Below are 55,528 nucleotides of genomic sequence, written 5' to 3' on the forward strand. Positions count from 1 at the left end.
GTATACTTCGGGGCCAAGGCCGCCATGGGCCTGGGCCGGGACCTGCGCGGCGACATCTTCGAACGCGTGGGCCAGTTCTCCGAGCAGGAAGTCACCCGCTTCGGCGCCCCGAGCCTCATCACCCGATCCACTAACGACGTCCAGCAGGTCCAGCAGCTGGTGCTGATGTCCGCAACGCTGATGGTCGCCGCGCCCATGCTCAGCATCGGCGGGGTGATCATGGCCATCCGTCAGGACGCCCAGTTGTCCTGGCTCATTGCCGTGTGCGTCCCTGTGCTGCTGATCGCCGTCGGCCTGATCGTGACGCGCATGGTGCCGCTGTTCCGCAAAATGCAGGCCCGGATCGACACCGTGAACCGCGTCCTGCGTGAGCAGCTCACCGGCATCCGCGTGGTGCGGGCGTTCGTGCGCGAGGACATGGAAACGGCCCGCTTCGCCCGCGCCAACATGGACGTCACGGACGTTGCCCTGCGCGCCGGCCGGCTGATGGCCCTCATGTTTCCCGTGGTCATGCTGGTCCTGAACGTCTCCAGCGTGGCGGTGATCTGGTTCGGGTCGTTCCGGATCGAGGACGGGTCCATGCAGGTGGGCACCCTGATCGCGTTCCTGAGCTACCTGATGCAGATCCTGATGTCCGTGATGATGGCCACCTTCATGGCGGTCATGATCCCGCGCGCGTCGGTGTCCGCGGACCGCATCGGCGAGGTGCTGGGCACCGAGTCCAGTGTGCGGCCGCCCGAGAACCCGGTCAGTACCAAGGTGCGGCGCGGCGAGCTGGAAATGCGCGACGTCGGATTCGCCTACCCGGGTGCCGACCAGCCCGTCCTGTCAGGGATCAGCTTCACCGCCAAGGCAGGGCAGACGACGGCGATCATCGGCAGCACCGGCTCCGGCAAGACCACCCTGGTGAACCTGATGCCACGGCTTTTCGACGTGACCTCCGGGGCGGTGCTGATCGACGGCGTGGACATCCGCGAGCTGGACCCGGACCTGCTCTGGGGGCACATCGGCCTGGTCCCGCAGCGGCCCTACCTGTTCTCCGGCACGGTGCGCAGCAACCTGCTGTACGGCAACCCGGACGCCACTGAGGACGAGCTGTGGACCGCGCTGGAGATCGCCCAGGCCCGTGACTTCGTGGAGGAGATGGAGGAAGGGCTGGACGCGGCCATCTCGCAGGGCGGCACCAACGTCTCCGGCGGGCAGCGGCAGCGGCTGGCCATCGCCCGGGCCTTGGTGAAGCGGCCCGAGCTGTACATCTTTGACGACTCGTTCTCGTCCCTGGACACCGGCACCGACGCCCGGTTGCGCCAGGCCCTGAAGCGCAGCACCGCCGGGGCCACGCTGGTGATCATCGCCCAGCGTGTGTCCAGCATCGTGGATGCGGACCGGATTTTGGTGCTCGACGACGGCAGGATCGTTGCACACGGGACGCACCATGAGTTGCTGGAGACGTCCGAGACGTACCGCGAGATTGTCTCGTCCCAGCTGGCAGCGGAGGAGACGGTATGAGCCCGGAACCCACTCGTGAAGCCGGCACCAAAGGCGCGCCCGCGTCCAAAACTGCCAGTGCCGACGTCGTACGCATTCCCCGTCCGGCCGGCGGACCGGGAAGGGGTGGGCCCTTTGCCGGAATGAATGTCCCGGCCGAGAAGGCGATGAACTTCAAAGGCTCGGCCAAGCGACTGCTGGCCACCCTGCGTCCGGAGCGTGCATGGCTGATCCTGGTGCTGTTCATGGCCGTGGCGGGCGTGGTGCTGCAGGTGATCGGGCCGCGGCTGCTGGGCGAGGGCACCAACCTGATTTTCGCCGGGGTGGTGTCCAAGCAGCTGCCGCCGGGTGTGACCCAGGCGCAGCTGATTGCGCAGCTGCGGGCGGCGGGGGAGAACCAGAAGGCGGACATGCTCAGCGCCATGACGCTGACGCCCGGCATGGGGATCGACTTCGGGGCGCTGGCCAGCGTGCTGACGTGGGCGCTGGTGCTGTATGTGCTGGGGTCGGCGTTCATGTGGGGGACGGCGTATGTGCTGAACGGCGTGGTGCAGCGGACCGTGTTCGGGCTGCGCGAGAAGATCGAGGCGAAGATCAACCGGCTGCCGCTGCGGTACTTCGACTCGATCCAGCGCGGTGAGCTGCTCAGCCGGGTCACCAACGATGTGGACAACATTTCGCAGAGCCTGCAGCAGTCCATCAGCCAGGCGGTGACCTCGGTGCTGACGGTGCTGGGCGTGCTGGTGATGATGTTCATCCTCTCGCCCACGCTGGCGCTGATCGCGCTGGTGACCATTCCGCTGACGCTTGGGATCACGGCGTTGATCGCCAAGCGCTCGCAGAAGCTGTTCGTGCAGCAGTGGAAGAACACGGGCGAGCTGAACGGGCAGATCGAGGAGACCTACACGGGGCATGCGCTGGTGAAGGTGTTCGGCCGGCAGCGTGAGGTGGGGGAACAGTTCCGGCAGAAGAACGTGGAGCTGTATGAGGCGAGCTTCGGGGCACAGTTCATTTCCGGACTGATCATGCCGGCGATGACGTTCATCGGGAACCTGGTGTACGTGGGGATTGCCGTGGTGGGCGGCCTCCAGGTGGCGTCCGGCGCGATGCAGCTGGGGGATGTGCAGGCTTTCATCCAGTACTCGCGGCAGTTCACGCAGCCGCTGGCGCAGCTGGGGTCCATGGCCAACCTGCTCCAGTCCGGGGTGGCCTCGGCGGAACGGGTGTTCGAGCTGCTGGATACGGAGGAGCAGTCGGCGGATCCTGCCGGTTCCGCTTTGCAGAGCCCGGATGGTGCAGCGCGCGGGCGGCTGGTGTTTGAGGACGTCTCTTTCTCGTATTCGCCGGACAAGCCCCTGATTTCCGGGTTGTCCTTGGTGGCGGAGCCGGGGCAGACGGTGGCCATTGTGGGGCCGACGGGTGCGGGCAAGACGACGCTGGTGAACCTGATGATGCGGTTCTACGAGCTGGACGCAGGCCGGATCACTCTGGACGGCGTGGACATCACTACCATGACCCGGAACGATCTGCGCTCGCGGATGGGGATGGTGTTGCAGGATACCTGGCTGTTCGGCGGGACCATCCGGGACAACATTGCCTACGGGCGGCCGACTGCTTCTTCGGACGAGATTCTGGAGGCGGCTACGGCAACGTACGTGGACCGGTTCGTGAAGTCGCTGCCCGAGGGGTACGACACCGTTCTGGACGACGAGGGCGCCAACGTGTCCGCTGGTGAGAAGCAATTGCTGACGATTGCCCGGGCGTTCCTGGCGCGGCCGTCGGTGCTGATCCTGGATGAGGCGACGTCCTCCGTGGATACCCGGACCGAGGTGTTGGTGCAGAAGGCCATGAGAGCTTTGAGGAGCGACCGGACGTCCTTTGTGATCGCGCACCGCCTATCCACGATCCGCGACGCCGACCTCATCCTGGTGATGGAGAACGGCCAGATCGTGGAGCAGGGCACTCATGCTTCTTTGTTGGCTGCGGGTGGGGCTTATGCGCGGCTGTACGAGGCCCAGTTCGCGGCGCCGGTGGCGGAGATTTAAGGGGCTCGGTTCCACTCGTAGCCGCGGTGGGCATCAATATCAAGGCCCCGTTCTGTCGCCCGACGGCGGCTGGGCCGGCCTTGCAGGACGATGGAAAGGCAGCCGGGGCAGCGGGGCCCTCCGGCCCTATCGGGATGACACGGGAAGGCCTATCTTTACCTGACCCAGCCCGAAGGAAAGGAACAATGATGTTCACCTTGCAGATCAGCTATCCAGTCCGGGATTACGAGGCCTTCAAGAAGGTATTCGACAGTGATCCTGCAGGCCGCGCTTCCTCCGGCGCCAGGTCTGTCCGGCTTTTCCGGGATACCCAGGAGCAGAACAACGTTGCCGTGCTCCTTGACTTCGATACCAAGGATGCTGCGGACGGCTTCCTGAAGGGGCTTCGCCGCGACGTGTGGGACAACCCCGACGTGATAGGGCAACTGATGACCGCAGCGCCCTCGGCCAGGATTCTGGAGGAGACGGCGCGCGAGGGCCAGGGCGCGGGCTGACCGCAGAATAGGCGCGAGCTGAAAATCCCCATCGGGTTGCCTCCCGGATCCGGCGTCTGAAAGGGGCAGAGCGCGATCAGGCCGCCGCGAGCAGCACTGAAGGCTTCGTAATAGGCCTTGTGCCGAGGCTGGACCTAGAGGAGTCGCGCACGCTCGGTACTCTCACGCAGGCTGTAAAACACCAAGAATTCCATAGGCAAGATGCCCAGCGGGAGCAGATCAGTTCACGTGCTGAGCTGTTCAATCAACGCCGCAACCCATATTTGCGGTTAGAGGTAGCTCTTGACCGTCGCCCGAAGGGCTTCGGTGTGCTCGTAGATCTCCTCGAGCGAGTTGATGGGCACTCGGCGCTCTTCTTTATTGTCATCGAAGATGCCGATGTATTTCTGGGTTCGGTTGAAGTGCAGCCGCGCAATGGGCTTGCGGTTGTTGTCGTCGAGGAGGACTGCAAAGTAGGACTTGGCATCACGCTGCGCTATTCGGACTGGCTTTACCTCGCTGCACACGATGGCACGGACGATCTGGTAGCCCTCGATTTCCTCGAGCGTTGTCTCCAGACCATCGGCTTCGGCCAGATCCGCTTCTGCGACCGGAGCGCTGGTGACAGCCAAGGGTGTGGCTGTGTCCTCAGTTTGCGGGAACCCGGGGTTGCCAAGGGCTTTCTTCAGCCGCTCGTTCACCTGGTCGTTGAGGAATTGCTTGGTGGCCTTCCCAACCAGGCTGGTGAACTGCTCCCGCACTTTCTGTGTGTACGGCCCCGTATAGACCCTGGTTGTCAGGAACTTGACCCATTCATCTTCAGGCTCCTTGAACTGTGCAGCCAGGGTGCGCTTCAGCTCGCCGATGTATTTCAGTTCGCCGGCGGCGCTGATAATCGAGTCGAGGTCGAAAACGTCCTTGGACAGCTTCTGCAGTTCAGGGATGAGTGTCTGGTCGATGTCGTTCAGATCCAGCACCAGGAAAGGCTTGGCATCCATACGGTTTGGTGCGTCGAGGTCGGTAAAGAATTGGTAAATCTCGCCGTTGGTAAGGATGGCGATCCGCGCGTTGGTAACGGCAAAGTAGCGGAAGAGCTGTGACGCATGTTCGATTTTCACGGGCTCCGTGGACTTCTTGCACTCAATCAAGATCTGTACCTCACCGTCTTTGACGATGGCGTAGTCGATCTTCTCGCCCTTCTTGAGGCCCACATCAGCAATAAACTCCGGAACGACCTCCAGCGGATTGAAGACGTCATAGCCAAGAATCGTTGAGATAAAGGGCATCACGAAGGCATTCTTTGTTGCCTCTTCCGTCTGGATTACACCCCGCTGCTGACGCACCTTTGCCGCCAACGCCGCAAGCTTTTCCGCAAATTCCATGTCTTACCCCCAGTAAGGCCGTACCCGGACACGGCTTCGTGTCCCGTGGCAGTATCAAGCTGTTGAAGCAAAAACCTACATCCGATCGGCGACATTTACACGTAACCGGTGAATGGCTGCGTCATGTTGAATTTGTCATCGGCGAAGAACAACTGACCAGACGGGGGGAATTGAACCCCCGGTCGGGAAAATGAAAGCGGACGACGCCGGGTGCCCACCCGCCGTCGTCCGCTCCACCAAGCCCGCCCCAATGGCGGCCCGCAAACTACCTCAGTGCCACAACCCCAGCGCGAACTCCGCAATCACCGTGGACAGCAGGAACGAGGCCGTGATGGCCACGAGCCCCACCGGGATGATCTTCCAGCCGATGTTCTTCAGCAGCGGGATGTCCTTGCCCAGGGACAGGCCGGCCAGGGTCAGCATCACGGTGGCGATGGACAGGAAGTCCACGGTCTTGACGGCCGCGTCAGCGCCTCGGCCCCGAAGAACCACGGGCTGGAGATGTATGCGCCAATCGTGGTGATGAACACGATGGCAGAGATCTTCCGGGTGACCTTCGCCAGTGCGATGCCCACCAGGACCAGCGCCAGCAGGATCACGTACTCCACCACGATCGACAGGCTCAACTCCTTCGCCGCCACCGACGCCGTGCCAATACACAGCATCGTCAGGATGGACAACGAGTAGCAGCTGAAATCAAAATGTCGGACCCTCCTGGCACACTTTGGTTATGGGAACCGGAGCGGTTGTGGACGCAAGAGGCGGTGCCGGGTTGGCCGCTGCCGTTACGTCCATAAGGGGGCTGGCGGACGAGCTGGCTGAAGTCGTTGACCGGTCTTCGGAGAATTCGGACGGCGCTCACCGGGATGATCAAGATCCGCTCGGCGACCTCGCTGACTCGTGCCTGGACGGCTTGGGTGTTGTAGCCCGTATTGAAGCCGCCGCCGCAGCGGCAAAGGTCCACTTTCTCGCTACATATGCACAGGCAACAGATGCCCTGGTACCGCCGGCTGAAAGCCCGTATGAGTCCTCGGCGCGGGAAATGAGCCAGGTGGCGGAAGTTGCCTGCCTTCTCAGCATCGGAGAACGTGCCGCAGCCGCGCTGCTGGGGGACGCGCACGCGCTGACAACAACGTTGCCGGCCGCATTGGATGCGTTGCAGGCGGGGAAGATTTCATGGCAGCACGCCAGGATCCTCGTCGATGAAACCACGGGCCTGGACAAAGCCGCAGCCTCAGCAGTGGAGGCACACTTTCTGGACCCGGACGCACCGAACGGTGCCAGGGGTGCCGCGGCGGGGGAGTTAGCGCCAGCCCGCTTCCGGCGGAAGGTACGTGCTTGGCGGGAACGCCACCATCCTGAATCCCTCGAAATCAGGCACGCAAAGTCGGTAGAAGACCGGCGCATGGAGTACTCACCGGACCGCAACGGGATGGCATGGGTGTCGCTATATATGCCTGCAGATAAGGCCTGTGCCATTTGGAACAAAACCACTGCCCTGGCCCGCGGCCTGCAGGGACCGGACGAACCGCGGACCCTCACCCAAATCAAGGTGGACGAGGCCGCCAGATTGTTGCTGGGCACCGCCGGGAAGAACGCCGGGGCCGGAACGTCCCTCAAAGCGGACGTCCTGGTCACGGTGCCGGCCCTCTCCCTCTTTGGCGCCACGGACGAACCCGCCGACCTTGACAATTACGGACCCATCCCGGCATCGATGGCCCGCAAACTCGTTTCGGAAGGCGCCAGTTCCTTCTACCGGGTGTTGGTGGACCCGCGGGACGGGGCACCGCTCGAAATCGGCCGGACCAGCTACCGGCTTCCGGAATCACTGAAGCGGTGGCTGCGGATGCGCGATGGAAAATGCACCTTCCCCGGATGCAGCAATTCCAGCCCAGACAATGAAGCAGACCATCTCACCGCATGGGAGCACGGCGGAGCCACCGGGATCAGCAACCTGGGCCAGTTGTGCCCCAAGCACCATCGGCTGAAACATCGGACCGGCTGGAAGCCGGGACCGGCAGCAACGCATGAGCCACCTGGCTGGGTCTCGCCCACCGGGCGTCGTTACAACGCCGAACAACTGGACCGGGAACCAACACTCTGGCCGCCGGGCCTCCTGCAGGAAGAAAGTAGTCCGTTGGAGGCACTCATCGTCGACTATCTCGTTGCCTAGGAGTCGCACGACTTTGCCCGTGCGCAACAAGTCGCCGCTTCCCCCGGCAGCGCGAGTGGACAGGTCTCGCGTTTTCCTCTGCCGCTCGCGACCTGTAGGCGCGGCCGCCGATAGGCCCGGCACTTTGTCCCTTGCCGTTCACCCGCCGTCAATCAGCATGCCCCGAACCGTTCCACCAGATCCACCAGTCTTTTCAGGCACCCTCCCGCCAGGCACATCCCAAACCGGGCAGGAAATCCCCGAGGTACCAGGAGTACTCCGTGTTCGTGAAAAGCACCCTTGCCGCCGTCGCTGTCCTCGCTTCCCTGGCCGGGACAGCCGTCACCCCCGCCCAGGCCGGTGCCGAGGCAGCCAAACCGGCGGACGTCGTCGTCGGCCAGCCGCTCGCCGGGACGCACGCCCACAATGACTACGAGCATGACCGCCCCCTGTATGACGCGCTGGAGCATGGCTTCACCAGCCTCGAGGCGGACGTATGGCTGGTGGACGGCGAGCTGCGGGTGGCCCACGACCTGGCCGACGCCAAACAGGGCGTCACGCTCGAGAGCCTCTACCTGGACCCGCTCCAGGATCTGGTCCGAAGCCAGCCAGGCCACAGCGTCTACCCCAAATGGGACGGCAGCCTGCAGCTTCTGATCGACATCAAGAGCGAGGGCGAGGCCACCTACGCCGCCATCGAGCAGGAACTGTCCGAGCACCGCGACATCATGAGCCGCTATACCAACGGCAACACCAAAACCGGTCCGATGACCGCGGTCATCAGCGGTAACCGACCGCTGGCCACGATGCAGGCGCAGACCCAGCGCTTCAGCTTCTACGATGGCCGCTCCACAGATCTCACGTCCGGCCTGCCCGCCAGCCTCATGCCGCTGGTCAGCGACAACTGGACCAAGCTCTTCACCTGGCAGGGCGTCGGTCCCATGCCCGAGGCCGAGCGCACCAAGCTGCGCGCCTTCGTCGCGACGGCGCACGCCAACGGTTACCGCGTCCGCTTCTGGGCCACCCCGGACCAGCCCGGCGAAGCCCGCGACGCCGTCTGGACCGAACTCGCCGATGCCGGCGTGGACCACATCAACACCGACGACCTCGCCGGCCTGCAGCAGTTCCTCACCGCCCGCACGCGCTGAGCATTCAACAGGAACAGGACCATCCCCATGCCTTCAAAGACCATAAAGACCACGACGGCGGCAATCGCCCTTGCGCTTTGCCTCCTTGCAGCCCAGCCCGCCCAGGCGGCGGACAGCACGAGCGACACCAACCAGGCCTTCACCTTCGCCGCCATCGGCGACATCCCGTACGGTGCTGCCGAGATCGCCAAGTTCCCCTCGCGCATCCAGGACCTCAACGCGGACAAGGACCTGAAGTTTGTAGCACACGTGGGTGATATCAAGAACGGCTCCTCCGTCTGCTCCGACGAGTACTTCTCCTACATCCGCGCACAGTTCGACACCTTCACCCACCCGCTGGTCTACACGCCCGGCGACAACGAGTGGGTGGACTGCCACCGGACCAACAACGGCGCCTATAACCCGCTGGAACGCCTGGACACGCTGCGGGAAGTCTTCTTCAACCAGCCCGGCAAGACGCTCGGTGCCACCATGCCAGTAAAGAGCCAGGAGAACCTTGGCCTCCCCGAGGACGTCCGCTTCACCCGGAACCGGGTGGCTTTCTCGGTGCTGAATGTCCAGGGCAGCAACAATTCGCTCTTGCCCTGGACCGGCTTGGGCAAGACTGCCCCGAGCCCCGAGCAGCTCGCCGAGGTGCAGCGCAGGACGGACGCCGTCATCGCCCAGATCCACCAGACCTTCGCCGACGCCAAGCGCAGCAATGACCGGGCCGTGGTGCTCCTGCAGCAGGCCGACATGTTCGATCCGTCGCTGCTTGCCAGCGCCACCGCCGACCCGGACACCGTGTCCGGCTTCCGGGAGATCGTGCAGGCGATCGTGGACGAAACCAACCACTTCGACGCTCCCGTTTACCTGGTCAATGGTGACAGCCACGTCTTCGCCGAGAACCAGCCCCTCGCCGCGGGCTCACCCTGGCTGGACATCTACGGCTCGCCCGCCGCGGACAACCTGCAGCGCATCACCGTGGACGGTGCCAACAACGCCGCCGATTACGTCCGCTTCACGGTGGCCGGCAACGGCGAAGCCGGTGCGGACGTCCTGAGCTGGGAAAAGGTCCCCTTCAGCGGGTAGCCACCTATCGGAAACGGTCGACGGCGGGTGCCCACCCGCCGTCGACCGTTTCTTTGTGGAGGTCTGGACCCTGGTTGCGGCCGGATTTATCGTGAAAGGGTGGCGGCTGCCTGACTGGCAGGATGGCAAGCCCTGCCGGTCCGCTGTTGCAGCCGTCCGTCTTGAGGAGGCAGCAGATGGAACACGTAGAAGAGACCGTTGACGTCGCCGTACCGGTGCGCACCGCGTACAACCAGTGGACCCAGTTCGAATCCTTTCCGCAGTTCATGCCCGGGGTGGAATCCGTAACCCAGCTCACCGACACCACCAACCACTGGGTCACCAAGGTGGGTGGCGTCCGGCGCGAATTCGACACTGAAATAGTTGACCAGGAGCCGGACGACCGCATCGCCTGGCGCAGCACCGACGGCAATTCCCACGCCGGAATCATCAGGTTCACGCCGCTGGATGCCAACCACACCAAGGTCAAAGTCCATTTCGAGTGGGCGCCCGAAACCGTCACCGAAAAAGCCGGCGCAGCCCTGAAAGTCGACGAGATGCAGGTGAAGGCGAACATGCGGAAGTTCAAGGACTTCGTCGAATCGCGCGGTACCGAAACCGGCGGCTGGCGCGGCGAAGTCAAGGACACCGGCCCTACCGGACAGTTGTAGAAGTGCCGGCGGCTGAGGAAACGAGCCCGGGAAACAGGAAGCGGACGACGGCGGGTGCGCACCCGCCGTCGTCCGCCCTCCTTAGCTGTTACCCACCCAGGGGGTTATCGCCCAACAAGCCCCATGTGCAGGTCGTTGTAGCGGTTTCCCTGCACGCCGATCCGGGCGGCGACTGCATTGAGGTCCGCGACTTCATCGGCGGACAGGGCAACGGTCGCCGCGGCCGCGTTTTCCGCCAGGCGCTCGCGGCGGCGGGTCCCGGGGATCGGCACAATCCACGGCTGCTGTGCCAGAAGCCACGCCAGCGCAATCTGTCCGGGCGTGGCGTTTTTGGCGGCGGCGAGTCCGGCCACGTGATCCACCAATGCCTGGTTGGCGGCGCGGTTGTCAGGTGAAAAACGCGGAATCGTGCCGCGGACGTCACCCTCGGAGAACTGCGTGGACCTATCCACGGTTCCGGTCAGGAAGCCCTTGCCGAGCGGGCTGAACGGCACGAAACCGATGCCCAGCTCCGCCAGGGTGGGCAGCACCTCCGGCTCAGGGTCACGCGTCCACAGGGAATACTCACTCTGGACCGCCGTCACCGGATACACGGCGTGGGCGGCCCGGATGGTCGCAGCCGAGGCCTCGGACAGGCCGAAGTGGCGGACTTTTCCGGCCTGAATAAGCTCACCAACGGCACCTGCCACTTCTTCGATCGGCACATTGGGATCGACCCGGTGCTGGTAAAAGAGGTCGAGCGTGTCCACGCGCAGCCGGCGCAGTGACTCGTCAGCTACGTGTTTGATCCGCTCGGGGGAGCTGTCGAGCCCCACGGACTTGCCGTCCTCTATCCGCCACCCGAACTTGGTGGCAATGACCACCTCGTCCCTGACCGGCGCGAGTGCCTCGCCCACGAGTTCCTCATTGACGAAGGGGCCGTATACCTCGGCCGTGTCAAAGAAGTTAATCCCCATCCCCACCGCGTCGCGCAGCACCCCGATCATGGCTTGGCGGTCCCCAGGGTTGGGACCGTAGCTCTGGGACATACCCATGCAGCCAAGTCCAATCGCCGAAACCTGCAGGCCCTGCCCAAGTGTCCGTGTATGCATGATGTCTCCTCGTCCGTTGCCGTCATACCTGCCGTCACCCCCGTGCGGCTTTACTCCAGTCAACGGCGTCCCGGGCGCTTAAGGGAGTCCCTGCTGAAACGGGTTCTGGCAGGGCCACCCTTGTACGTCGGCTGCCTCGGTCCGCCAGCGAGTTGGGGGTGTCTGGTGGACACTGCCACCGGCCGGCCCCGCTGCGTAGCGTGATGGGTGTGGATAGAAAAGACGACATCCGTGAGTTCCTGATCTCGCGCCGCGCGAAGATCAGCCCGGAGCAGGCAGGAATCCCCAGCTACGGGGAGCTGCGCCGGGTCCCGGGGCTCCGGCGTGAGGAAGTGGCACAGCTCGCCGGAGTGAGCACCGACTACTACACCCGGCTGGAACGTGGCAGCCTCCGCGGTGTCTCAGACTCAGTGCTGGAAGCGGTCTCCTCCGCACTTCAACTGGACGAGGCCGAGCGCGGCCACCTGATGGACCTGGCCCGCACGGCCAACGCACCCAGGCGCCGGACGCCCGGGCGGCCGCCGCAGCAGCGGGTCCGCCCCGGCGTGCTGCGGCTCCTGGACGGGATGACCGGCGTCGCCGCCCTGGTCCAGAACGGCCGTTCGGACGTGCTCGCCGCCAACCTCCTGGCCCGGGCGCTGTACGCAAACGTGTTCAACTCCGGCGTGTCGTCCGGCCCGGACCTTCCCGGCAAGCTGCCAAACCAGGCGCGCTACCTCTTCCTCGACCCGGGCGCCGGCGACCTGTACCCGGACTGGAAGGCCGTGGCTGCCACCACGGTGGCCATGCTGCGATCGGAATCGGGCCGGAACCCGCACGACCGGCTGCTGAACGAGCTGGTGGGGGAGCTCACCACCCGCAGCGGGCTGTTCGCCGCGCTCTGGGCAGGGCACGACGTCCGGATCCACACAACCGGAACCAAGCGCTTCCACCACTCGGTTGCCGGCGACCTGTCCCTGCAGTTCGAGACGCTGCACCTGCCCGGCGACCAGGGACAGACCCTGTTCACCTTCACGGCAGAGCCGGGCTCGGCCTCGGAAAGTGCGCTTGCATTCCTCGCCAGCTGGGCGTCACCGCCATCCTCCATCCCGCCACGCCTCAGCGCGCAGGCAGAAACACCCATCACAGGAAAGACAGAACAATCCCATGACTGAACAGACCCTCCCTACGAATTCGACTACCAGCAGGACCGGCCAGAAGGTCTGGTTCATCACCGGCGCCGGCCGCGGCCTGGGCACCGATATCGCCAAGGCTGCGCTGGCGGCCGGGCACGCCGTCGTCGCCGCGGGCCGCAATCCCAAAAAGGTGGCCCAGGCCGTCGGCAGCCACAAGGACCTCCTCGCTGTGAAGCTTGACGTCACCAACCCCGATGACGCCGCTGCTGCAGTGCAGGCGGCAGTGGACCGGTTCGGCCGAGTTGACGTGCTGGTGAACAACGCTGGCAACTTCTATGCCGGCTTCTTCGAGGAAATCAGCCCGCAGGACTTCCGGACCCAGATCGAAACCACCATGTTCGGTCCCATGAACGTCACCCGGGCGGCCCTGCCGGTCCTGCGTGCCCAGCGGTCCGGCCTGCTGGTCACCATCTCCTCCACGGCCGGGATCGCGGGCGGGGAATTCCTCACCGCGTATGCCGCGTCCAAGTTTGGTCTTGAGGGCTGGGCCGAGTCGCTGGCCCCCGAGGTCGCGCCGTTCGGCATCCGGTCCATGCTCGTGGAACCGGGTTTCTTCCGCACTGAACTGCTCACCCCGGAGTCCACCAGCTATGCGGACTCCACCATCGAGGACTACGCCGAGCGCACGGAGCAGACAGTCAAAACCTGGAAGAGCATGGACGGCCAGCAGTGGGGAGACCCCGCTAAGCTCGCCGATGCGCTGATCCAGCTGGCTGAGCTGGCCGAGCCGCCGCTGCGCTTCGCTGCTGGCGCCGACGCCGTGGACACCTTCGAGGCGCGGGCCAAGCTGCTTCAGGACCAAGCAGACGCCCACCGGGACCTCTCCGGCAACCTCGCCTTCAGCGATTCCTGACAGACAAAAGCGGACGACGGCGCGCGCTCACCCGCCGTCGTCCGCGTTCCTTAGGTGCCGGGCAAGTTGGTTGGAGCCGGAAATGCTTGAAGGCCGCGTAAAGTTCCCGATCCTCGGCTGGGGAGTGCTAGGTATCCAACAACCCACCGCTGGCCCAACGCCGGACCGCGAGCTGCTCGTCGGCGTCGAACTCGAGCGACGCAACCCGGCACAGTTCCTCCACGTACCGTGTCCAGGCAACTGCCAGTTCGGCTGCCGTTGCCTCATCACTGAGCGGGAAGCCGGCGTAGGACAGGCCCTGCAGCACGAAACTCACGGCGTTCCGGGACACGGGCTCACCCGCGCTGACGCAATCATCCCGGACCTGCCGTGACAGCTCGGTGCGGTTGGCCGGATGCCCGCGGAGCCGGGTGGCCATGGACTGGAAGATTTGCCGGAACTGGGCGGCCGAGAGTGCCGGGACATCCGTTACCCGCGTGACTTGCTCCTCGACGCCCGGCTGCTTGTCAGCGGGAGCCGGAAGATCGTCACTTGAAAACCGCTTCGCGTCCCAAACCCAGCCGCCCTGCGCCGACGAATACTCGATATCCTTGCCAATCTGGGAGACCCACGTTCCAAATCGTCCAAAACCGCCCCAGTCCGTCTTCAGGGCAGGATCTGCGGCGAGGGCACGGTGGGCAACCATCGCTCCGACTACCGGGCCCGGGGCGGTACGGACGAACTCCAGCACCTCCCGGACACCCGGCGAAGCCGCCTTGATTTTGGTCTTCGTTGCGGCGGGGGCCTGGCGTTGATTCCCGGAGGTGACCATGTGAATGGGCTCGCTGGGGGTGCCGTTGAGGATGGCAACGAAGTCATGGGACTCCACCACATGGTCCGCCATCTCCCGGTACGCGAAGGCCACGGCGCCGGCCGCGATGACGGTGGTCATCCGGTCGGCGGCGCGGAACCGCTGTATCAGCGACGTGAAGTCCCGCATCCGCAGAAGCGATAAAGAACTCTTCGATGCCAACGCTTCCGGAAAGCGCGTCCATGGCATCAAGAACCAGGTTGATGTCAGTGCTGCTTTTACCCCGCTGTGTCAGCGACGGGCAGTCGATCACGCGGAACCCGGCGCGGGTCCAGTAGGTCCGGTACTTCGAGTACACCGTCGGGTTCAGGTAGCAGTTGCGGATCAGGAAGCGGCGGGCGCTTTTGCCGGAGTCGCCGGCTGACAGTGCCTCGGCCCAATGTTTGGGGTCCTCGGCGAAACGCTTCGCCGCCTCTGGATCGATGGCCTGCAGGCCGGTGAAGACATTATCGAAGTCAACGAACATCGCAGCACGTATGCCGGGCCGCCGGGTGGGTGGGAGCGCCTCATTCATTGGCTCAGTGTGCCAGCAACGCCCGGCAGGGGTAACCAGTACGCGCCTAAACGCAGGAGGGACGACGGCGGGTGCCCACCCGCCGTCGTTCGCTTTGCTATGTGCCGGGCACGTGCCTTGCTAAAGGCCGAGCTTCATGAACACGCTGTTGGGGTCCAGGACGTAGTCGGCAAACGGCGGGCACTCCGTGAAACCGTGCCGGGCGTAAAGGCGGCGGGCGGGAGCGAAGTAGTCCTCGGTTCCCGTCTCCAGGTAGACGTGCTCAAGGTTCCGTGCACGGGCGTGGTCCAGGATATGCCGGAGCATGAGGGTGGCCACACCCCGTCCTCGTGCGGTGGCGGCGGTACGCATGGATTTGATCTCGCCGTGCCTTGCCGGGCCGGTGGGGGAGTCCAGGAGTTTGAGCGCGCCGCACCCCAGCAGGTCGCCTTCCTCCCGGGCCGTCCAGAACGTTATCGGGGGCGCGGACAGCGCCGAGTGGTCCAGGGCATGGACGCTCTCCGCCGGCGAGGTGGCGAACATGTCGGCCAGGTGCTCGCTGAGGAGGAGGTGGACGTCGTCACGCGTGGGGCTGTCCCGGTCTATGCGAATCATCGCCCTCAAATGTACCTGTTGCGCCCGCTTCACGGCTGTGCCATGATTCCCGTGATCGTGACCCGACCGCAGGAGGTGAGACCCATGAATGCTGTATCCGCAATGGGTGCTCCCCGCAGCCCACGATCGCGCGGCTGACCCAGCCGCCGCCGGGAGCGCCGAAACAGGCTATTCGCGAAAGGCGACTCCCATGAACCCAACACCCTCTTCAACTCCTCACCCCACCCCGACGGCGGCTTCCGGGCGCGCACTGGTCCTTGGCGGCGGCGGATCAACCGGCAATGCGTGGCTGATCGGCGTTCTCACCGGGCTGGCCGATGCCGGCCTGGACGTGACGGACGCGGACCTGGTCGTCGGCACCTCGGCCGGGTCCACCGCAGCGGCGCAGATTGCCGGCGCCGGGCTCACCGACCTCTACGCCGCGGTCCTCGAAACATCCCGGCCCCGCGTTGCTCCGCCTGTACCCGGCAACGGACCCGCTCCCGCCAGGCCGGTCTCTGATCACCTGGAACGGACGGGCAGGATCATCGCCTCCTCCGAAGATGCAGCGGACATGCGCCGCAGGATGGGTGCGCTGGCCCTGGACCTGGCCTCCGCTTATGACGCGACCGCACGCTGGCGCGAGACCGTGGCCGCGCGGCTACTGGGCCGGGATTGGCCACATCACGGGCTGTTCATCACGGCCGTTGATGCCCACACCGGCGAACCGGTCGTGTTCGACAGCAGCAGCGGCGTGGACCTGGTGGACGCCGTTGCCGCCAGCTGTGCCAGCGGGTTCGCCTATGGGATCGGGGACAGGCGCTATATCGACGGCGGTTACCGGCGCAACGAAAATGCCGACCTTGCGGCGGGACACGGGCGCGTCCTGGTGCTCTCGCCCTTCGGCGGCAGGACCCGGATGCCGCTGGAGTGGGGCATGCAGCTCGCAGCGCAGGTGGAGGAGCTGCGGGCAGGCGGGAGCAGGGTGGAAACGATCTTGCCCGACGGCGATGCCGAGCACATGTTCGGCGCCAATGCGATGGACTTTTCACTGCGACCGGCAGCCGCGCGCGCGGGGTACCGCCAAGGTGAAGCGCTTGCCCGGCAGCTCACCGAATTCTGGTGCTGAAGCCGAATGTTTTACTGCGGGAATTGCGGAACCGAGCAGTGGTGACAGTGCGTCGGAAAACCTGTTCATTAATGTTTTTGTTGATATTCCTGGAAATGACAAGGAAAGCCTGAAGATCCCTACTGGCCGTCAATTGAGGAATTTTTCGTAACCGGATCCGTCATGCCATGAGTGCCGTGCCAGCAGGCAAACCGCCCCGAATAGCGGGACGCCCGGAGGGCTGGCTAAAAAAATAAAAGGGCGTAGGGTTGCGGGTACGCGAGCAAGGAAAGGCGTGATTCCGATGTCCGGAAAATCCCCCAGAAGCAGCGCCGCAAAGAAAGTCGGCAAGTCGATCCTCGAAAAACGGGCTGACAAAAAAGCAAAGCATGAGAGTGGCGAACTCAATGTTGTGAAGCCCCGAAAGAATCGGCGCTGACCGGGCCAGCGGGCGGCTGGAACTCCTAGCCTGGCCGCCCGCCCTCAAGGCGGTAACAGCAATGACGCAGGAAGGACGACGGCAGGTGACCACCCGCTGTCGTCCTTCCTGTTTGCCTGTTAGTCCTCGATGGTGACGCCGCGCCAGAAGGCGATCCGGTCCTCGATGTGCTTGGCCTTGTCCTTGGGATCGGGGTAGTACCAGGCGGCGGCCTCGTTCCGCTGGCCGTCCACTTCCAGGGTGTGGTAGCTGGCCTGCCCCTTCCATGGGCAGAAGGTGTTCTTGTCGCTGTCCCGCAGGTAACCGGGGTTGACGGTGTCCCGCGGGAAGTAGTGGTTGCCCTCCACCACCACCGTGTCCGCGGACTCGGCGATGACTTTTCCGTTCCAGATAGCCCTGACCATGAGGTTCCTTCCGTCGCTGCCGCCGCATGGAATGCGGCAGGTGTCGTACGGGTGCCAACGGCCTGGACGGCGGGCTTGTTCCCGACGGCGGTTCTACCGAGGGCTTTTGTCGATGACGCAGAACCGATTTCCGTCCGGATCCTCGAGGACCACGAAGTCAGGGTCATCGGGGTACATGTCCCAGTCCACGTGCTTGGCTCCGAGGGATACCAGCCGCTCCACCTCCGCACCCTGGTCGTCCGCGTACAGGTCCAGATGGATCCGCGGGTAGGCCTGGGCCGGGGTTTCGCTGAGCATGAGGGACAGTGCCGCGCCCGGGCCCGACGCCGGCACAAGGGTCACCCACGTGTCGTCACCGGGTTCCCGGGGGACATAGCCGATGGCCTCCTGCCAGAACTTGGTGGCGGCGGCAACGTGGTTGACGCCGAGGACGATCGTTCCAATGGTCAACATCCGCCCAGCCTAACCCCGGTTCCGGCAGCCTGTCCTGCTTCTGGACAGGGAAAATGCCCGGCTCCATCCCGGAACCGGGCATCCCCTCAAGAGCTAGGCAACCACCTCCGCCGGCACCACGCTGCAGTCCGCCCTGGCACCGGCGAGCTGCGGCGCCCACCCGTCCATCCCCTGCAGGTACGCCCTGACCGTGTACTTGCCCGCCTCAGCCTCGGGCAACTGCGGACGGTCGGGCGTAACCTGCGCGCCGGGGCCGCGGTTGTTGTACTCGTGGAACCGTGCCTCGCGCCAGGAGAAGCCGCTCATGTCCGTCCATGGGGTGCCGGAGATGTGGGCGCCGAGCCAGGAATCCCTAACCAGGACCTGGGCAACGGCTTTCGGGTCGCCGCTGGGATGCCACGGCCTGCCGAGATGAACTGTGTCCCTTGCCGCGTCCGAGACCAGCCGGCACTGGTCAAAGAGGTAGCCGTACGAGATGGACAGGTCCTGGCTGCCCGCCGTCACATAACCGTTGTTGGTGGTGGAGCCGCGGTCCAGCGACTTGATCTCGCAGCCACTGAACACGGCGGTTCCGCGGCCGAAAATGAAGTCCACGTCGCCCTCCACGTAGCAGCCCTGAAAGTAGAACCGGGCCTGAACGCCTGCGCCCGGTGAGTTCACCAGCAGCGTGTCCTGGTTGCCCAGCAGCCTGACGTTGGACAGCACCGACCGGTCCCCGGTGATGTGCAGCGCCACGGCCTGGCGGTCCTTCATCCCCATGTTGGCGGCCTCGTCGAAATCATTGCTGATGGTCAGGTTCTGCGCCACGAAATCCGGCCCGTCAATCCGGACGGACGCACTGCCGGAGGTGCCGAAGTTCCCGCCGCCGCCCGGTTTCGGCGTGCCGGATGCGTTGTTGAAGACCAGCAGCACGTCCTCCGGCCGGCCGCCCTGGCCAATGAAGGAGATCCGCGGCTTGTCCGCCGGAACCCTTACGGCTTCCCGGTAAGTGCCGGGCTGGATCCTGATGACGGTCCGCTGGAGGCTGCCCGCGGGGACGGAATCGACGGCGGACTGAACCGTTGCGAACGCCCGGCCGGGGCCGACGTCGAGCGTTACCGGGACATCCACGGGCCGCTCGGCCGGCCAATACATTTCCAGCAGGGGGTCCGCGACGGCGTCGATGTTCAGGAAGTAGCCTGGCGGGACGATCTCCTTGGACTGCAGCTCGCGGCCCACCAGGCGGGCCACGGCCACCGCGCCGGCGGCCTGGAAATGCGTGTTGTCCTCAGAGCCCTGCGGATACTGCGGGTGCTCACCTGGAGCCAGGAACAGGAACTGCGACTTGGTTCCTTCCGGCCCCAGCTTTTGCCAGAGGTCCTTTGAGGACGCCGTGAGGTCCACCACGGGAGTGCCGGTCGCGGCGGCGAGCTCCCTGACAGCCTGCGGATACGCTCCGTGGGAGTCCTTCGCATTGCCAAGGGAGTCGAAGCGGCGGCGTTCCACCGGGGTGACAAGAACAGGCTTGCCACCGCGCGCCCGCGCCCCGTCGATGTACCGGCCCAGGTACTCCTTGAAGGTGGTGTCGGGAAGCGTTCCGCGGGCTGGGTCCGCCACTTTTTCGTCGTTGTGGCCGAAGGAGATCAGCAGGTAGTCACCCGCCTGCATCAGGGCCAGCACCCGGTCCAGCAGTCCGGCGTCGGCGAAGCTCTTGGAGGAGGCGCCGGACCACGCGTAGTCAAAGACCGTTGCCTGCGGGCCCAACAGGAGCGGCAGGGCCTGTCCCCAGCCTGCACGGGGGCGTTCGGACTGCTGGTAGGCCGACGACGTCGAGTCCCCGACAACGAAGATGACGGGCTTGGTGCGCGGTTTGGTGGTGTCGGGGCCGGCTTGGGAGAGCGCGTTCGCCATGCCCGTTCCTGGGAAGGCCGCGGCCCCGGCGGTGAGTGCCAGCGCGGTCAGGACGCTGCGGCGGCTAGGCAGGATGGCAGCCATTAAAGGTCGCCTCCCGCCGTGAAGACCGGTCCCGTGGAGTCCTTGAGCAGCGCCGGCACGGCCTGGGCCGGATGGACGTGGGTACGCAGGGTTGGGGTCCAGGACGTGTCCTCGGCCAGCTGGTCGGCGGGGGCTGCGGCCGCGTTGTACTCCGCGCGCAGATCGGTGATCTTGCCGTTGACCGCGTTGGCGATGGTGGTGATTGCCGTTCCCTTGTAGCGGCCGATGATGTCCGCGGCGCTGATCCCGTCCGGGAGCGTGAAGGCGTTGGCCTCGGCGTACAGGTGGGAGCTGAATCCGGCGCCCAGGCTGTACTCATAGGGGATGGCGCTGTCTTCAGTCACCTTGAAGTGGTTGTTGTACACATCCACTTGGCCGAACCGGACGCGCGGCGCGCGCTGGCCCACGTTTTCGAAGACATTGTGGTGGATGGTGACCCGCAGCTTGCCGGGGTCTCCACGCGTGGGTGAATCGGTGGAGCCGATCAGGAGCAGCTTGTCGTGCTCGGAGAACCGGTTGTAGGACATAGTGACCAGGTCCGAGCCGTTGGTGACATCCACGGCACCGTCATGCACCTGGTAGGGGCGGCCGAAGTAGAGCGGCTGCGAACTGTCCAGGTTGGGAGCGTCCGTGAAAGCGGAATGGTCAATCCAGACGTGCGTGGCCTTGTTGATGACCTGCAGCAGGTCGTACTCGCTGTTCCAGTTTCCCTCGGTGCCGTCAGTGGGGTCCCAGGCGGGGAAGCAGTCGGCGGAGTCCCTCAGCGTGAGGTTGCGGAGGATGACGTTGGTGGCACCGTTGATGCGCAGGGCCGCGCCGGTGATGCTGCTGTCCGGCATGGCGCCAACGATGGTGGTGTTGCTGGGAATGTCCCACCGGATGGTCTTTGCCTGCTTGGCGGCGGCCAGGCGCCTGGCATTCTCCTGCGGACCTGCCGGCTCCTGGTCCCGCCCGTAGGTGGCGGGATCAAAATCCTGGAGGTACTGCGCCAGGCTGTAGCCGGTGCCCGCGGCGTAGTCTTCGCAGGTGAGCGGGGAGCCGTCTGCAGCAGTGTTGGCGTCGATGCTGCCACGGATGCGGATAATTTTGGCCTGGCTGCCGGCGGCGAAGGCGGCCAGCAGTTCTGCCTTGGTGGAGACGTCGTAAACGTTGGCCGACTCGGCTGCTGATCCGCCGGTGGTTCCGGTCCCTTCGGATGCCCAGCCATCTCCTGCTGGCAGTACCTGGCGTTCAAGGGGTGTCCGGATGGTCTGGGCGGTGGGATCGGCCGCCGGGTTTGGGGAAGCCCCTGCCGGTCCGGCAATGAGGAGCGCTCCTGCCACGGCAATGGCTGCAGACATGGATAAGTGCGTACTGCTTTTTCGCATGTTCTCTCTTCCGTCATTGGAATGAACTGCGCCCTGGTCCGAGGGCCGCTTTGCCGCCGGATGCTTGTGAGCGCTGACAAGGACCATACCGAGAAAGCGGTTTCTCAGCAATAGGAGTGGCGGATGTTTCTCAAGTGGCGGAAGTACCCGCTGGGTGCTTCCCGGCTGGCCGAGGCTCGCGGCTAGACTCGTCCGCATGGGGGAAAACATCACACCTGAGGAACGCCCACCGTCCGGGCGCGCCAAAGTTCCTGCCGCCGTCGTGCCGTTGCTGGGCGTCGCCGCGGTGCTGGTCGGTTGCCTGATTGCCTACTTGAACCGGGATTTCACCGGCTGGGTTGCCTACGCCCCGCTGAGCAACCAGCCGTTCAGCGCCAATGGCGCGGCCTTCATTACGCAGGGGACCCAGGCCGGCCTGGCAATGATCGCGGCTGGGCTGCTGTTGCTCGCGTTCTGGGCTGGATACAGGTTCGGCCGGCGGGCCGGTCCGGAACCGCTGTAAGGGTTAGCTCCCGGGATTGTTGATGGGCTTGTCCAGCGCCACGCTGATGGTCTGGCCCGGTGCGAGCTCGCCGTTGGGCAGGTCGGTGAAGTCATACCAAGCCCCGGCAGTGCCCGTGCTCGGGCGGTTGGCCGAGCGCAGTTGGTCGACGCCGAAGCGGAAGGAAACCTGGCGTTCGGTGTCCCCTGGTGCGGTGGTGTAGGTCAGGGGGATCCCTTGGGCATCGGCGGTGAAGGTTCCCTGGGCGCCCTCGATTTTCAGCTCGCCGGGTATCAGTCGAAGCTTCGTGCCCGCGGGGATAGGTTCATTTGCTGACAGCGCAGGGTTGTACAGCAGGATCTGGGCGGTGGTTGAGCGGAACTTGTAGCCCAGGCTGTCGAACGAGTCTCCGTCTACGGTCGTGTAAAAGACTGTCTGGCCGAACGAATTGTTGACCGATGCGCCTGAACCGGACCTGCTGTCCACCGGCTTCTTTTGAAGCTGAACGACTTTCCCCGCCTGAATGAAGTAGATGCTGCCCCTTTCGTAGGTGAATGGAACCTTGTTCGCCTCGGCCAGCTGCTCTTCAGTCAGGTTGAACCGGTAGGTAATGCCGCCCAGGGTGTCATCGGGCTCAACCGTGTAGCTGGTGGGGATTCCGTCTGCATCAACGGTGGCGGGGCCCTTTGCTCCGGGCATCGGCCCGTCTGGGATCAGGCGGAGTCGGGTGCCCGGAGTGAGGCCGGTTCCGGGCTCGAGTGCATTGAATTGGGCAATCTTCCGCTCGGGCAGCTTGTAGCCCGCTGCGACCCCCGCCAAGGTGTCACCTGCCACCGTGGTGTAAAAGTCCGCGTTGCCAAACGAGTCCCGCACGGTTTCTCCGCCGAGGAGGGATTTGGCGGCGGAGGCCGAAGCTGCCGGAGGGGGCGTAGCGGCGGCTGGCTGCGCCGCGGTTGGGGGATCGGCGTACGTGCATCCTCCCAGGCCCGTTGACAGCAAGACGGCTACTGCGGCGGCCGTAGGCCACGTCCGACCCTTCCGCTTGCCCGCCCTTGAAACGCCACTGGATCCGACCACAATTTCCCCCAAAAAAAATCATTCGTAGCCGGGCCGCGGTGGCGGTCGACCAAAAGTGAGCCTAGTTGATGGACTCCTGCCTGTTTACCGCCCGATTCAAGGAACGCTTGATGCGTCGGATATTTCCGACATATATTGTCCTGGTGCTTCCCGATGTCTTTGCCGCCGTTGCCAACCGGGCCCGGCGCATCATTCTGGACGAGCTCCGTCAGGGATCCAGGACGGCCGGTGAACTCACCGGTCTGCTGGACCTTAGCCGCCCGGCAGCGTCCGAACACCTTGCCGTGCTCCGCGAAGCGGGGCTGGTGCGGGAGGAGCGGCAGGGCAGGAACAGGGTTTATCACCTCCAGCCTGCCGGGCTTGCCGAGATCGGCGGCTGGGTGAAGCACTTCGAGCACTACTGGAACCAGCGGCTGGACGCGCTGGGAGACCTTCTGGATGAGGAGAATCCGTCATGACCGAGAATGCTATCCGGCTGGAACGCCGCTTTCCGCACCCCGCCACGGCGGTGTGGGCCGCATTGACCACGCCGGAACTGCTGGCCCGCTGGTGGGCGCCCGGCGACATCGCACCCGTGGTGGGCCACCGCTTCACCATGGACATGGATGTGTGGGGTCATCAGCAGTGCGAGGTCCTCACCGTGGACCCGGGAAAGTCCATCAGCTTCCTCTTCTCGGAGGGCATACTTAACACCACCATCACCTGGCGGCTTGAGCCGGCCGACGGCGGGACGATCCTCCACCATGAACACGCAGGATTCCGCCTCGACACCCCCATGGGCAGGCAGGCCATCGAAGGCATGGGCAACGGCTGGCCGGGCCTGCTGGCCCGGATTGACGGGATTCTCGCCGACGTCCCCTGACACCCAATGGAAACGGACGACGGCGGGACGCGCCCGCCGTCGGCCGTTTCCATTGGCTCCTACTGCCCGTTTACTGCCGGACAGCGAAGGGTAACGATGGAGTATGACTGATTCCGGAGCTGGCGGCGCCAACGACCCCTTTGACGGCAACGACGAGATCGTGGCCGGAACCGAGCACCATGAGACGCCTGAACGCATTGCCGAGGATGTTCGCCACGACATCCAGCTGGGCCATGTCCAGGACGATGTGACACACGTCCTTGAGGAGCGCTTTGAGGAAGCGGGCATTGAGGCCCGGCCCGAGGAAGTGGAAGATCTCGCGGAAGAAATTGAGCGGGACGCCTCAAGCTGACTCCTGGCTTCGACGCCAGGGAGCAGGTGTTTGGCGAAAGCCGGGCGGGCCTGAAACGGCGGGTAACGACCTGGACCAGTGTGCTGGCCGTGTTGGGCACATGGCTCCACTGAGTCATACCGGTGGTCCAGGTGGCCCGTCCCCGGGCGGCGCGTTCCCCGCTTAGGGCCAGTCGGCCCGGATAAAGCGGATGGGACTCTTGAGTGTGAGAAGGCAGTCAGACGTCCACTCGGCAACGTTGCCTTGTGAGTCCATGGAATTCGGCGCTGCCACCTGCTGCGTGTCCTGGATTGCGGCGTCCTGAGGACCTTCACCAGTGCTATTCATTTATCCCCCTTGGCAAGCATGTGTGCCACACTAGGCAGCCTGCAAAGCCAATGGAAGAGCATTAATCCACTTGCAGGATAAACTTGGCAAATCTTGAGGATGGTTTCCATGCTCCCCGCTTCCCGCATCTCAAGTTCACTTCCCGGCTCGTTCGAAAACAGCGCCGAAGAAGGCCGCCTGCGCGTCCGCTTTGGTCTGTGTTTCCGATTGGGAAGCCGTCCGGCTGCTGGCCTCGATGGACAAAGTCCCCCTGCGTGCTCCGCTCTGGACGTGCCACTCCCCGGTCCCGTCGGAGAGCTGATAAGCCACGGCGTAGCTGGAGTCGGCCGGGATGGTGGTGGTAAGGGCGGAAACCGATGACCAGGGCCGGCTGCCGCCGCCGAATGATTGTTCCTCAATAGTGGTGCACCCGCGAAGCCGCTCTGCCCGGGAGTCAAACGGATACGGTGCCGCCATTGCCGAAGGCATGCTGATGACGGTGAAGTCCGTGTAGTCGATTTTGCTGACCCCGTGGATCTGTCCCTGCCCGGTTACAGACCCCAGCAGCGAGGCCATGTAGGACTCCTCATTGAAAGAGCATGGACTGTCGGGCGGCCGTGAAAAGCCAGTGGGTGTGGAGCCAGGAGGTAAGGCGAGCACCCTGGCCTGGGGCAGGCTCACCGGCTCCGCGTTGGGACCGGTGATGCCCTTGAAGAGGGCCACCATCTGGTCCGGCGACAGGGAGTTTGGCGGCGGCGCTGCCACTGAGGGAGCGCCCTTCCGTGCCTGGTCAATGAGCTCCCCGGCAAGTCCGGACATGGCATCAAGGGCCGGCTTCGCTTCCGACTCCGAGTTGAGATTTGCCACTGCGAGGCTGAGGGTGACGGACAGCGTCCCGTCCAGGACCCGCAGCCCCACGGAGCCGATATCGCCCGGGCCCTTCGGCTTGGTGACCTGCATGAAGGCGTGCTGCTTTTCTGCGATGGTGGGAGCTGCAAGCAGGTGGAGGGCATACGTGGAGCTTTGGCCGGACGCCGTATAGGTCAGGTCGAACTGGCTGCAGCGGGACGCCAGGTCATCCGGGTAGCCGAAGTCAGCCTTGGCGATAGCGTCCCTTTCCGCGCTCCGCAGGACAACCATGACAGTGCTCGTGGGAGTGGACTGGCCGCCCGATGGAGGGATAATGCCTTCCGCAAAAGCGATGTCTTTGTCTGCCCACCGGGAGAAGGGTTCCTGGGGGAGGAAGACAAGGCAGTTCGCGGGCGCTGTTTCCATCTTGGTCGGGGCAAAGGACCCGCTTACGGCGCCGCTTCGAAGGGAGGTCGAATCATGGGCTGGCGGAAAGGACATATTGCGGGAATGGTTCACGGTGTTGATGATGGCCGCGAGTTCCGCATCAGAGAAGGGCTTGGACGGCGACGCCGCGGAACCTGAACCCGTGGTTGGTGATGCTTGGGCCAGCGTCGTGCTGGCGGCGGGGCTGCTGCCCGGAGTGGTGGTTCCGGAGGAACATCCGGCCACGGCGAGCAGGACGGCCGCGATGCAGCCGAGCCGGCGCCGGCTGTTCCTGCCCAGAGCGGTAGCGCTACATTTCGCGACTCCCCGAGCAGCCATCGGCGGCCTCCTTTGCCAGCACCAACGCTAGGCTTCCGCCGGTGGACCAGCTAGGGCCGTAGGGCCCGGCCAGGTGCCGTGCCGCCCGGAACGGCAACGGCTTCGGGGGCAATCAGCGGGAGGGTTTCCAGCCGCGTACCCGGCCCCGAAATCACCAGGACATGCCGGGCCGTTACGCCCTCCAGGGCCGTTGCCACCTGCCGGATGACCTCCTCCACCCCGGGTGGAAGGACTGACGACGGTGGAAGTCCGGCGCCGTCGTCGTCCGCCCTGAGCCAGGTGCTCACCCTGGCGCCGCCGGTGGCATCAGCAATGCCGCGCGCCAAAGCGTCGGGGTCCACCGCGCCCGGAGCGTAGCCGCTGATCAGCGTGACCTGGTCAATCACCCGCTGGTGCACCGGGGCCGCGGCAGCAAGCAGGGCCCGGTCGTGCCGCCACAGTGCAAAGTGGTAACCCGCCACCAGCCCGGCGGCCACCAGGAGTCCCAATGGTGCCCGGACGCGGTCCAGAAGGCTTCCCCCTGACACGTCGCCCAACAGGAATTCGAACAGCCGGTAGCCAATGACCAGCAGCGTAATGAGCGCCACCACCGCGCTGACACCGAAAAACGCCACCAGGTAGAGGCGCCGGCCGGGGGGAATGTCGTCCGCCGTCCGCGGCTGGTGCCTCGGCTTCCAGGCCAGCCACCAGGCAGGCGCTCCCACCACCAGTGAACTGATGCCGCCCAAGAGCAGGGTGCGCGTCGCCCCGCCGGCCAGCGGCGACACCGCAGCCGCCAGCAACGCGTTAACCACGACCCCCACGCCGGACGCCGCTGCGGCAAGCGCCACGGCGGAGGTCACCAGGAGGCTGGCGCGGCGGGTCCGGGTGGACCGGTGGACGGACACGGTGCGGTGGTACCGCCACACCAAAGCCCCGATGACGGCGGCCGCGATGGCCGGGGCGAGCGGTTCGAGCAGATCGTTCATGGGCTCGCTGCGGTCGAACGCCAGCCGCAGGAGGACAAACAGGATGACGCCCAGCCCGGCCAACGCGGTGATGCCGGCGACGAAGATTCCTACGGCGATGATGGTGACGTCCACCAGTGCTGTCTGGAAGCGCCGCCCGCCTTCCCTGAACCAGTGCCACCACCACACCACCGCGCCGCCGGTTGCCCAAATGAGTGACCGGAGAATGGGAAACCACCAGGGTTCGAGGGTGGCGGTGGACATGAAGCCTCGGATGGCGACGTCCAGCAGTGCGCCGAGGGCGGCAATCGCCGCGCCTGCGCCCAGCAGCAAGCCAAAGACCCACCCGATGAGCACCCGGATATCGTCGAGATGCCGCGGGGATTTGAGCGGGTGCTTCCACATCCACCGGTGCCACCACCAGATGGCTCCCCAGACAAGGCCGTTGGCCAACGAAGACGACCAGTCGTTTCGTTCCATGCCAATCAAGGCAGCGGCCATATTCAACAGTGATGTGGTGGCGATGATGAGGGAGATTGCGTATATTCCGGTCAGGTAGAGCCCCCAGCCGGCGGCTGTCCGCTCCGCCGCGTCGTCAAGCCTCTTCCATACGAACCACCACAGCAGCAATGCCAGCGGGCCGCCGATCAGGGTGAAGGCCAGGGACAGGGCCAGCCCGGCGACGTCGCCCGCGGCGAGGGTGGACGCCGTCCGGAAGAGGCGTTCCAGCAGTCCGCTGAGGCCTGACGCCGTGATGACCACCAACGCAAACAGCAGGACGTAAAGGATCAGCCGGCGGAGGGTGGCCAGGCCGCTGGCTGGCGCGGGGGCCATGGTGGCTGCGGGCGCCGTCATGGCTTCACCGGCATTGCGGTGCAGGCCATCAGGGGATACGGCACCTGATCAATCATCCACTTCCCATTCACTTTAAGGAGCACGAAGGTCTCCTCCATCTCATACTCCGACGGGCCGAACGGTCCGCCCTGTGATGACTGGACGATCGAAACCCTCACGGTGGCTGAATCGGCGCGCTCCGTCGTCGAAATGAACACCACCCGGGCGGGGCGTGGCTCGCCGGAATAGGAGCCGCCGCACCTGCTCCGGGCGCCTGGCGTGAGGAAGGACTCTGCGGTGGGAATGTCGCCATCGATCACCGCCTTGCTGTACTGCTGGACCACACCGGCGGGGCTGGACTTATCCAGCGGGGCCGGCTCACCCCGGGTGAACACCACAGCAAGTGCAACAACCACCAGAACCACCACCACGCCCACAAGCGCGAGCAGGATGCGGTCCGGTTTTCGCGCTGCAACGTCCATGGCGCAAGTATGCGGCAGAGGCGGGTTTTTGGCCCGTGTCTTAGGACCCGTCTTCCGCTGGCATTCGCTCGTGTCAACGACGTTGCAACAGATGCAACGGCGTGAAGGAGGGCGTGCCCTCCTCGTGGTGTAGTGCAATGGTGCTGCCATTGGTTAGATACGAGTCGGAAATCTGCGCGACACCTATTGACTGTGGCGCACGTCACGGCCTATCTTGAAACAACCACGTTGCAACAGATGCAACTCCTACTTTCACTGGTGGTTCCATTGAGTAAAGAATCAACCTCACCCCTCGCAGGAGTCGTTGCCAACGACGACAATGCTCCTGCCCGGACAGGGCATGGCGTGGACAATACGGTGCCCAGCAAAGACGTACGACGCCGGGTGGTCACCGCGAGCTTCATCGGCAACTTCGTCGAGTGGTTCGACTACGCCGTGTACGGCTACCTCGCGGCCGTCATCTCCTCCGTCTTCTTCCCCGAAGCCGACCGTCAGACCGCACTCCTGGCAACTTTCGGCGTCTTCGCCATTTCCTTCTTCGTCCGTCCCCTGGGCGGCTTCTTCTGGGGCCATATCGGCGACAAGCTGGGCAGGCGCAAAGCCCTGTCACTGTCCATCGTCATCATGTCCGTCTCCACCTTCTGCATCGCCCTCATCCCGGGCTACGCCACCATCGGCATGCTGGCTCCGCTCCTGCTGCTCCTGGTCCGCGTGGTCCAGGGTTTCTCGGCAGCCGGCGAATACGCAGGCGCCTCAGCCTTCCTGGTGGAATACGCGCCGGCCAACCGCCGCGGACTCTACGCCGCGGTGGTGCCGGCCAGCACTGCAGCGGGCCTGCTCCTGGGCTCCCTGATCGCTGCGCTCCTCAGCTCGGTGCTCAGCACCGAACAGTTGCACGAGTGGGGCTGGCGGCTGCCGTTCCTCCTGGCGGCACCCATGGGCCTGATCGGCCGCTACATCCGCACCAAGCTGGAAGACACTCCTGCCTTCCGCGCCCTGGCTGACCAGGAAGAATCAACGCCCAAAGCCCCTGCCCTGGACATGTTCCGGACCTACCGCAAACAGCTGGTCATCGCGTGCGGCGCAGTGCTGCTCAACGCCGTCGGCTTCTACGTCATCCTCAGCTACATGCCCACCTACCTCTCCGAGGAACTGGGCTTCGGGTCCACCGAATCCTTCCTGGCCACCACCATCGCCTTGGCCAGCTACATCGGCTTCATCTTCCTCACCGGCATCGCATCAGACCGGTTCGGCCGCAAGCGCATGCTGATCACTGCCTCCGTGCTGTTCATGCTCCTGACCGTCCCGGCCTTCATGCTGCTGGACACCGGCAACTTCCTGGTCATCGTCCTGGTCCAGATCCTGCTGGGCGGCATGCTCACCCTGAACGACGGAACCCTGCCCAGCTTCCTTGCCGAGCTGTTCCCCACCAAGGTCCGGTACAGCGGCTTTGCCGTCAGCTTCAACCTCTCCAACGCGCTGTTCGGCGGCACCGCGCCCTTCATGGCCACCCTGCTGATCGGCTTGACCCAGAGCAAGCTGGCCCCCGGCTGGTACCTCGTGGCCGCCTCCGCCGTGTCCCTGGTGGCTGTGCTGTTCGCCGCCGAAACGTCGCGGAAGCCCCTCAAGCACCTCTGAGCAACCAGAGGCCCGTAAACCAACCTCGCTCACGCAAACCAACACCAACTGCAGCAACAGCAGCTGGCACCCATTAGAAAGGCACCACCCCTGTGACTATCACCGCCGATAACGCCTCATCCATCGCCGAACTCGAGCGCCTCAAGGTCCTCCACATTGGCTCCAAGGGCAAACTCACGTTCTCCGACGCAGAGTTCGAGCGCCGCCTGGGCGGGCTCCGCCGGATCATGGCCGCCAAGGACCTGGACGCCGTCATCCTCACCAGCTACCACGGCATCAAGTACTACTCGGACTTCCTGTACACCACGTTCGGCCGCAACTACGCCCTGGTGGTCACCGCGGACGACTCCGTCACCGTCACCGCGAACATCGACGCCGGCATGCCGTGGCGCACCTCCTACGGCGAGAACATCGTCTACACCGACTGGCGCCGCGACAACTTCTACTTCGGCCTGCAGGAGGCCCTGCGCCAGCGCGGCGTCAAGGCCTCCCGGCTGGGCGTCGAGGACGACTTCCTCCCGGGCCTGACCCGCGAGAAGATCGCCGCAGCCTTCCCGGGGGCAGAACTCCTGGATGTTTCGCAGGACGCGATGCGCCAGCGCATGATCAAGTCCGCCGAGGAAATCGAGGTCATCAAGCACGGCGCCCGCATCGGCGACCTGGGCGGCGAAGCCATCCGCAACGCCATCCGCGAGGGCATCACCGAGTACGAGGTGGCCCTGATCGGCACCGAGGCCATGGTGCACGAGATTGCCCGCACGTTCCCGCACCGCGAGGTCCGCGACACCTGGGTGTGGTTCCAGTCCGGCATCAACACCGACGGCGCCCACAACTGGGCCACCACCCGGAAGCTGCAGCAGGGCGACATCCTCTCGCTCAACTGCTTCCCCATGACCTCCGGCTACTACACCGCCTTGGAGCGCACGCTCTTCCTGGGCCAGCCGGACGAGCGGTCCCTGGAACTGTGGAACATCAACGTGGAGGTCCACAAGCGCGGCCTGGAGCTCATCAAGCCCGGCGCTGTCTGCAAGGACATCGCCGCCGAACTCAACGAGATCTACATCAGCCACGGCCTGCTGGCCAACCGCACCTTCGGCTACGGCCACTCCTTCGGCGTCCTCAGCCACTACTACGGCCGCGAAGCCGGCCTGGAACTGCGCGAGGACATCGACACCGTGCTGGAACCCGGCATGGTGGTGTCCATGGAGCCCATGATCACGGTGGCCGACGGCCTGCCAGGCGCCGGCGGCTACCGCGAGCACGACATCCTGGTCATCGGCGACGACAACACCGTCGAGAACATCACCAAGTTCCCGTTCGGCCCGGAACACAACATCATCCAGGGGTAACCAACTGAACAGCCAAAGCGGCGCCGTGTACCACGGCGCCGCTTTCGGCGTCTGCCGTCACCGATAGGGAAAGATGGTGTCCACCATGACTCCTGCAACAACCTCCGACAGCAACGGCAGCGGCACCAACGGGGGGACGGACGCCAAAGGCGCGTCCGTCGTCGTCAATGCCATCGCCGTCCTGCGCACCTTCACGGCCGACGAACCGCTGCTGGGCGTCACCGAAATCGCCAACCGGGTGGGCATGCACAAGAGCAGCGTTTCCCGGATCCTGGCCACCTTCGAGCAGGAAAACCTGGTGGAACGGGACCCGGAAACCAAGCGGTTCCGGCTGGGACTGGGGCTCATCGCCGTCGCCGGACCGCTGCTGGCCGAGATGGAGGAACGGCGCGTGGCGTACCCGGTCCTGCGGCAGTTGACCGAGCAGACCGGGGAGACCAGTGCGCTGATGCTGTGGAACGGGGACGAGGCCATTTGCGTGGAGCAGATCGCCAGCCACCATCAGATCAAGCACACCACGCCCCTTGGCGCGCGCTACCGGGACGCCATGAGCGCCTCCGTCCAGGTGTTCCTCTCCACCCTGCCGGCCGAGCGGGTGCGGGAGCTGCTGCGCAGCGGAACCATCACCTTCCCAGGACTGGACGACGCCGGGCTGGCGGCTTACGAAGCCAGGCTCGAGGACGTGGCGCAACGGGGATGGGCGGGAAACTACGGCGAATCGTCCATGGACGAGGTGGGCGTAGCCGCCCCCGTCCGGGACCACCGCGGCGATGTTGTGGCTGCCGTCCTGATCCCGGCACCGCGCTTCCGGGTGTCGAAAGAGCAGTTCGAGAGCCTGGGCGAGGCCTGCGTAGCCGCCGCCGGCAAGGTCACCAACCGCTTGGGCGGCCGGCCGGCAAACTGACGCTGGCAGGTCTGTACAACCACTGCTGGCCCACGGGAGACTGGCGCCATGCGCAAACTGGCCTTTGGCATGAACGTGAGTCTGGACGGCTACATCGCCGCGCCCGGTGACGACCTCGGCTGGAGCACACCGAGTGACGAGCTGTTCCAATGGTGGTCCGACCGGGTGGGGTCGACGGGACTGGCACTGTATGGGCGCAAACTATGGGAGACGATGAGCTCACACTGGCCCACCGCCGACCAGCAGCCGGGCGTCACACCGGCGCAGGTCGAGTTCGCCCATCGCTGGCGGAAGATGCCGAAGGTGGTTTTCTCCTCCACGACCCGAACAGTCGACTGGAACACCCGCCTGGTCACCAGCGACGCGGTCACGGAGATCAGCCGGCTTAAGGCCGGCGACGGCGGCTCCATGGACATCTGCGGTGCCACCCTTGCCGCCGCGGCCATGCGGGCCGGGCTGATCGACGAGTACGCGATGGTCACCCACCCGGTCCTGGTAGGCGGCGGCACACCGTACTTCACAGCCCTGGACAACTGGGTGAACCTGAGCCTGGTGGAGACCCGGACGTTCCCCGACGGTGTGGTGCTAACGAGGTACGAGACCAAGCGCTGAGCGCCCTGCGGCCAGTTACGGCAGCCCGGCCATCCGTGCCGCCAGGTGCAGCGCCGCGAGCCGCCCGGTGCCCCGCGGGTCGCCGCCGCACAGCTCGAAAATCCGCTGCAGCCTGTGGTGCATCGACTGCCGCTCCAGGTGCAGTTCCCGCGCGGACTGCGCCGTGTTGCAGCCTGAGTCCAGCCACACCTGCAGGGTCTCCAGCAGCTGGGACTGCCGCTGCGCATCATGCTCCAACACTGCGCGCAGGTGCCGGTTGACGAACGCCTCGCGCGCCGAGCCGTCCAGACAGGTCAGGGAGAGGCTCTCCACGGCGGCGTCGTCGGCGTCCACCACCACCAGGCCGCGGGCCGGAAACCGCCTGCGCGTCGACGCATTCCGGCGCCGGATCTGGCGCACCTCCAACGTGCGTCGGGCTTCGGCCAGGGACCAGGCAGCGTCAGCCACCCCACCCGCCACCGGACCCACGGCGATCACCGCATCATGATCCCCTTCCAGACCGCGGAGCGATTCCAGTAGCTGCCGCCGTTCACCGGCAGTGTCCGTGCAGGGCAGGCCGATCATGACCACCAGTTCGGCGTCGTCCAGGTACGCCGCGCACGGAATGCGTTGTGAGCTCAGGAAGGTTTCGACGGTGCCACGCAGCTCCTGCGGTGATGCCGCGTGGATAGCTGCCACCACGGCGGGGGAGTCAATGGGGAAGCCGGCAGCCGGCGCGAGCTGCTCCAGGCGCCACTCCGGGGCAGAGTGGAGCACTGCCCGCATCAGTTCGGCGCCGGCCAGGGCATGCAGCCCGGGAGGGGTGTGCTGCAGCAGCGCCAGGCCCAGGATGTCCACGGCGCGTTCCCCCGCCACCTGCGCCAGGGCCAGGTCCGCAGCATCCGGCACACGCACCTCCAGCCGGCCCATGAGGACCCCGCGCACAGGGATGTCCACGCTGACCACTGTTTCGCCGGCCACCTTGGAAAACGCGTCCTGCCCGCCTGACTCCGCATCGCCGTCGTCCTCCCAATCCTCCGGCACGGCGCTGCCCATGGTGACTCCCCACGGGGAGGTGAGCGTCACGGCGGAACCGGTGATGCCTGCCAGCACGCCCAGGATTTTGTCGAGCGAGGCGCCGTGGGCCAGCTCGGCAGCCATGGCGCGCGTGCCGGCGTCGGCCTGCTGCAGGTGCCCCACGGACTCGCTGACCAGCATGGAATTGATGGCCTGCATGACGCCCACAAAGGGCACCACCTTGCGCAGCTCCACCACTGGTAGGCCGAATTCCTCGGCCTTGGCAAGCATGCCGGCCGGGATTTCCGGCAGGGCGCCGCCGGTCTCGATGGCGAGCGCCGCAATGCCGCGCTGGGCCAGTTCGCGCACGTATTCTTCGCGTTTGGCCGGCGTGGCCGTGGCCAGCGTAATCCCGCCGCAAAGCAGCAGTTCGCCGCCCCGGAGCAGGGGAGCGATGTCCAGCACCTCGCTGGAGTGGACCCAGCGGACCGGCTGCGCGTCGGCCACCGCACCCAGCGGATGGACCAGGGGGTCGGCGGCGGCAAGGGCTGGGTGGGCGAGTATTTCGCCAAGAAACACTGACACGACGTTCCGTAACGTAGTAGGAGGATCTGCTCGACACATCGTATCTTGTTACTTGTGATGGGGGCCACATAGCCTTTTGGTACTTATCCACCTCACGGAGGCCCCCATGCAAGAAAAGCTTTCACCAGCCACGCACGGCCAACCCGCCCAGGGCACGCAGGACCACAACGTCGTGGACCACGAAGCCTGGCTGCAGCCCATCCCTGAATCAGCACGAACACGCAAGGTATCCGGCCAGTTCTGGATCTGGGCGGGCGCCAACCTGGCACCCATCAACTGGGTGCTGGGGGCACTCGGCATCCAGTTGGGACTCGGACTTGCGGACACCGTCACCGTCCTAGTCCTGGGCAACCTGATCGGCATGCTGCTCTTTGGCTGCTTCGTCCTCCTGGGCCGGAAGACCGGCGCCACCGGCATGGTCCTGGCCCGGGCGGCGTTCGGCCGTCGCGGCAACTACCTGCCGGCCGCCATCCAGGCCCTGCTGGTCATCGGCTGGTGCGCGGTCAATACCTGGATCATCCTGGACCTGGTCATGGCGCTCTTCGGAACCCTCGGCTGGGTTGACCCTGACGCCCCCAACTACGGCTGGAAGATCGGCGTCGCCACCTTCATCATGGCCCTGCAGGTGGCCATCGCCTGGTTCGGCTACAAGGCCATCGCAGCCTTCGAAAAATGGACCGTACCGCCCACCATCCTCATCCTGGCCGTCATGTCCGCCGTGGCCTGGTTCGGCATGGACATCGACTGGGGCTACGCCGGACCCGCCGGCGCCATCCTGGAAGGCTCCGAGCGCATCGCCGCCATGAGCGCCGTCATGACCGCCATCGGCATCGGCTGGGGCATCACCTGGTTCACCTACGCCGCTGACTACTCCCGGTTCGTCAGCACCAGCGTCCCCAAGAAGAAGGTCTACCTGGCCTCCGTGCTGGGCCAGTTCATCCCCGTGGTGTGGCTCGGTGTCCTGGGCGCAAGCCTGGCCACCAACAGCGGGGAAATCGATCCCGGCAAACTGATCGTCCTGAACTTCGGCGCCATGGCGCTGCCGGTGCTGCTCATGGTGCTCCACGGCCCCATCGCCACCAACATCCTGAACATCTACACCTTCTCCGTGGCCACCCAGGCCCTGGACATCTCCATCAGCCGCCGCAAGCTCAACCTGTTCGTCGGCGTCTTCTCGCTCGCCGCCGTCGTCTTCTTCATCTTCCAGGAGGACTTCGCCGCGGTGCTCGACGCCTGGCTGATCGGCCTGGTGGCCTGGGTGGCCGCCTGGGGCGGAATCATGCTGGTGCACTACTTCTGGCTGGACAAGCGCTGGCCCGGTGAGCCGGAGCGCCTGTTCGACGGCGTGGGCACCAAGCGGCTGCCCGGCGTCAATTGGGCGGGCATCATTGCCCTCCTGGCCGGCATCTTCGCCACCTGGCTGTTCATGTACGGACTGATCCCCATCATGCAGGGCCCCATCGCAGTGGCCCTGGGCGGCTGGGACCTGTCCTGGCTGGCCGGCGGACTGACCAGCGCCGGGGTGTACGCCATCCTCGGGCCGCGGCAGCACATCCGCTACCTGGCCCTGGAGCCCCGCGCCGCACAGAAGGCGGATGCCGCTCCCGGAACAGACGGCACGGCGGCGGAGAGCTCGCCCGCCCTTCCCGCCCTCTAGGCAACCCCACCTTCTTCCCCCACACCTGGCGGGTGCACTGCGCCCGCCAGAAAGGATTTCCCGTGAACCAGCCCGCCATCGCGGACGCCCTGCATCCCATCACCTGGCCGGACGGCGCCAAGGCCGCCGCATCCTTCACCTTCGATGTGGACGCCGAATCCTGCACCATTGCCCACGATCCCAGCAGCACCCGGCGGATGTCGCTGATGAGCCACCAGTCCTACGGCCCGAAGGTCGCGGTGCCGCGGCTCCTGGCGATCCTGGCCCGCCAGGACATCCGGGCCACCTTCTTCATCCCCGGCTTCACCGCCGAGTCCTACCCGGACGTGGTGCGGCGGATTGTGGACGGCGGGCACGAGGTAGCGCACCACGGCTACCTGCACGAACCAATGCAGGGCATCGACGCCGCCACCGAAGCCGACTACATCGACCGCGGCCTGGAAGCCCTGGCCAAGGTGGCCGGAGTCCGGCCGGTGGGCTACCGGGCGCCTTGGTGGGAACTTAACTGGCACTCCCCGGGGCTGCTGGCGGACCGCGGCTTCCTCTACGATTCCAGCCTGCTCGACGGCGACGCCCCCTACCGCTTCGCCGTTGCCGCGGACGATCCCCGGGACATCGTGGAGATTCCGGTGGACTGGACCCTTGACGACTGGGAACAGTACGCCTTCTACCCCGGCGTGACGGGCAGCGGCGTCATCGAAAGCCCGGGCAAGGTCCTGGAGATGTGGGCCCTCGAAGCCGAGGCCCACCACTCCCAGGGCAGCTGCTTCGTGCTGACCAACCACCCGTTCATCTCCGGCCGGCCGTCCAAGGCGGTGGCGCTGGAGCAGCTCATCGAGCGGGTGAAGTCGATGGACGGCATGTGGGTGACCACCATGGAACAGATTGCGCTGCACACCAAGGCCACGGTCACCGAGGTCCACACCCACGCGCGGATTGACGTGCCGGTATTCCCGGGCGCGGGTGCGCAGTTCAAGCCGGCTGTGGTGCGGCAGGGGGTGCTGGCCTAGCGTCCGCGGGCAAGGAAGCGGCCGGTGGTGGATCTCCCGCCACCGGCCGCTTCTTGCTGCTCATGGACACCATCGGCCGGCGCAGCCTATGGTGGCCGGAAGGGCCGGTGCAGCCCGCCGGGAGGAGCCTTCGATGGAAATTGTGCGCAGCGGTACCGACGGCATTGAGTGGGAGCTGGCCTGGCAGGTCCCGCTCTACGAGCAGTTCCACCGGCACCCGGAACTCGGCCTTGCCGAACACCAGACCTCCGCAGCCGTTGCGGCGCAACTGGCCGGCTGGGGTTTCGATGTCCGGCAGTTCGGCGGCACTGGCGTGGTGGGCGTCCTTGCCAACGGAGCCGGCCCGGGCGTACTGGCCCGGGCGGACATGGACGCCCTCCCGGTCACCGAGGCGACGGGGGCAAACTACGCCTCCACCACCCCAGGCGTGATGCACGCCTGCGCCCATGACATGCACGTGGTGGCCCTGCTCGGCGCGGCAAAGTACCTGTCTGAGCACCTCCATATCTGGCAAGGCACCTACACCGTGCTGTTCCAGCCGGCGGAGGAGACGGCGGCGGGCTCGCAGGTAATGCTCGACGACGGCCTGGCCGCCGGCATCCCGCGGCCGGACGTCGCGCTGGCCCAGCACGTCATGCCTACCGAGGCAGGAACCATCGGCACCACCCCGGGCCCTGTGCTGTCGGCAGGCGACTCGGTGCGGATCACCGTCCACGGCCGCGGTGCCCACGGCTCCATGCCGCACAAATCAGTCGATCCGGTGGTGCTGGCCGCCTCAATTGTCCTCCGCCTGCAGACGGTGGTGTCCCGCGAAACGACGCCGGGGGAATTCGCCGTGCTGACCGTTGGATCCGTGACGGCCGGGGCCACGGCCAATATCATCCCGGACCGGGCCGAGCTGCTGCTCAATCTCCGCACATACAGCATGGAGGTGCGGGCGGCGATGATGGCCGCGATCGAGCGGATTGTGCGCGGCGAGTGCATAGCTGCAGGCTGTCCGCAGGAACCGGAGTTCGAGTATTACGATCAGTACCCGCTGACCAGCAATGACGCTCAAGCCAACGCCCGGGTCACGGCAGCCTTCACCAGGACCTTCGGTGCTGACGCCGTTTACCGCACCGCCCCACAGACGGCATCCGAGGACTTCAGCCGCATCCCCGACGCATTCGGCATCCCCTACGTGTACTGGGTGGTCGGCTCCGCGCCCCCGGAAACCTACCGGCGGGCAGTGGCCAACGGCACGTTGGACGCGGACATCCCGGCCAACCACTCGCCGTCGTTCCTGCCCGCCGTGGACCCCACCCTCGGCGTGGCCACCCGGGCCCAGGCCGCCGCCGCGCTCGCGTTCCTTGCGGGGACTGTTTAGCCGGCCACGGCCATGAGTGACGTCATCTGTGCTGCGGCATCGCTGCCCGGGGCCGGCGTGTACACCACGATGTGCAGGTCCGGGCGGTCGGAGGGGGAGACCTGGTGGTGTTCGAGCTGGAGGACCCCCACTGCCGGGTGGTGGAAAAGCCGCTCGCGGGATTCGAAGCCCAGGATGTCGTACAGGTCCCAGCCCTGCCGGAACTCCGGGCTGGCTTCCTTGAGCCGTTCCACCTGGTATTGAATGTCAGGATCGCCCAGCCGCTGACCGGTTTCGGCCCGGAACTCGGCAAGGAACCGCTTGCTGGTGGTGTCCCAGTCCGGGAGCAGGTCCCGGACATAGGGGTCCGTGAACACCAGCCACAGCAGGTTCCGGTCCGCCGGCGGCACCGTGGCGATGTTCGGGTAGAGCGCCGCATAGGCCTTGTTCCAGCCGGCCACGCCCCAGTCCGGGAACAGGGCAAAGGACGGACTCGGGTCCAGCGCATCCATCAGCCGCTGGATATGGGGTGGGGCGGTGTCTGCCGCGGGGCCGGCAGGGGCGGCGGATGCGTAGCCGCCAAGGGACAGGACATAGCCAAGGCCGGTGGGGGAAAGATGCAGCGCGCGGCTGAGGGCTTCCAGGACCTGGCGTGACGGGCTGATGTCCCTGCCCTGTTCAAGCCAGGTATACCAGGTGACGCTGACGCCGGACAGGAAGGCCACCTCTTCGCGGCGGAGCCCGCGCTCGCGGCTGCGGCCGATCGGCGGCAGGCCGTAATCGGCCCGCAGCGCCTGGTCCCGGCGGGCCCGCAGGAAGAGGCCAAGTTCTTTGCGCCGGCCGGGATCACTCACCCGTAAATACTATTACTCTGGTACTCCTACTACTAGTAGCAGCGCCGTCTTCCACCCGGCTGCCCGGGCCAGCAGGATGGTAACCATGCCTGCACTCCGCTCAAAAACAGTCACCCATGGCCGCAACATGGCCGGCGCCCGCGCACTGCTGCGCGCCTCCGGCGTCGCCAACTCTGACATCGGCAAGCCGATCATCGCCGTGGCCAACAGCTTCACCGAATTCGTTCCCGGCCACACCCACCTCGCCCCCGTGGGCCGGATCGTCTCGGACGCGATCCTTGCCGCCGGCGCCGTGCCGCGCGAGTTCAACACCATTGCCGTGGACGACGGCATCGCCATGGGCCACAGCGGCATGCTCTATTCGCTGCCTTCCCGTGACCTGATCGCCGACTCCGTGGAGTACATGGTCAACGCCCACTGCGCCGACGCCCTGGTCTGCATCTCCAACTGCGACAAGATCACCCCGGGCATGCTCATGGCCGCGCTGCGCCTGAACATCCCCGTGGTCTTCGTCTCCGGCGGCCCCATGGAGGCCGGCCGCGTGACCCTGACCGACGGCTCCGTCCGCTCGCTGGACCTGGTCAATGCCATTGCCGATGCCGTGGACGAATCCATCTCCGATGCTGACATCAACCTCATCGAAGAGAACGCCTGCCCCACCTGCGGTTCCTGCTCCGGCATGTTCACGGCCAACTCCATGAACTGCCTTGCCGAGGCCATCGGTCTGGCCCTGCCCGGCAACGGCTCCGTGCTGGCCACCCACACCGCGCGGAAGGCGCTGTACGAGAAAGCCGGCCGCACCGTCGTCGACCTCGTCAAGCGCTACTACGACGGCGACGACGAGTCAGTGCTGCCGCGCTCCATTGCCACCGCCAAGGCCTTCGACAATGCCATGGCCCTGGACATCTCCATGGGCGGCTCCACCAACACCATCCTGCACCTGCTCGCCGCGGCCCAGGAGGCGGGCGTGGATTATGGCCTGGCCGAGATGGACGCCAAATCGCGCCAGGTGCCCTGCCTGGCCAAGGTGGCACCGAACGTGGCCAAGGACAAGACCTACTACATGGAGGACGTGCACCGCGCAGGCGGCATCCCGGCACTGCTGGGCGAGCTGAACCGCGGCGGCCTCCTGCACAAGGACGTCCACTCCGTGCACTCCAATGACCTGGACGGCTGGCTGGACGACTGGGACATCCGAGGCGGCAAGGCCACCGAAGAAGCAAAAGCGCTCTGGCATGCGGCTCCCGGCGGCGTCCGCTCCTCCACCGCGTTCTCCCAGTCAAATGTATGGACCTCCCTGGACACCGACGCCGCCGAAGGCTGCATCCGCTCCGTGGAGCACGCCTACTCCAAGGACGGCGGCCTGGCCGTGCTCCGCGGCAACGTGGCCATCGACGGCGCCGTGGTGAAGACCGCCGGCGTGGACGAGTCCATCTGGACCTTCTCCGGCCCGGCCGTGGTGTGCGAGTCCCAGGACGAGGCAGTGGAAAAGATCCTGAACAAGACCATCAAGGAGGGCGACGTGGTGGTCATCCGCTACGAAGGCCCCAAGGGCGGTCCGGGCATGCAGGAGATGCTCTACCCCACGTCCTTCCTCAAGGGCCGCGGCCTGGGCAAGAAGTGCGCCCTCATCACGGACGGCCGCTTCTCCGGCGGCACCTCCGGCCTGTCAATCGGCCACATCTCCCCGGAGGCTGCCTCCGGGGGCGCCATCGCCCTGGTGGAGGACGGCGACATCATCAGCATCGACATCACGCAGCGCTCCCTGCAGCTGGAGGTCTCCGACGAGATCCTGGCAGAACGCCGCGAGAAACTGCTGGTCAACGGCGGGTACAAGCCCAAGGACCGGGACCGCCAGGTGTCCGCTGCCCTGCGCGCCTACGCCGCCATGGCCACCTCCGCGGACAAGGGCGCCGTCCGGGACGTGTCCCTGCTGGAGCGGTAACGCTGGAGCGGTAACGCGGCTGCCGGCGGGGGGAGGGGAGAGGCAGGTCCTTCAGCCCTCCCCCGCCCGGGCATGCCGCGCCACACCTGAAGCGCGTACGGGGGACGCCATGACGTCCCATGTCAACGGGCCAAAGGTCCGGTTTCAGCCTCCTGCGGTGACGGTACCCTGTTGACATGGTGCAGGAATTTTCCGATTACCGTGCGGAAGGCATCCTGCTTGCTGGGGCAGGTCGAGCCATCCTGCTGCAGCTTGCCAATCCGGGAATCGGCAGGGGCGTGGCCGAACACAGTACGTTCACCGAGCGCCCCGTCAACAGGCTTAAAGGCACACTGACCTACGTCTACGCGGTGGTCTACGGAAACGACGAGCAGGTGAAGGAGGTCCGCCGCAGGGTAAACCGGGCCCACGTTCCCGTTCGACGGCCCGCAGATAAAGCCTCCGCCGGATACAGCGCCTTTGATCCGGAGCTGCAGCTCTGGGTGGTGGCCACGCTCTACGACACCGCTCTCACCATCATTGAGAAAATCTACGGCCCGCTGGACGACGCCGCTGCCGACGCGATGTACCGGGACTACGCGCGGATTGGCACCGCCCTGCAGCTTCCGCCGGGCATGTGGCCGAAGGACCGGGCCGAGTTCGGCCGCTACTGGGCAGAACGCGTCTCCACCCTGCGGGCGGAGTACCCCGGTGTGAGGGTTGCCCGCGGCCTGCTGTTTCCCAGGCACACCGCCCTTTGGTACCGCGCCATCATCCCTCCGGCCAGGTTCCTCACCGCCGGGCTCCTTCCCGAGCAGCTGCGGAAAGATTTCGGCCTGGCCTGGAGCGACCAGCACGAGCGCCGCTTCCACCGGACGTTCCGAATCCTGGCCGTGGCCTACCCAAAGCTGCCGCCGGGCATCAGGTACTGGTTCAAGGATTACTGCCTGCGCGAACTCGACAGGGACCTGAAAAGGAACCCCCAGCCAAGCCAGCATCTGGGGATCAGTGCCTAGCCCAAAACCCGGTTCACCACCGGTTGAGCGGCGGATCGACGAACGGGCCCGCCGTGTCCTGGCCGCAGCCCCGGCCGGCGGCGGCAAAGCAAAAATGGTCGAGTTCGCGGTTTTCGTCCTCAAACAGGGCTGGGCCTGCATCTTTGGCGCAGCTCTTTTGGCAGCGCTCATGGCAGCAAGGCTCTGGTACCCGGACACTGCCGGCCTGGCGCGCAACGACTTCCTGACGATCACCGCCGTGATCATCCAGATCCTGATGGTTGTGTTCAAACTGGAGACGCTGCGGGAACTGCGGGTCATCGTGCTGTTCCACCTGGTGGGGACCGTCATGGAGCTGTTCAAGACGGACGTGGGCTCCTGGTCCTACGATGCCGAAGGCGTCCTGCGCATCGGGGCCGTACCGCTTTTCAGTGGCTTCATGTATGCGGCCGTGGGCTCCTACATGGTGCGCGTCTACCGGCTTTTCGACCTGAGGTTCACTGCCTACCCCCGCCGGTGGATCACCGCCGTCGTCGCTGCCGCGATCTATGCCAACTTCTTCACCCACCACTACATCTGGGACCTGCGCTGGGTGCTGCTCGTCGCCGTCGTCCTCGTCTATGGCCGGTGTGTGATGCACTTCCGGGTGTTCCGCCGGGTGTTCCGCATGCCGCTGGTGGTCTCGTTCCTGCTGGTGGCGGTGTTCATCTGGCTGGCTGAGAACATCGCCACCTGGTCAGGCGCCTGGCTCTACCCCAGCCAGGTGGACGGCTGGCACCCCGTGGGCCTGGAGAAACTGGTGGCCTGGTTCCTGCTGATGATCATCTCCGTGGTGCTGGTGGCCTGGGTCTACAAGCCCCAGCCCCTGGTAGTGGATGAGGCACGACGGCGGGAGGTCCCGTCGTCGGCTGCCTTGCGGTAAGGGGGCCGTAAGGGGGGTCTGGCAAGACCCGTTTCAGCAGGGCCCTCGCTAGGGAAAAGGGAGCACGGTTTGATAGGGAACATGCCCCCCGAAACAACAGTCATCAATTCCAGCAAACCGCAGCCAGCAGACACCCGCGGACACCACCAGGCCCGCTGGGGCGGTGTCTTCGCGATGTCGCTGTGCGTCTTCGCGCTGATCGCCTCCGAGTTCATGCCGGTCAGCCTGCTCACTCCGATGGCCGCCGAACTGCAGGTTTCAGAAGGGATGATTGGGCAGGGGATCGCGATTTCCGGTGTCTTCGCCGTCGTGACCAGCCTCTCGGTTTCCACCCTGGCCGGCAGCATGAACCGTAAAACCCTGCTGCTGGGCCTGACGGCGCTGATGGCGGTCTCCGGGGCGCTGGTGGCCACCGCACCCGGGTATCTGCTGTTCATGGTGGGCCGTGCCCTCATCGGCGTGGTCATCGGCGGCTTCTGGTCCATGTCGGCAGCCACCGCGATGCGGCTGGTTCCGGCGCACCAGGTGCCGCGCGCCCTGGCGATCTTCAATGGCGGCAATGCCCTGGCCACGGTCCTGGCCGCACCCCTGGGAAGTTACCTTGGCTCGCTCATCGGCTGGCGCGGCGCGTTCTTTTGCCTGGTGCCCATAGCGGTGCTTGCCCTTGCCTGGCAGTGGATCAGCCTGCCGTCGATGAAGGTCCAGAAACGGGCATCCGGCAACGTGCTCGGGATTTTCGCCGGGCTTAGGAGCCGGCCCGTCGCCTGGGGAATGGCTGCGTGCGGATCCTTCTTCATGGGCCAGTTCGTCCTGTTCACCTACATCCGCCCGTTCCTGGAGACCGTGACCCGCGTGGACGTTGCCACGGTATCCCTCGTCCTGCTGGTGATCGGCGTGGCGGGCTTCGCCGGAACGCTGCTGATTGGCCGGTTCCTGGGCAAGGGCCTGTACCGGACGCTGGTCATCATTCCGGTGCTGATGGCGGTCATTGCCGCAGCGCTCGTTCCCGCCGGCGGCTGGATCGCCGCTGTCGTGGTTCTGCTGGGCCTCTGGGGCCTGATGTCCACGGCCGCGCCCGTCGGCTGGTGGAGCTGGCTGGCGGAGGCGATGCCGGATGACGCCGAAGCCGGCGGCGGCCTGATGGTCGCGGTGGTCCAGACGTCCATCGCCATCGGATCCACGCTCGGGGGCGTGCTGTTCGATTCTGCGGGCTACCAGGCCACGTTCCTGGCCGCCGCGGCCATTCTTTCCATCGCCGCCGTCCTGACATTCCTGACGTCCCGGGCCACGGCCCGCCAGACCACATAACCCATCCCTGAGGAGGAGAACATGAAGTACACCAAGAGCGGGGGCCAGACAGGAGCCGGCCCCAAGGAATGGTTCACCGGAACCGTGCAGATTGACGGCATCCGGAACCCTGATGAGCAGTCGGCCATCGGCTGCGCGCACGTCCGGTTTGCCCCCGGCGCCCGGACTGCCTGGCACCGCCACCCCAAGGGCCAGACCCTCTACGTCACGGACGGGATCGGGCTGGTGGCCCGGCGCGGCGGGGAGGTCCAGGAGATCCGTCCCGGCGACGTGGTCTACATCGAGCCTGGCGAGGAGCACTGGCACGGGGCTACCCCGGAGCGGTTCATGGCGCACGTCGCCATGCACGAAGCCGATGAAAACGGAGAGGTGGTCACTTGGCTCGATCACGTGACCGACGAGGAGTACGGCGCGCCTGACCAGGCCACTGCGTAAAGGAGAGCGGACGACGGCGGGAGGTCCCGGCGTCGTCCGCTCTCCTTCCGTGTAAGTCAGGTCAGTCGTCGTACGTGTTCGCGATGTAGACATCGCACGGGGCGTTGTGCGCCACGCTGTTGGCGACGCTGCCCAGGAGCCTGCCAATCCCGCGCATCCTGCGGTTGCCCACCACGATCAGCCGGGCATCGAGGCGGATGGCTTCTTTGATGAGCGAATCGGCTGGCTTGCCGCGCGAAGCGAAGTGGGTGATTTCCACTCCCGGATGCGATGCGCCGAGGGACTTTGCCACCATTTCCGAGCTGTCCGCGTTGGAGATCCGTACCTTATCCGAGCCCACCCCGAAGGTTTCGGCGTTCTCGACGTCAAAGGCGGTCACCACATGGAGGGATGCCCCCAGCGACTCCGCCAGGCCCAGCGCCACTTCCGCGGCCTTCCGTGCCGACGGGCTGGCGTCCACGCCTACAACGATTACTCCGCTCATTCCTGCTCCTTTATCCAGTCCTGGCATCAACGTTCAGCTGCCAGTCTAGGCAGTACCCTCCGGAAGTCCTCGAATCACAGGTTTAGAGTGTTACGCGCGGATCTCGCCCTGCGCCGCTTCGGCGATGTTCTCGGTAACGGCCCAGGATGCCAGGAGCTTGAGGGCTTCCTCAGAGGGGCTGCCGGGAGTGGCGGGATAAACGGTGAGGGTGTGCCCCGGGTCCTCTTCAAGGCCCAAGACCTGGTAATTCAGTTCCAAGAGGCCCACTACCGGGTGCTGGAAGAACTTGGTTCCCGCGTAGTGGCGGCGGACATTGTGGGCTGCCCAGAGCGTTCGGAATTCATCGCTGCGCATGGACAGTTCACCGATGAGTTCGGCGATGCCCTTGTCATGGGGGTTGCGGCCGGCCTCACGGCGGAGGATGGCCACGTTTGTGTTGGCGGCCCGGTCCCAGTCCGTGTAGAAGTTGTGGGCCCGCGGGTCCAGGAAGATGAAGCGGGAGTGGTTTGCAGGCCGTGCGGGGCTGCGGTACATGTCCGAATACAGGGCGTAGCCCAGGGTATTGGCGGCCACGATGTCCAGCCGGTTGTTGCCGATGAAGGCAGGCGCCCCGGTGATGGTGTCCAAAAGGTACTGCAGTTCCGGACGGACCTTCGAGGGGGCGGAACCGCCCGTTCCCGCGGCCCTCTTGCGGCCCGAGGTGTTGGCGGCACGGGCCAGGTCGTAGAGGTGGTCGTGCTCGGCGCGGTCCAGTTCCAGGGCGCCGGCAATGGCGTCCAGCACGCTGTCCGAGACGCCGGAGAGATTGCCGCGTTCCAGGCGGGTGTAGTAGTCCACGCTCACCCCCGCCAGCCGGGCCACTTCCTCGCGCCGCAGCCCCGGCACCCGCCGCCGTCCGCCGTACGGTTCGATGCCTGCCTGCTCCGGGGTAATGCGCCCACGGCGGGAGGACAGGAACTGTCGTACCTCGGCTCGGTTATCCATACGGAACACGTTACGACGGATGGTCCGGCCCTAAGGAGGTTCTGTCAGAACCAGTTACAGCAGCACCCTCGCTAGCGGGTCCCGGGCCGGGTTTGATGGGATTGTCCGGCTGCCGGCCAGGGTAGGACTCCCAAGACCAGGTACAACAGGGCCACGTTGTCCCCACTTTTTCCGGGGTTTGGTCCGAACAACCCCGGTAGCATTTTTGTTATCCCCAACAGATCAGAGGAGAACCATGACTACCGTCAAGGCTTATGCATCCCCGTCCGCCACGGAGGACCTGGTGGCAACCACCATTGAGCGCCGCGAAGTGGGTCCCCATGACGTCATGATCGAGATCAAGTTCGCCGGCATCTGCCACTCGGACATCCACACCGTCCGGGGCGACTGGGGCCCGCAGCAGTACCCGCTGGTACCCGGCCACGAGATCGCCGGCATCGTCACCGAGGTTGGCTCCGAGGTGACCAGGCACGCCGTTGGCGACCGCGTTGGTGTTGGCTGCATGGTCAACTCCTGCATGGAGTGCGTCAACTGCCAGAAGGGCGAGGAACAGTACTGCCTCAAGGGAAACGTTGGCACCTACGGCGCCGTTGACCGCGACGGCACCATCACCCAGGGCGGCTACTCCACCCACGTCGTAGTGACCGAGGACTTCGTGGTGACCATCCCCGAGGGCATCGAGCTCGACGTCGCCGCACCGCTGCTGTGCGCCGGCATCACCACCTACTCCCCACTGCGGCACTGGGGCGCCGGGCCCGGCAAGAAGGTTGCTGTCGTCGGCCTCGGCGGCCTGGGCCACATGGCCGTCAAGCTCGCCCACGCCATGGGCGCCGACGTAACGGTCCTGTCCCAGTCGCTGAAGAAGCAGGAAGACGGCCTGAAGCTTGGCGCGGACCACTACTACGCCACCAGCGACGAGAGCACCTTCAGCGACCTCGCCGGCAGCTTCGACCTGATCATCAACACGGTCAGCGCCTCGATCGACATCAGCTCCTACCTGGGCCTGCTGAAGCTCGACGGCGCCCTGGTGAACGTCGGTGCCCCCGCCGAGCCGCTCCCCGTCAACGCCTTCGCACTGATCGGCGGCCGCCGCTCGTTTGCCGGTTCCATGATCGGTGGCATCCGCGAGACCCAGGAAATGCTCAACTTCTGCGCTGAGCACGGCCTGGGCGCCGAGATCGAGGTCATTCCGGCAGAGAAGATCAACGAGGCCTACGAGCGCGTCCTCGCCTCGGACGTCCGGTACCGCTTCGTGATTGACACCGCCACCCTCTAAAGCACCACCCACGCACGGCGGGCCGGCTCCGAAAGGGGCCGGCCCGCCGTCGTTCGCGGCAGGGAGGTTCAGCGCACCTACGGCGCGAGGCTTGTCAGGACCGCCGCGGCGGGGCCTTCCATGGTGTGCCGGTAGTTGATGCCGGCCCACAGGTTCAGCCAATCCGGCTCTCCAGCGGCTGCGGCGGCGGCCCGCAGGGGAGTGGTCAGGTGGTGGATCTCCGGGTACCCGTACGGGGCATCCGCATCATGGCGGCGCATGAATTCGTTGTGCAGGCCGCGCGCATTGCGGCCGGAGAAGGCGCGGGTGACGGCGGTGGTGGTGAAGCGCCCGGCCGGCGACAAAGCCGCCCGGTGCGCCGCCTTGGTTCCTGCTTCATCGGCCAGGAGGAAAGCCGTTCCCGACTGGACCGCAGCCGCACCGACGTCGAGCGCAGCCCGCGTATCCTCCCGCGTCCCAATTCCGCCTGCTGCGATGAGCGGCACCTCAAGATCGGCCAGCTCCTCGAGGATGCCGTGCAGGGGCACTGTGGGAGGCGGAGCAGCCGCTTTGAACGTTCCCCGGTGGCCGCCGGCTTCCGGGCCCTGGACGCACAGGGCATCGGCGCCTGCCGAAAGCGCCCGGAGTGCTTCCCCGCGGTCCGTCACCGTGGCGATCACATAGACACCGCGTTCGTGGAGCGCTTCGACAACCCCGGAACCGGGAACATCGAAGGTGAACGAAACAACCGCCGGTGCGAGCTCCAGCACGACCTGGAGCTTCTTGTCCCAGTCGTCGTCGTCATGCCGTGGCTCTCCCAGGCTGACACCGAAGCGTTCGGCGTCGGCGGCCAGGGACGCCGCGTACTGCTGCAGGGACTCCGGGCTGATGACCGACGGTTGGGGGACGAACAGGTTCACTCCGAAGGGCCGGTCCGTGAGCGACCGGACGGCTTCGATCTCGGAACGCATGGCGGCCGCAGTCTTATAGCCCGCCGCGAGGAACCCCAGACCGCCGGCGGCACTGACGGCGGCGGCGAGTTGCGGGGTGGAGGGTCCGCCGGCCATCGGCGCCTGGATGACCGGGACGGCCAGTGACCCGGGATTGAAGCGGCTGGCGTTGTGCTGGGTATCCACGTGTCCTCCCCGTCCTGCTGCGCGTACCTGACGAATGCTACGCCGTTCCAAGGGCAGAAAAAGAGCGGACGACGCCGGGTGGTGTCCGGCGTCGTCCGCTGCCTTTGGTGTTGGAGTGCTTAGAGAACCAGTGCCGGCTCTTCGCCGCGCACGCTCAGCGTGAACGTGTTGGGCCCGCTGCAGGTGACGGCGATCCGGCACGTTGTGGTGTTGTGGCGGGATGAAAGATCGGTAACCGCGGAATCGAGGGTCTCGTGGAGTGCGGCACGGTCCCAGATCTTCAGGGTCACGGATTCGGCAGTGTTAAACGTCATTGTTCAGTACTTTCCTGTATCAAGCCGGGGTTGAATCCGGTCAATGGCCTGTCCGCGCTCGGAGGGTCGGTGGCCTATGCTCACCGGTGGGCCTCGTTGCGTCACCAGGATGTCAAGGGCGGATGTTTCCGGCCCTGCTTATCCATAGTGCCCATGGGGGAATAGCCGGCTCAACCAAAACGCTCAATTATTGCGAGTGATTCTCATCACCTGTGACGGGTGCCACACTATTAATCGCAGAAATGGGTTGGGATTTTTTCTTCCCCGGAAATCGACGAGATGACTGACGCGGCCACGTCCCTGAGCTTGATGTTGCGCGTGCTGGAAGCCCGGGTGAGGATGTTGAAGGCCTCTTCCCGGCTGCACCTGTTTTCAGCCATGATGGCGCCGATTGCCATGTCAATGACCGTGCGGGACTGCATGGCCGCGGACAGGTCCTCCCGTGCTTCGCTCAACTGGGTAATCCGCAGGATCAGCCGGATGGAGCCGGCGGCCTGATGGGCGAACGCCTCCACGGTGCTGATGTCTTCGGCCGTGAACCCGTTGCTGCGGCTGGAGTAGAGGTTGAGTACGGCCTCTGCATCCCCCGCAAGATCCAGTGGAACGGCAAGGACGGACGAAACCCCGTGTTCCACGGCCGCCCTGACGTACGGTCCCCAGCGCTTTTCGCTGGCCAGGTCGGGAACCAGGAGGGTGGTCCGGTTTCGGAGCGCCGTGAGGCACGGGCCATCGCCGAATCCATTTTGCAGTTCGTCAAGGGCCCCGGCCGCGGCATCGCTGGCCGCGACGGCCTGGGGCCTCCTGTGCCGAATGACGGTCACTCCACAATGGACTGTATTTCCCGATACGGACAACCGTGAAGCTGCCCTGACGGCCAGTTCCGCGAGGAAGTCACGGACGTCGCGACTCTCCAGCACCAATCGCTGGAAGGACTGTTCGGACTCCGAGTCGGCCAGGCCGTCAGGTTCCTGCAGCGGTCCCTTGTTGTCCGTCACTCGGCATCATCCCATGTGAGCTCGGTCAGAGCCGTGGTAACGAGCCCCACCTGGGCTGCCGGCAGGTGCAGGGCTTCGTTGAGGTAGGCGTCGAGGGACAGTTCGTCCACGTCCCCGCCGATGCCGTAGTAGTACGTCCACAACTTCAGGAGTGGAAGGCCGGCGTCCTGGAATTGGCGCGCTGCTCCATGCCGCTGCTCGTCGGCTTCGATCAACTGGTCCGGACCTCCGGTCCATTCGGCGTTCATATTTCCCCCCTACCCGGACCGGTGCTAAAGCTTCCCCTCGCCACGATCTCCTGCGCAATTTCCTGGATGCGGCGGTTGCCCGACTTGGCGGCGGCCTGGAGGAGCTCCAGTGCGCCATCCCGGCTGCCGCGGGCCTGGAGCATCACCAGCGCAACTGCTGCGTCCACTACCGCACGGGACTTAAGCGCAGCACGCAGGTCCTCGGGAAAGACGTCAGGGGCGTGGAGCCGCAGGGCGAGCCGAAGGATGCGGGACATCGACGCGGCCTGGTCCTCCACCAGCTTGACGGTGTCCGGGCCGAACGCGTGGACGGTATGCGCGTAGCAGTTCAGGGCCGCCTGGGAAAGGGGATCCGTGTGGATGGGAACCGCCAGGACCGAACGGACGCCCAGCTTTGCAACGGCATAGGTGTACGGGGCCCACCTCTGGTCAAGCTGCAGGTCCTCAATCAATACCGTGTGCTGCTCACGGAGGGCGGTGAGGCAAGGGCCGGTACCAAAGGCGTATTGCGTCTCGTCCAGCCGGCGGCCTTCTTCACTGCTGTAGGCAAAGGTGGACAGCGCACCGTCGCGCTCCACCGTGACCGTGCATTCCACCGGAGCGCCGTCACCCCCCAGCTGCGATGCCGATATGGTCGCCAGGCCCAGGAGGAACTTGGAAAACTCCGGGGTGTTCAGCAGCAAGTCCTGGTACTCGTCCGCTGTGGTGAGTGCATCGTTGTGGGCCATCAGGCCTCGATCCCTAATTTGCGCCAGTGACAGTTGCTGCTGGCTTTCGGCTTCCCGCTCTCAACGCGGAAGGCCCGGCAGTCAATGTCCGGATGCTGCATCCGGAAATCTCCTGCGTTCGACACTACGCCTGTGCGCGGGGTTCGGAACAGGGCCTCATGTCCTTCTTGCGGAGGGCCGCACCTAGGGGCCAGGTGTGGCGGCACCTGGCTGGCTCCCGCCGTCGTCATTCCCTTCCGCGGCCCGCGGCTCGGCTGTGAAGTCATTGGAGTACGGCGCCCGCGGCCGGGGCCGCTCGTCAATGAGCTCGTTCGCGGCGAGCGCCAGCAGGTCACGCTGGACCGGCGGCAGCGAGAGAAGGCCCTGCAGGTAGGCCTCCACCTCGTACTCTCCTGCGTCCCCGGACATGCCGAAGTACTTCAACCACAGCTCCGGCACGGAGATGTCTGCTGCCCTGATAGCTGCACGGAGCCGGCGTCTTTGTTCCGGTTCGTGTGGATCAAAACCCATCCGTGCTGCCTAAATCCCGGACGCCGGCGTCCCCGCCAGGATTGATTCGCTGACGTCCAGCAGGGTGGTGCGCTCCTGCCGGGCCTGGTTCATCAGTTGTTGCAACGCCGCCTGGTGGCTCGTCCCCAGGCGTTCCATCAGGACGCCGCAGGCGCGGTTGATGACATCCCTGCTGTGGAGCGACGTTCGCAATGCCTCCGTCATCTTGTGCGGAGCCTCGGTCCCCTGGACATGCGACAGGAGGGTGGCCGCCGGTGCAGCGAACAGTTGAAGCAACCGCACGCTCCCCGCGTCATAGGCGGCTGGTGTGGCCGAGTACAGCTTGATGGCGCCGAGCGTTTCCTTGCCGGCTATCAATGGTGTGCTGACCACTGACCGGATGGGCAGGTCCCGCACGGAATCCCGCCACAGCGGCCAGCGCGGGTCGTCGTGGAGGTCCTGGACCAGGACAGGAGTCTCTGCTGCCCAGGCTGTCAGGCAGGGGCCTTCGCCGTGCCGGTACTGGGCGGCATCCGCTTGTTCCACCACCCTGTCCGTGTAGCCGCTGCTGGTGCGGCGGCCCCTGGAGTCCAGCAGGGAGACACCGGCGCCGATGGTGCCGGGGACTGAGTCCTTGGCCGCTTGGGCCAGAATGCTGACGGCCGTACCCACTTTTTCTTCCGTCAACAACAATCCCTGGATCCGTGCAATGACGGTGCTGAGCTCGTCAAGGGGAGGTGCTGGGGCATTTCTCCAGCATATGCCAACCTGTCAGTCCCCATGCGGCCCTGAGGATGTGACAGTAGGATTGCCCCATGTCGAGTTCAGCAGATAACGAGTCCGTGCGCCAGCTTCAGGAAATCCTGGTGGGCGCGGAGGGCATTGTGGATTTCCTGTCCGGGCTTTCCGGCATGGCTGCCGCGGCTGTCTCCGAAGCTGCGGACGACATCATCGAGTGCGCCGTCACGCTTAAAGTCCGGCGGCGTCCAGCCACGGCAGCGGGCAGCAGCGCGCGTGCCGTGGAACTTGACCACATTGAGCAGGTGCTGGGCGATGGGCCTTGCGTCCGTGCCCTGCGGGAGATGACTCCCATCATGATCGATGACGTCGCAAAAGACCCCAGGTGGCCCGAATTCAACGAAAAGCTGGCAGAGCACAATGTGCGCAGCTCCCTTGGCGTGCCGCTGGAAATCACGGGCGATGCCAGGGCGGCGTTGAACTTTTTCGCCGCCAAACCGCACGTGTTCACCGCGGACGTCTATGACAAGGCAGTGGGTTTCGCTGGGGCGGCGCACAACACCATGCAGCTCTCCGTGCGCATCAACACCATAGAGAATCGGGCCGAAGATCTTGAGGCTGCGCTCGAGAGCAGGACTGCCATCAACCTGGCCTGCGGGGTAATCATGGCGCAGAACCGGTGCTCACAGGAGGAAGCGATGGAGATCCTCACCAAGGTCTCCAGCAACCGCAACCGCAAGCTTCGGGATGTCGCCAGGGAACTCATCGAGCAGCTGTCCGGCAGCAGCATCCGCACCCACTTCGACTCATAGCCGTATTTGCGGGTCAACCTCGTCGGCCGGTCAGCACCGACCGCACGGACACGGCCGCGGCCCCTCCGGTTCGCTGGATGTCCCAGCAATTCCCTTTGCCAATGACGTCGTAGTCCTGGTCACCTGCGGCAGCCAGCACCATGGCTGTGTTCTCGTCGATGGCCACGGCCCGTTCCACCAGGCCCGCCGCCACGGCGCCCACCGCCCGGCTCAGCGTTCCCGCCTGCGCGGCGTGGACGTCCACCGAGAACCCCGCCAGTCCAAGACCCTCGCGGATATCCACTGAATCCAGGCCCTCCGAGCATTCCTCGCCACACACTTCCACTCCATTGATCCGGTATCCGCCAACCAGTGCCCGCTGGGGTGCCACCATGGCGCCGGCAGAAAACCCAAGGTAGGGCGCGCCGTCGGCCACCAATCTGCTGATGAGTGCGGCCACAGGATGAAGAGCCTCCCAGTAGGCCGGGGTCAAACCGCCGCCCACCACGATCGCATCCACTTGCTCGAAGGCGGCATCGGTACGCTTTCCGGCTGGAGGCGCCACAGCGATTATCTCGCACCCGAGCCTCGCCTGGAGGGGTTCCGCATAGGGCGCCACGAGCTCGTGCAGGTTTCCTTCGGGACCATGCACTGCGACGGCAATGCGTGCCTGCCGGTCGCTGCCGGCATGCTCCCGGACATCGAGGGCGAACCGGTCAAAGACTTCCGGAAATCCCAGGGGATCGGGGCCCGCGCCGGCGAGGTAGATGCTCATGGGCTTCAAGATACCCGCACCAGCAGGGCCACGGCGGCGGTTGCGGCAGCGCCGAACGGTCGCCTTACAAAATCCCATTGACGGGCGTCCACGCGAGGACTAACCTACAACCAAATGGTTGTAGATAAACTGAGTGAGACCGAACTGGACCGCCTCTTCCAGGCGTTCGCCGATTCCACCCGGCGGGACATCGTCCGCCGGGTCACTGTCGGCGAGTACTCCGTTTCGGGCCTGGCAGCCCTCTACGCCATGAGTTTCGCGGCCGTCCAGAAGCATGTGGCCGTGTTGGAGCGCGCATCCTTGGTGACCAAGGAAAAACGCGGAAGGGAGCAAATCGTGCGGGGCAATCACGATGGACTGCAAAAAGCCCGGGGGCTGCTCGATGAATATGAACAAATCTGGCGGCAGCGCGCCGCCAGGATGGCAGACATTCTCGCTGAAGGTTAGGAAGGCATTGCCATGACAGTCATCAGTACGGATAAGAACCCCGAGGCCCTGAGCCTCACCCTGGTTGCCGAGTTCGACGCCGGCGTGGAACGCGTATGGCAGCTCTTCGAGGACCCGCGGCAGCTGGAGCGCTGGTGGGGTCCGCCCACCTACCCGGCCACCTTCTACAAGCATGAGTTCGTGCCGGGCGGCAAGGCCAGCTACTACATGACAGGTCCTGAAGGGGATAAGGCGCACGGCTGGTGGGAGTTCACCAGAATCGAGGCGCCCCGCCAGCTCGAGTTCAACGACGGCTTTGCGGACAACGAAGGCAATCCCACCGGGGAATTTGGCATCAGCCACGCCACAGTTACCCTTGAGCCCGCGGGGGAGCGGACGAGGATGACCATCCTGTCCACATTTGAGTCCGAGGAACAGCTGGAGCAGGTCATGGCGATGGGCATGGAAGAGGGCCTCAGGGAGGCCGTGGGCCAGATGGATGGCATCCTCGCCGAGCACGCCAACGCCTGATTGGCCGTCACCAACCTTTCCCACGGCGCCAGGTGGGTGGACGACGGCGGGACGTCCCGTCGTCGTCCACCTCCGCCTTTGGGCGTTGATCGGGCAAGCCCGCCGCTGAAATACTGGACGGTGGACGGCCCGAGGGAAGGCGGTGGCGGGGATGAGCGGCGGGGCAGGGAATTTCCGGAAGCGCCTGGAGAGGGCGGCGGAACTCCGTTCGTACCGCGGCGCGGGCATCAGCGCCGAGGAGGAAGCCGCGCTGGATGCCCTCGACGCCCAGGAGCGGGAGAAGCGCAGGAAAGTCAGCGACGCTGCCCGCGCCGAATACCTGGTCCGGGACGCCATGGCGCACGGCAAGTTCGACAACCTCAAGTACGCGGGCAAGCCGATCCCCGGCCTGGGCGAATCGTACGATCCCGACTGGTGGGTCAAGGGACTGATCCAGCGGGAGAACATCAGCGGCCTGGGCCCGGCCGCCATCCTGCTCCGCACTGAGGACGCGGAACTCGATGCCAAGCTGGACGCCCAATACACGGAGCAGCAGGTCCGGGATCTCCTGCAGGATTTCAACCGGCGGGTGATCGATGCCCGCCGCCAGTTGCAGGGTGGCCCCCCGGTGATCACCAAGACCCGTGACGTGGAGGAGGAAGTGGAGCGCTGGCGCACCCGGCGTGCTGCGCGGGTTGTGGAACTTCCTGCCGAGCCGGAGCCCGACCGCTCCTGGTGGAAGCGGCTGTGGAAGGGGACAGGCTAGGACAGGGGTTCCACCCAGGGCAGGTAACCGGCCCTAGGGTTTGTAATTGGGGTTGGGGCCAATCATCGACGCGGGAGGCGGTGCGAACGGTGCGGCGGGATAAAGCGGTGCCACCTTGAGCATGTAGTTGGCCCACTGCGGCCCAGCGATCATGAACCCATCGAGGCGCGGGTAGAAGGTGCCGTTGATG

Annotated in this window: 57 protein-coding genes and 1 pseudogene (2 of these 58 only partly in view); 31 read left to right on the forward strand and 27 right to left on the reverse strand. The window is 65.5% G+C overall.

What is annotated here, in order from left to right:
- The 3 genes from ASG86_RS02605 to ASG86_RS02615 form a co-directional block, all read left to right on the forward strand.
- Positions 1-1,509, forward strand: partial view of an ABC transporter ATP-binding protein gene (locus ASG86_RS02605; RefSeq protein WP_056329855.1) — the 3' portion only. It extends 225 nt beyond the left edge of the window; 1,509 of the gene's 1,734 nt are visible here — the last part of the coding sequence; the start codon falls outside the window, past its left edge; its stop codon occupies positions 1,507-1,509.
- Positions 1,506-3,533 (forward strand): ABC transporter ATP-binding protein, encoded by a 2,028-nt coding sequence (locus ASG86_RS02610; RefSeq protein ID WP_056329857.1) that lies wholly within the window; start codon positions 1,506-1,508, stop codon positions 3,531-3,533. The genes ASG86_RS02605 and ASG86_RS02610 overlap by 4 nt, the downstream gene beginning before the upstream one ends.
- A 185-nt stretch (positions 3,534-3,718) precedes the next feature.
- Entirely contained in the window at positions 3,719-4,027 is a 309-nt protein-coding gene (locus ASG86_RS02615) for a hypothetical protein (protein ID WP_235565071.1), read from the forward strand.
- 269 nt (positions 4,028-4,296) lie between these two features.
- On the opposite strand, the gene ASG86_RS02620 is transcribed toward ASG86_RS02615, so the two are convergent.
- Complete coding sequence (locus ASG86_RS02620; protein ID WP_056329860.1) at positions 4,297-5,388, reverse strand: type I restriction endonuclease; 1,092 nt, start codon at positions 5,386-5,388, stop codon at positions 4,297-4,299.
- A 270-nt stretch (positions 5,389-5,658) separates the two neighbouring features.
- Positions 5,659-6,071 (reverse strand): annotated as a pseudogene (locus ASG86_RS20045) (DUF3100 domain-containing protein); the annotation flags it as partial.
- A gap of 47 nt (positions 6,072-6,118) precedes the next feature.
- Between ASG86_RS20045 and ASG86_RS02635 the strand changes: the two are divergent.
- From ASG86_RS02635 to ASG86_RS02650, 4 genes are all read left to right on the forward strand, one after another.
- A complete protein-coding gene (locus ASG86_RS02635) occupies positions 6,119-7,561 on the forward strand; it encodes an HNH endonuclease signature motif containing protein (RefSeq protein WP_056329869.1) in 1,443 nt (480 codons plus the stop codon).
- A 260-nt stretch (positions 7,562-7,821) separates the two neighbouring features.
- Positions 7,822-8,688: a phosphatidylinositol-specific phospholipase C/glycerophosphodiester phosphodiesterase family protein gene (locus tag ASG86_RS02640; RefSeq protein ID WP_056329872.1), complete on the forward strand. Its 867-nt coding sequence runs from the start codon at positions 7,822-7,824 to the stop codon at positions 8,686-8,688.
- Between the two features lie 27 nt (positions 8,689-8,715).
- Complete coding sequence (locus ASG86_RS02645) at positions 8,716-9,759, forward strand: metallophosphoesterase (RefSeq protein ID WP_056329875.1); 1,044 nt, start codon at positions 8,716-8,718, stop codon at positions 9,757-9,759.
- Between the two features lie 176 nt (positions 9,760-9,935).
- Positions 9,936-10,409, forward strand: a complete 474-nt coding sequence (locus tag ASG86_RS02650; RefSeq protein WP_056329877.1) for an SRPBCC family protein — start codon at positions 9,936-9,938, stop codon at positions 10,407-10,409.
- Positions 10,410-10,513: 104 nt separating this feature from the next.
- On the opposite strand, the gene ASG86_RS02655 is transcribed toward ASG86_RS02650, so the two are convergent.
- Positions 10,514-11,500, reverse strand: a complete 987-nt coding sequence (locus tag ASG86_RS02655) for an aldo/keto reductase (RefSeq protein ID WP_056329879.1) — start codon at positions 11,498-11,500, stop codon at positions 10,514-10,516.
- A 203-nt stretch (positions 11,501-11,703) separates the two neighbouring features.
- On the opposite strand from ASG86_RS02655, the gene ASG86_RS02660 reads away from it, so the two are divergent.
- Together ASG86_RS02660 and ASG86_RS02665 are read left to right on the forward strand one after the other, a co-directional pair.
- Positions 11,704-12,654, forward strand: a complete 951-nt coding sequence (locus ASG86_RS02660) for a helix-turn-helix transcriptional regulator (RefSeq protein WP_200946113.1) — start codon at positions 11,704-11,706, stop codon at positions 12,652-12,654.
- A complete protein-coding gene (locus ASG86_RS02665; RefSeq protein ID WP_056329884.1) occupies positions 12,647-13,528 on the forward strand; it encodes an SDR family oxidoreductase in 882 nt (293 codons plus the stop codon). The genes ASG86_RS02660 and ASG86_RS02665 overlap by 8 nt, the downstream gene beginning before the upstream one ends.
- A 127-nt stretch (positions 13,529-13,655) precedes the next feature.
- Here ASG86_RS02665 and ASG86_RS20885 read toward each other — a convergent pair whose 3' ends face one another.
- The 3 genes from ASG86_RS20885 to ASG86_RS02675 form a co-directional block, all read right to left on the reverse strand.
- Positions 13,656-14,459: a hypothetical protein gene (locus tag ASG86_RS20885; RefSeq protein WP_235565072.1), complete on the reverse strand. Its 804-nt coding sequence runs from the start codon at positions 14,457-14,459 to the stop codon at positions 13,656-13,658.
- On the reverse strand, positions 14,383-14,892 hold the full coding sequence (locus ASG86_RS20890) for an NYN domain-containing protein (protein WP_235565073.1): 510 nt from the start codon (positions 14,890-14,892) through the stop codon (positions 14,383-14,385). Before ASG86_RS20890 ends, ASG86_RS20885 begins: the two co-directional genes overlap by 77 nt.
- 120 nt (positions 14,893-15,012) lie before the next feature.
- Positions 15,013-15,486 carry a GNAT family N-acetyltransferase gene (locus ASG86_RS02675; protein ID WP_056329887.1) on the reverse strand — a complete coding sequence of 158 codons (474 nt, stop codon included), beginning with the start codon at positions 15,484-15,486 and terminating at the stop codon, positions 15,013-15,015.
- 190 nt (positions 15,487-15,676) lie between these two features.
- Between ASG86_RS02675 and ASG86_RS02680 the strand changes: the two genes are divergently transcribed.
- Positions 15,677-16,594 carry a patatin-like phospholipase family protein gene (locus ASG86_RS02680; protein ID WP_056329889.1) on the forward strand — a complete coding sequence of 306 codons (918 nt, stop codon included), beginning with the start codon at positions 15,677-15,679 and terminating at the stop codon, positions 16,592-16,594.
- 537 nt (positions 16,595-17,131) lie between these two features.
- Here ASG86_RS02680 and ASG86_RS02685 read toward each other — a convergent pair.
- The 4 genes from ASG86_RS02685 to ASG86_RS02700 all read right to left on the reverse strand — a co-directional run bounded on the left by ASG86_RS02685 (position 17,132) and on the right by ASG86_RS02700 (position 21,183).
- Entirely contained in the window at positions 17,132-17,416 is a 285-nt protein-coding gene (locus ASG86_RS02685; protein WP_056329892.1) for a DUF427 domain-containing protein, read from the reverse strand.
- A 93-nt stretch (positions 17,417-17,509) separates the two neighbouring features.
- Complete coding sequence (locus ASG86_RS02690; RefSeq protein WP_056329895.1) at positions 17,510-17,869, reverse strand: VOC family protein; 360 nt, start codon at positions 17,867-17,869, stop codon at positions 17,510-17,512.
- 93 nt (positions 17,870-17,962) lie between these two features.
- The gene (locus ASG86_RS02695; protein WP_056329898.1) at positions 17,963-19,843 is read right to left on the reverse strand and encodes a pectinesterase family protein; all 1,881 of its coding nucleotides are present in this window, start codon (positions 19,841-19,843) and stop codon (positions 17,963-17,965) included.
- Positions 19,843-21,183 carry a pectate lyase family protein gene (locus ASG86_RS02700; RefSeq protein WP_235565074.1) on the reverse strand — a complete coding sequence of 447 codons (1,341 nt, stop codon included), beginning with the start codon at positions 21,181-21,183 and terminating at the stop codon, positions 19,843-19,845. Before ASG86_RS02700 ends, ASG86_RS02695 begins: the two co-directional genes overlap by 1 nt.
- 223 nt (positions 21,184-21,406) lie before the next feature.
- On the opposite strand from ASG86_RS02700, the gene ASG86_RS02705 reads away from it, so the two are divergent.
- Positions 21,407-21,712 (forward strand): hypothetical protein, encoded by a 306-nt coding sequence (locus tag ASG86_RS02705; RefSeq protein WP_056329904.1) that lies wholly within the window; start codon positions 21,407-21,409, stop codon positions 21,710-21,712.
- Between the two features lie 3 nt (positions 21,713-21,715).
- Here the strand turns inward: ASG86_RS02705 and ASG86_RS02710 are convergent, their stop codons facing one another.
- Positions 21,716-22,564, reverse strand: a complete 849-nt coding sequence (locus tag ASG86_RS02710; RefSeq protein ID WP_056329906.1) for a LysM peptidoglycan-binding domain-containing protein — start codon at positions 22,562-22,564, stop codon at positions 21,716-21,718.
- Between the two features lie 314 nt (positions 22,565-22,878).
- Between ASG86_RS02710 and ASG86_RS02715 the strand changes: the two genes are divergently transcribed.
- The 3 genes from ASG86_RS02715 (at position 22,879) to ASG86_RS02725 (ending at position 23,982) form a co-directional block, all read left to right on the forward strand.
- Positions 22,879-23,226, forward strand: coding sequence for an ArsR/SmtB family transcription factor (locus ASG86_RS02715; protein ID WP_056329909.1), 348 nt, complete (start codon positions 22,879-22,881; stop codon positions 23,224-23,226).
- Entirely contained in the window at positions 23,223-23,630 is a 408-nt protein-coding gene (locus tag ASG86_RS02720) for an SRPBCC family protein (RefSeq protein WP_056329911.1), read from the forward strand. The genes ASG86_RS02715 and ASG86_RS02720 overlap by 4 nt, the downstream gene beginning before the upstream one ends.
- Positions 23,631-23,733: 103 nt before the next feature.
- On the forward strand, positions 23,734-23,982 hold the full coding sequence (locus ASG86_RS02725) for a hypothetical protein (RefSeq protein WP_056329914.1): 249 nt from the start codon (positions 23,734-23,736) through the stop codon (positions 23,980-23,982).
- Between the two features lie 462 nt (positions 23,983-24,444).
- Here the strand turns inward: ASG86_RS02725 and ASG86_RS02730 are convergent, their stop codons facing one another.
- From ASG86_RS02730 to ASG86_RS02740, 3 genes are read right to left on the reverse strand one after another with little or no spacing between them, the layout of a single operon-like run.
- Entirely contained in the window at positions 24,445-25,902 is a 1,458-nt protein-coding gene (locus tag ASG86_RS02730) for a hypothetical protein (protein ID WP_056329917.1), read from the reverse strand.
- Between the two features lie 50 nt (positions 25,903-25,952).
- Positions 25,953-27,704 carry a DUF5671 domain-containing protein gene (locus tag ASG86_RS02735; RefSeq protein ID WP_056329920.1) on the reverse strand — a complete coding sequence of 584 codons (1,752 nt, stop codon included), beginning with the start codon at positions 27,702-27,704 and terminating at the stop codon, positions 25,953-25,955.
- The gene (locus tag ASG86_RS02740; protein ID WP_056329924.1) at positions 27,701-28,165 is read right to left on the reverse strand and encodes a hypothetical protein; all 465 of its coding nucleotides are present in this window, start codon (positions 28,163-28,165) and stop codon (positions 27,701-27,703) included. Before ASG86_RS02740 ends, ASG86_RS02735 begins: the two co-directional genes overlap by 4 nt.
- A 267-nt stretch (positions 28,166-28,432) precedes the next feature.
- Here ASG86_RS02740 and ASG86_RS02745 point away from each other — a divergent pair, with 267 nt between their 5' ends.
- The 4 genes from ASG86_RS02745 to ASG86_RS02760 all read left to right on the forward strand — a co-directional run bounded on the left by ASG86_RS02745 (position 28,433) and on the right by ASG86_RS02760 (position 32,668).
- Positions 28,433-29,803 (forward strand): MFS transporter, encoded by a 1,371-nt coding sequence (locus ASG86_RS02745; RefSeq protein WP_056329927.1) that lies wholly within the window; start codon positions 28,433-28,435, stop codon positions 29,801-29,803.
- A 92-nt stretch (positions 29,804-29,895) separates the two neighbouring features.
- Positions 29,896-31,152, forward strand: a complete 1,257-nt coding sequence (locus ASG86_RS02750) for an aminopeptidase P family protein (protein ID WP_056329931.1) — start codon at positions 29,896-29,898, stop codon at positions 31,150-31,152.
- 73 nt (positions 31,153-31,225) lie between these two features.
- Positions 31,226-32,056 carry an IclR family transcriptional regulator gene (locus ASG86_RS02755; RefSeq protein ID WP_056329934.1) on the forward strand — a complete coding sequence of 277 codons (831 nt, stop codon included), beginning with the start codon at positions 31,226-31,228 and terminating at the stop codon, positions 32,054-32,056.
- Between the two features lie 48 nt (positions 32,057-32,104).
- A complete protein-coding gene (locus tag ASG86_RS02760; protein WP_056329938.1) occupies positions 32,105-32,668 on the forward strand; it encodes a dihydrofolate reductase family protein in 564 nt (187 codons plus the stop codon).
- Between the two features lie 15 nt (positions 32,669-32,683).
- Here ASG86_RS02760 and ASG86_RS02765 read toward each other — a convergent pair whose 3' ends face one another.
- Positions 32,684-34,249, reverse strand: a complete 1,566-nt coding sequence (locus ASG86_RS02765) for a PucR family transcriptional regulator (protein ID WP_056329940.1) — start codon at positions 34,247-34,249, stop codon at positions 32,684-32,686.
- 106 nt (positions 34,250-34,355) lie between these two features.
- On the opposite strand from ASG86_RS02765, the gene ASG86_RS02770 reads away from it, so the two are divergent.
- The 3 genes from ASG86_RS02770 (at position 34,356) to ASG86_RS02780 (ending at position 38,282) form a co-directional block, all read left to right on the forward strand.
- Positions 34,356-35,906: a purine-cytosine permease family protein gene (locus tag ASG86_RS02770; protein WP_056329942.1), complete on the forward strand. Its 1,551-nt coding sequence runs from the start codon at positions 34,356-34,358 to the stop codon at positions 35,904-35,906.
- A 62-nt stretch (positions 35,907-35,968) separates the two neighbouring features.
- On the forward strand, positions 35,969-36,916 hold the full coding sequence (locus ASG86_RS02775; protein ID WP_056329945.1) for a polysaccharide deacetylase family protein: 948 nt from the start codon (positions 35,969-35,971) through the stop codon (positions 36,914-36,916).
- A 133-nt stretch (positions 36,917-37,049) separates the two neighbouring features.
- Positions 37,050-38,282: an amidohydrolase gene (locus tag ASG86_RS02780; RefSeq protein ID WP_056330310.1), complete on the forward strand. Its 1,233-nt coding sequence runs from the start codon at positions 37,050-37,052 to the stop codon at positions 38,280-38,282.
- Here ASG86_RS02780 and ASG86_RS02785 read toward each other — a convergent pair.
- Positions 38,279-39,115: a helix-turn-helix transcriptional regulator gene (locus tag ASG86_RS02785; protein ID WP_056329946.1), complete on the reverse strand. Its 837-nt coding sequence runs from the start codon at positions 39,113-39,115 to the stop codon at positions 38,279-38,281. The two genes, ASG86_RS02780 and ASG86_RS02785, sit on opposite strands and share 4 nt — an antisense overlap.
- Positions 39,116-39,200: 85 nt before the next feature.
- Between ASG86_RS02785 and ilvD the strand changes: the two genes are divergently transcribed.
- The 5 genes from ilvD (at position 39,201) to ASG86_RS02810 (ending at position 44,699) form a co-directional block, all read left to right on the forward strand.
- A complete protein-coding gene (ilvD, locus tag ASG86_RS02790) occupies positions 39,201-41,060 on the forward strand; it encodes a dihydroxy-acid dehydratase (protein ID WP_056329949.1) in 1,860 nt (619 codons plus the stop codon).
- Between the two features lie 176 nt (positions 41,061-41,236).
- Positions 41,237-42,055, forward strand: a complete 819-nt coding sequence (locus ASG86_RS02795; RefSeq protein ID WP_056329952.1) for an oxygenase MpaB family protein — start codon at positions 41,237-41,239, stop codon at positions 42,053-42,055.
- Positions 42,048-42,956, forward strand: coding sequence for a DUF817 domain-containing protein (locus ASG86_RS02800; protein WP_056329954.1), 909 nt, complete (start codon positions 42,048-42,050; stop codon positions 42,954-42,956). Before ASG86_RS02795 ends, ASG86_RS02800 begins: the two co-directional genes overlap by 8 nt.
- Positions 42,957-43,037: 81 nt before the next feature.
- Entirely contained in the window at positions 43,038-44,264 is a 1,227-nt protein-coding gene (locus tag ASG86_RS02805; RefSeq protein ID WP_056329957.1) for an MFS transporter, read from the forward strand.
- A 21-nt stretch (positions 44,265-44,285) separates the two neighbouring features.
- Complete coding sequence (locus ASG86_RS02810; protein WP_056329961.1) at positions 44,286-44,699, forward strand: (R)-mandelonitrile lyase; 414 nt, start codon at positions 44,286-44,288, stop codon at positions 44,697-44,699.
- Between the two features lie 61 nt (positions 44,700-44,760).
- Here the strand turns inward: ASG86_RS02810 and ASG86_RS02815 are convergent, their stop codons facing one another.
- Positions 44,761-45,183: a universal stress protein gene (locus tag ASG86_RS02815; protein ID WP_056329964.1), complete on the reverse strand. Its 423-nt coding sequence runs from the start codon at positions 45,181-45,183 to the stop codon at positions 44,761-44,763.
- Between the two features lie 90 nt (positions 45,184-45,273).
- Positions 45,274-46,167: a helix-turn-helix transcriptional regulator gene (locus tag ASG86_RS02820; RefSeq protein WP_056329967.1), complete on the reverse strand. Its 894-nt coding sequence runs from the start codon at positions 46,165-46,167 to the stop codon at positions 45,274-45,276.
- Between the two features lie 235 nt (positions 46,168-46,402).
- Between ASG86_RS02820 and ASG86_RS02825 the strand changes: the two genes are divergently transcribed.
- Positions 46,403-47,443 (forward strand): NAD(P)-dependent alcohol dehydrogenase, encoded by a 1,041-nt coding sequence (locus tag ASG86_RS02825; protein ID WP_056329970.1) that lies wholly within the window; start codon positions 46,403-46,405, stop codon positions 47,441-47,443.
- A gap of 77 nt (positions 47,444-47,520) precedes the next feature.
- Here the strand turns inward: ASG86_RS02825 and ASG86_RS02830 are convergent, their stop codons facing one another.
- The 7 genes from ASG86_RS02830 to ASG86_RS02860 form a co-directional block, all read right to left on the reverse strand.
- Positions 47,521-48,558, reverse strand: coding sequence for a nitronate monooxygenase (locus ASG86_RS02830; protein ID WP_082566647.1), 1,038 nt, complete (start codon positions 48,556-48,558; stop codon positions 47,521-47,523).
- Positions 48,559-48,677: 119 nt separating this feature from the next.
- The gene (locus tag ASG86_RS02835) at positions 48,678-48,872 is read right to left on the reverse strand and encodes a hypothetical protein (RefSeq protein WP_056329973.1); all 195 of its coding nucleotides are present in this window, start codon (positions 48,870-48,872) and stop codon (positions 48,678-48,680) included.
- 230 nt (positions 48,873-49,102) lie between these two features.
- Positions 49,103-49,867 (reverse strand): GAF and ANTAR domain-containing protein, encoded by a 765-nt coding sequence (locus ASG86_RS02840; protein WP_082566648.1) that lies wholly within the window; start codon positions 49,865-49,867, stop codon positions 49,103-49,105.
- Positions 49,864-50,115 carry a hypothetical protein gene (locus tag ASG86_RS02845; RefSeq protein ID WP_056329974.1) on the reverse strand — a complete coding sequence of 84 codons (252 nt, stop codon included), beginning with the start codon at positions 50,113-50,115 and terminating at the stop codon, positions 49,864-49,866. The genes ASG86_RS02840 and ASG86_RS02845 overlap by 4 nt, the downstream gene beginning before the upstream one ends.
- Positions 50,112-50,843 carry a GAF and ANTAR domain-containing protein gene (locus ASG86_RS02850; protein ID WP_056329977.1) on the reverse strand — a complete coding sequence of 244 codons (732 nt, stop codon included), beginning with the start codon at positions 50,841-50,843 and terminating at the stop codon, positions 50,112-50,114. Before ASG86_RS02850 ends, ASG86_RS02845 begins: the two co-directional genes overlap by 4 nt.
- 183 nt (positions 50,844-51,026) lie before the next feature.
- Positions 51,027-51,353 carry a hypothetical protein gene (locus tag ASG86_RS02855; protein ID WP_056329980.1) on the reverse strand — a complete coding sequence of 109 codons (327 nt, stop codon included), beginning with the start codon at positions 51,351-51,353 and terminating at the stop codon, positions 51,027-51,029.
- 9 nt (positions 51,354-51,362) lie between these two features.
- Positions 51,363-52,019, reverse strand: a complete 657-nt coding sequence (locus ASG86_RS02860; RefSeq protein ID WP_235565076.1) for a GAF and ANTAR domain-containing protein — start codon at positions 52,017-52,019, stop codon at positions 51,363-51,365.
- Between the two features lie 128 nt (positions 52,020-52,147).
- On the opposite strand from ASG86_RS02860, the gene ASG86_RS02865 reads away from it, so the two are divergent.
- Positions 52,148-52,882: a GAF and ANTAR domain-containing protein gene (locus ASG86_RS02865; protein ID WP_056329986.1), complete on the forward strand. Its 735-nt coding sequence runs from the start codon at positions 52,148-52,150 to the stop codon at positions 52,880-52,882.
- A 13-nt stretch (positions 52,883-52,895) separates the two neighbouring features.
- On the opposite strand, the gene ASG86_RS02870 is transcribed toward ASG86_RS02865, so the two are convergent.
- Positions 52,896-53,636 carry a Type 1 glutamine amidotransferase-like domain-containing protein gene (locus ASG86_RS02870; protein WP_056329991.1) on the reverse strand — a complete coding sequence of 247 codons (741 nt, stop codon included), beginning with the start codon at positions 53,634-53,636 and terminating at the stop codon, positions 52,896-52,898.
- A 114-nt stretch (positions 53,637-53,750) separates the two neighbouring features.
- On the opposite strand from ASG86_RS02870, the gene ASG86_RS02875 reads away from it, so the two are divergent.
- From ASG86_RS02875 to ASG86_RS02885, 3 genes are all read left to right on the forward strand, one after another.
- Positions 53,751-54,083, forward strand: coding sequence for an ArsR/SmtB family transcription factor (locus ASG86_RS02875; protein ID WP_056329994.1), 333 nt, complete (start codon positions 53,751-53,753; stop codon positions 54,081-54,083).
- Positions 54,084-54,095: 12 nt separating this feature from the next.
- Positions 54,096-54,593 carry an SRPBCC family protein gene (locus ASG86_RS02880; protein WP_056329996.1) on the forward strand — a complete coding sequence of 166 codons (498 nt, stop codon included), beginning with the start codon at positions 54,096-54,098 and terminating at the stop codon, positions 54,591-54,593.
- Positions 54,594-54,744: 151 nt separating this feature from the next.
- A complete protein-coding gene (locus ASG86_RS02885; protein WP_056329999.1) occupies positions 54,745-55,338 on the forward strand; it encodes a J-domain-containing protein in 594 nt (197 codons plus the stop codon).
- Positions 55,339-55,371: 33 nt separating this feature from the next.
- Here the strand turns inward: ASG86_RS02885 and ASG86_RS02890 are convergent, their stop codons facing one another.
- Positions 55,372-55,528 carry the end of a transglycosylase domain-containing protein gene (locus ASG86_RS02890; RefSeq protein ID WP_056330002.1) on the reverse strand. The gene runs 2,015 nt beyond the window's last position, so the window shows 157 of its 2,172 coding nt (coding positions 2,016-2,172); its start codon lies off the right edge, out of view; its stop codon occupies positions 55,372-55,374.

This window comes from Arthrobacter sp. Soil764 (assembly GCF_001428075.1).
GTDB lineage: Bacteria > Actinomycetota > Actinomycetes > Actinomycetales > Micrococcaceae > Arthrobacter.

Coding starts and splice junctions, on each gene's coding strand:
- ASG86_RS02835 (WP_056329973.1), bottom strand. CDS start 48,872: ATGACGTTTAACACTGCCGAATCCGTGACCCTGAAGATCTGGGACCGT.
- ASG86_RS02690 (WP_056329895.1), bottom strand. CDS start 17,869: ATGTTGACCATTGGAACGATCGTCCTCGGCGTCAACCACGTTGCCGCC.
- ASG86_RS02685 (WP_056329892.1), bottom strand. CDS start 17,416: ATGGTCAGGGCTATCTGGAACGGAAAAGTCATCGCCGAGTCCGCGGAC.
- ASG86_RS02760 (WP_056329938.1), top strand. CDS start 32,105: ATGCGCAAACTGGCCTTTGGCATGAACGTGAGTCTGGACGGCTACATC.
- ASG86_RS02680 (WP_056329889.1), top strand. CDS start 15,677: ATGAACCCAACACCCTCTTCAACTCCTCACCCCACCCCGACGGCGGCT.
- ASG86_RS02705 (WP_056329904.1), top strand. CDS start 21,407: ATGGGGGAAAACATCACACCTGAGGAACGCCCACCGTCCGGGCGCGCC.
- ASG86_RS02720 (WP_056329911.1), top strand. CDS start 23,223: ATGACCGAGAATGCTATCCGGCTGGAACGCCGCTTTCCGCACCCCGCC.
- ASG86_RS20890 (WP_235565073.1), bottom strand. CDS start 14,892: ATGAATGAGGCGCTCCCACCCACCCGGCGGCCCGGCATACGTGCTGCG.
- ASG86_RS02810 (WP_056329961.1), top strand. CDS start 44,286: ATGAAGTACACCAAGAGCGGGGGCCAGACAGGAGCCGGCCCCAAGGAA.
- ASG86_RS02885 (WP_056329999.1), top strand. CDS start 54,745: ATGAGCGGCGGGGCAGGGAATTTCCGGAAGCGCCTGGAGAGGGCGGCG.
- ASG86_RS02770 (WP_056329942.1), top strand. CDS start 34,356: ATGCAAGAAAAGCTTTCACCAGCCACGCACGGCCAACCCGCCCAGGGC.
- ASG86_RS20885 (WP_235565072.1), bottom strand. CDS start 14,459: ATGACCACCGTCATCGCGGCCGGCGCCGTGGCCTTCGCGTACCGGGAG.
- ASG86_RS02660 (WP_200946113.1), top strand. CDS start 11,704: ATGGGTGTGGATAGAAAAGACGACATCCGTGAGTTCCTGATCTCGCGC.
- ASG86_RS02730 (WP_056329917.1), bottom strand. CDS start 25,902: ATGGCTGCTCGGGGAGTCGCGAAATGTAGCGCTACCGCTCTGGGCAGG.
- ASG86_RS02665 (WP_056329884.1), top strand. CDS start 12,647: ATGACTGAACAGACCCTCCCTACGAATTCGACTACCAGCAGGACCGGC.
- ASG86_RS02725 (WP_056329914.1), top strand. CDS start 23,734: ATGACTGATTCCGGAGCTGGCGGCGCCAACGACCCCTTTGACGGCAAC.
- ASG86_RS02780 (WP_056330310.1), top strand. CDS start 37,050: ATGGAAATTGTGCGCAGCGGTACCGACGGCATTGAGTGGGAGCTGGCC.
- ASG86_RS02635 (WP_056329869.1), top strand. CDS start 6,119: ATGGGAACCGGAGCGGTTGTGGACGCAAGAGGCGGTGCCGGGTTGGCC.
- ASG86_RS02700 (WP_235565074.1), bottom strand. CDS start 21,183: ATGTCTGCAGCCATTGCCGTGGCAGGAGCGCTCCTCATTGCCGGACCG.
- ilvD (WP_056329949.1), top strand. CDS start 39,201: ATGCCTGCACTCCGCTCAAAAACAGTCACCCATGGCCGCAACATGGCC.
- ASG86_RS02645 (WP_056329875.1), top strand. CDS start 8,716: ATGCCTTCAAAGACCATAAAGACCACGACGGCGGCAATCGCCCTTGCG.
- ASG86_RS02805 (WP_056329957.1), top strand. CDS start 43,038: ATGCCCCCCGAAACAACAGTCATCAATTCCAGCAAACCGCAGCCAGCA.
- ASG86_RS02715 (WP_056329909.1), top strand. CDS start 22,879: ATGCGTCGGATATTTCCGACATATATTGTCCTGGTGCTTCCCGATGTC.
- ASG86_RS02845 (WP_056329974.1), bottom strand. CDS start 50,115: ATGAACGCCGAATGGACCGGAGGTCCGGACCAGTTGATCGAAGCCGAC.
- ASG86_RS02875 (WP_056329994.1), top strand. CDS start 53,751: ATGGTTGTAGATAAACTGAGTGAGACCGAACTGGACCGCCTCTTCCAG.
- ASG86_RS02620 (WP_056329860.1), bottom strand. CDS start 5,388: ATGGAATTTGCGGAAAAGCTTGCGGCGTTGGCGGCAAAGGTGCGTCAG.
- ASG86_RS02675 (WP_056329887.1), bottom strand. CDS start 15,486: ATGATTCGCATAGACCGGGACAGCCCCACGCGTGACGACGTCCACCTC.
- ASG86_RS02855 (WP_056329980.1), bottom strand. CDS start 51,353: ATGGGTTTTGATCCACACGAACCGGAACAAAGACGCCGGCTCCGTGCA.
- ASG86_RS02735 (WP_056329920.1), bottom strand. CDS start 27,704: ATGACGGCGCCCGCAGCCACCATGGCCCCCGCGCCAGCCAGCGGCCTG.
- ASG86_RS02610 (WP_056329857.1), top strand. CDS start 1,506: ATGAGCCCGGAACCCACTCGTGAAGCCGGCACCAAAGGCGCGCCCGCG.
- ASG86_RS02815 (WP_056329964.1), bottom strand. CDS start 45,183: ATGAGCGGAGTAATCGTTGTAGGCGTGGACGCCAGCCCGTCGGCACGG.
- ASG86_RS02755 (WP_056329934.1), top strand. CDS start 31,226: ATGGTGTCCACCATGACTCCTGCAACAACCTCCGACAGCAACGGCAGC.
- ASG86_RS02825 (WP_056329970.1), top strand. CDS start 46,403: ATGACTACCGTCAAGGCTTATGCATCCCCGTCCGCCACGGAGGACCTG.
- ASG86_RS02615 (WP_235565071.1), top strand. CDS start 3,719: ATGATGTTCACCTTGCAGATCAGCTATCCAGTCCGGGATTACGAGGCC.
- ASG86_RS02795 (WP_056329952.1), top strand. CDS start 41,237: ATGGTGCAGGAATTTTCCGATTACCGTGCGGAAGGCATCCTGCTTGCT.
- ASG86_RS02880 (WP_056329996.1), top strand. CDS start 54,096: ATGACAGTCATCAGTACGGATAAGAACCCCGAGGCCCTGAGCCTCACC.
- ASG86_RS02870 (WP_056329991.1), bottom strand. CDS start 53,636: ATGAGCATCTACCTCGCCGGCGCGGGCCCCGATCCCCTGGGATTTCCG.
- ASG86_RS02650 (WP_056329877.1), top strand. CDS start 9,936: ATGGAACACGTAGAAGAGACCGTTGACGTCGCCGTACCGGTGCGCACC.
- ASG86_RS02740 (WP_056329924.1), bottom strand. CDS start 28,165: ATGGACGTTGCAGCGCGAAAACCGGACCGCATCCTGCTCGCGCTTGTG.
- ASG86_RS02865 (WP_056329986.1), top strand. CDS start 52,148: ATGTCGAGTTCAGCAGATAACGAGTCCGTGCGCCAGCTTCAGGAAATC.
- ASG86_RS02820 (WP_056329967.1), bottom strand. CDS start 46,167: ATGGATAACCGAGCCGAGGTACGACAGTTCCTGTCCTCCCGCCGTGGG.
- ASG86_RS02850 (WP_056329977.1), bottom strand. CDS start 50,843: ATGGCCCACAACGATGCACTCACCACAGCGGACGAGTACCAGGACTTG.
- ASG86_RS02655 (WP_056329879.1), bottom strand. CDS start 11,500: ATGCATACACGGACACTTGGGCAGGGCCTGCAGGTTTCGGCGATTGGA.
- ASG86_RS02695 (WP_056329898.1), bottom strand. CDS start 19,843: ATGGCTGCCATCCTGCCTAGCCGCCGCAGCGTCCTGACCGCGCTGGCA.